Origin of the sequence: Streptomyces sp. NPDC023723, assembly GCF_040639815.1 — a bacterium.
GTDB lineage: Bacteria > Actinomycetota > Actinomycetes > Streptomycetales > Streptomycetaceae > Streptomyces.
Genome location: NZ_JBFAAP010000028.1, coordinates 56,437 through 97,956, shown reverse-complemented (window position 1 = coordinate 97,956; position 41,520 = coordinate 56,437). Strand labels below are relative to the sequence as shown.

The window sequence follows — 41,520 nt, the reverse complement described above, 5'->3', positions numbered from 1 at the left end:
GGGTCCTGGCCGGTGCGGTCCGCGGCGGCGGCGAGGACGGCCAGCAGTTCGGCCGGGGCCGGCAGGCCGTCGTCGGGGGGCGGCGGCCCGAACCGGACGGGGCCGTGACCTTCGGGGGCCGTCCGCCGCATCGGTACCTCCGCCAGTCCGTTCCACTGCTGCCCCGTCGCCGCCGGGCCGGTCCGCACCGCACCGTTTCGCCCGGTGACCGTGGTGACACCGGTCGTCCTCTGAGTACCCAGCGCACCGGCCGGCCATGGCCCCGGGGGCGGGTTGCGCGGATCACAGGGGGCGCGGGCGCGGCGGGCCGTCCCGGACGCGGCGGACCGGCCCGCGCCGTCAGCCGTCCCCGGTGGTCCGCCGTCGGCGCGGGCGCAGCCGGTGGGCGGCCGCGGCGCAGGCGCCCGCGATCAGGACGCCGCCAGCCACCAGGGCGGGCACGGAGTCGGTGAAGGTACCGCCCGTTCCGGCGTGCACACCGTTCGGGACCGTGCCGTCGCCGCACGACCCGCCGTGCGGTACGGCCTCCGGGCACGGCGGCCGGGTGGCGCAGGGCGCGCCGGGGTGGGCCGGCTCGGGGCAGGGCTGCTTGCCGCCGCCCGCCTCCGCCGTCTTCGACACGGTGAACTTCGCGCTCCACGGGTGGCCCTTGCCGTGCGCCGCCGGGCAGGTGCCGTCGACCGTCCGGACGCCGAGGTGGCCGGCGGGGGCGATCCGGGCGGTGCCCCGGTAGGCGGGCCCGGCGGTCTTGCCGCCGTGGCCGGCGCCTTCGTGGCCGGAGCTCTCGTGGCCGGCCACCTTGTGGAGCTTGACGGTGCCCTTCTCGAACGCCCGCGAGGTGGCGTCCAGGGCGGCCGGGGCGGGTCCGCCGGACGGACAGGAGACGGCGACGGTGAGGTGGGCGCCGGGCCGGACGGCGGCCGGGCTCACCTCGGCGGTCGCCTTGCCGGCCCCGCCGCCCCCTCCCCCGCTCAGCTCCCCGCCCCGGTCTCCGCTCGGCTCCCCGCCCCGGTCCGCGCCCCGTCCGGCCGGACCGGTGCCGTCCTGGAAGGGCTCCTCCTCACCGAGTACGGCGGCGGGCTCCTCCTCACCGAGTACGGCTCCGGGGTCCTCCTCGTCCAGGACGTCGTCCGCCGCGTCCGGGATCTCGGGCACGTCCGCCCCGTCAGGGAGCTCCGGGACCTCGTCGGGAAGGCCCGGGTCGGCCTCCTCCCGGGGCACCATGAGGGCGGTCGCCGCCCCCGGTGCCGCGAGACCGGGCACGGTGCCGAGGCCCAGGGCGGCAACGGCCAGGGCGGTGGTCGTCAGGACGCGGGCGGCGCGGCGGCGGGCGGCGCGGCCCTCGGTGCGGCCGGTGGGCATGGGGCGGGCTCCTTCGAGCGGCGGCGGCGGGGGCACGGCACTCGCGCCCCCGGTGCCATCAGAGCCCGCCCGGCGCCGGGCCGCGCGCGGCCCTGCTCCGTTCGCGGGACCCAGCCGCCCGAGCGAGTGACAGACCAGGTTTCACGACCCGGCCCACCGCATCGGCCCAGTGACTCAGCCCGCCGGCTCCCGCAGCACCTGTTCCCGCACCCGGTGGCAGCACCGGCTGATCAGCCGGGAGACGTGCATCTGGGAGATGCCGAGCTCCTCGGCGATCCGGCTCTGCGTCATGTCGTCGAAGAACCGCATGTAGAGGATGGCGCGTTCGCGTTCCGGCAGCGCGGCGAGGCGCTCGCGGACCGCCTCGCGGTCGACGACGGTGTCCAGCGCCGGGTCGGGTCCGCCGAGCACGTCGCCGAGCGAGTAGCCGTCCTCGCCGCCGGGCAGCTCGGCGTCCAGGGAGAGCGCGGTGAAGCTCTCCAGCGCCTCCTGGCCCTCCCGTACGTCGTCCTCGCTGAGGTCGGCGTGCGCGGCGATCTCGGCGACCGTCGGGCGGCGGCCGGAGATGGTCTGGGACAGGTCCTGTCCGGAGCGGCGGACGCGGTTGCGCAGGTCCTGGACCCGGCGCGGGACGTGCAGGGTCCACATGTGGTCGCGGAAGTGCCGCTTGATCTCGCCGGTGATGGTCGGCACGGCGTAGCTCTCGAAGGCGTTGCCCAGTTCGGGGTCGTACCGGTCGACGGCCTTGACCAGGCCGAGGGCCGCGACCTGGCGCAGGTCGTCGTAGCTCTCGCCGCGGCTGCGGAAGCGGCCCGCGAGCCGTTCGGCCATGGGCAGCCAGGCCTCGACGATCCGGTCCCGCAGCGCGTCGCGCCGGGGGCCGTCGGGGAGGGCGGTGAGTTCACGGAAGGCGGCTGCGGTGTCGGGGGCGTCGTCGTGCGGGTGGGGCCTGGCGGGAACTCGGATCGGCATGGTGCGTCGCAACTCCCTTGGAGTGCGGGGTCCGCCGTCACGTCCGGCGGCGGCTCGTCCGGTACGACCGGAGGCGCGGGGACGGACGCCGGTGCGACGGCACGACCGTGAGGTCGGGCGGTCACCGCGGGAGCGTGTCCGAAGGTCCCGCAGGTACGGACGGACGCCGCCGTGGGCGGCGTCGCGCCGCTCCCACGGGCGTGCCTCCTGTCCGAAGCACTGAGGGTCCGCCTGCCCCGCCGGCCGCGCGGCAAACACCCGGGAGGTTTCCGGTCCGCCGCCGGGGTGACCCGTACGGCTGCCGCCGACATCGTCCGCACCACACCCCGGAGGTCCGTTCCATGGGTTCCAAAGTCTCCGACCACGTCCTGCAGCGGCTGCGCGAGTGGGGGGTCGACCAGGTGTTCGGCTACCCGGGGGACGGCATCAACGGGCTGCTCGCCGCCTGGGGGCGGTCCGACAACCAGCCGCGTTTCGTGCAGTCCCGGCACGAGGAGATGTCGGCCTTCCAGGCGGTCGGTTACGCCAAGTTCAGCGGCCGGCTCGGGGTGTGCGCGGCGACTTCGGGACCGGGTGCGATCCATCTGCTGAACGGGTTGTACGACGCCAAGCTCGACCATGTGCCGGTGCTGGCGATCGTCGGTCAGACGCACCGCACCGCGATGGGCGGCTCGTACCAGCAGGAGGTGGACCTGCACACGCTGTACAAGGACGTCGCCTCGGAGTTCGTGGAGACGGTGACCGTGCCCGAGCAGCTCCCGAACGTGCTGGACCGGGCGATCCGGACCGCCTACGCGCGGCGCTGTCCCACGGCGGTCATCATCCCCGGCGATGTGCAGGAGCTGGACTACTCGCCGCCGACGCACGCCTTCAAGATGGTGCCGTCCAGCCTGGACCGCGGTTCCTGGACGGCCGTTCCCTCGGACGAGTCGGTGCGGCGGGCGGCGGAGGTGCTCAACTCCGGTGACAAGGTGGCGATCCTGGTCGGCCAGGGCGCGGCCGGCGCCCGGCACGAGGTGGAGACGCTGGCGGAGCTGCTCGGCGCGGGGGTCGCCAAGGCGCTGCTCGGCAAGGACGTCCTCAGCGACGAACTGCCGTACGTCACCGGCTCCATCGGCCTGCTGGGCACCCGCCCGTCGTACGAGCTGATGCGGGACTGCGACACGCTGCTGACCATCGGTTCGTCCTTCCCGTACTCGCAGTTCCTGCCGGAGTTCGGCAAGGCGCGCGGCGTGCAGATCGACATCGACCCGCACATGATCGGGATGCGCTATCCGTACGAGGTGAATCTCGCCGGCGACGCGAAGGCCACGCTGGAGCGGCTGATCCCGCTGATCGAGGACGGCCGGGGCCGCGAGTGGTACGACACGGTGTGCGCCAACGTGACGCGCTGGCGGGACACCATGGAGCGGCGGGCCGCGCTGGACGCCGATCCGATCAACCCGGAGTACGTGGCCGCCGCCCTCGACCCGCTGCTGCCGCCGGACGCCATCGTGACCTCCGACTCCGGTTCCACCGCCAACTGGTACGCCCGGCACCTGACCATGCGCGCGGACATGCGCGGTTCGCTGTCCGGCACGCTGGCGACGATGGGGTGCGGGGTGCCGTACGCGATCGGGGCGAAGTTCGCCCATCCGGAGCGGCCGGTGGTGGCGCTGGTCGGGGACGGCGCGATGCAGATGAACGGGATGGCGGAGCTGATCACGGCGGCCAAGTACCGGGAGCTGTGGGCGGATCCGCGGCTGGTCGTGGCCGTCTGGAACAACCGGGACCTGAACCAGGTCACCTGGGAGATGCGGGCGATGGAGGGCGCGCCGTCCTTCCTGCCCTCGCAGGAGCTGCCGGACGTGCGGTACGCCGACTTCGCCCGTTCGCTGGGGCTGACCGGCATCCGGGTGGAGAAGCCCGCGGACGTCGAGGGCGCCTGGCGTACGGCGCTGGCGGCGGACGGTCCCGTGGTGCTGGAGTTCCTCACCGACCCGGCGGTGCCGCCGGTCCCGCCGCACGCCTCCTGGGACCAGCTGGAGGCCACCGCCGCCGCCATCCTGAAGGGTGACGCGGACCGGGGTTCGATGATCAAGCAGGGCTTCAAGTCGAAGGTGCAGGAGTTCCTGCCGGGCCGGGAGAAGAAGTAGGCGGCGCACCGGCACGGCGGCCGGTCAGCACCACGCGCCGCCGTCCCGGTCCGCGATGATCTCCACCGCCAGCTCACGGCCGGCCGGTTCCTCCAGCGTCAGGTACGCGGTCGTGCCGCCGATCCGCTTGGTGTAGCAGGCGTCCGTCCGAGGCCGCCAGCCCTGGGCCGGGGCGGCCGTCCGGTAGTGCGCGCGGACGCTCGCCCCGGTCCCCGGATAGCGGTAGGAGGCCCCGGCGACCACGAACAGGTCGTCGTCGTCGCAGGAGCGGTACGGCCGTCCGGTCCCGGCGCCGGCCGGCCCGGCGGCCAGTACGGCGTCCGCCGCCAGGGCCTCCCCCAGCCGGTCCTCCGGGTCCCCGCAGCCGTACTCGAACAGCAGGTTCCACGCCGGTTCCCCCACCGCCTGGTGGGTGAGGCCCAGCAGCCCCGCGGTGAGCAGCAGCCCGCTCAGTGAGATCCCGGCCATCCGGATGCGCATGACGCGGGACAGTAACGCACCGGCGGCGGGCCGCGGTTCGGGCCGGTCGGCCCCGGCCGGGTGCCGTCCGGCCCGTCCCCGCCCGCCGGGCGCGGTTCCAGACTGGGCGGCGGACGAAGGGAACCCGAGATGACCTCCACCACCCGCACCGCGGCGCTGCCGGCCGACCAGCGCGAGCGGCTGATGCGGCTCGGCCGCACGGTGTCCGTCGCGGCGGGCGCACGAATGTTCGAGGAGGGTCGGCGGGCCGACCGGTTCTGGGTGATCCGCACCGGCACGGTGACCCTGGACCTGCGGGTCCCCGGCCGCCGGGCGGCCGTCATCGAGTCGCTGGGCCACGGCGACCTGGTCGGCTGGTCCTGGCACTTCCCGCCGCACCGGTGGCAGCTGGGCGCCGAGGCGCTGAGCCCGGTCCGGGCCTGGGAGTTCGACGCGGCGGCGGTGCGCGCGCTGTGCGCCGAGGACGCCGCGTTCGGCCGTGCGGTGGCCGGCTGGGTCGGCGGCGTGGTCGCCCACCGGCTGCACGCCGCCCGGGTCCGGCTGCTCGACCTCTACGGGCCGTGCGGCAGCGGGAGCCCGGGCTGACCGTGCCGTTCGGGTCCGGGCGGCGCCGTCAGGCCGCCGAGGAGAGTTCCCCGCCCGGGCCGGAGGTCCGCGCGCCGGGCTGCTTCCTGGCGTCCGGCACCGCCGGGAGCGGCGGCCCGGCCGGCAGCGGGCCGGGGGCGCCGCGCGGGTCGGCGGGGACCGGCTCCGCGGCCGGCAGCAGCAGTTCCTCGTACCGGCCCAGCGCCAGTACCACGCCGAGCATGAGGACCGGGATGAGCACAGTGAACAGCACCGCCATGGTCCTGTCCGTCCTTCCCGAGGAGGGTGGGCGCGGGGGGCCGGGGCCGGGTTCCCGCTGTGCGCGGGGCAAACCGGCGGCGCGCCGCGGATCCGGCCCGAACCGTCCGGCGTAATCCGTGTCGCCCTCCGCCTGCCGGGTACGCGGGTCCCACCCCCGAAGGAGCTGGAGGGAGACATGCAGCGAGGCAGCGACCGGCTGAGCGCCCACCGTGACGACGAGATGAAGCACGAACTGCAAGGTCTGCTGCGGTCCGGGCACCCCACCCGCACCGAGGAGTGGCACGACCCCGAGCCGATCGCCGAGGACGACCCGGAGGTGGCGTACGGCCCGGTGACGCCGAGCCGCGCGCCCTCCCTGCTGGAGTCGCTCCGGCTGGAGCTGGCCCGGAACCTGACCCGCGGCGCGTTCCCGGCGGGCCCGCGGGAACTGGCCCGCGGGCTGCGGCGCGAGCACGCGCCCGAGTCCCTGGTCGAGCGGGTCGAGGGGCTGCCGCACAAGACGAGCTACGCCACCGTCCAGGAGCTGGCCGAGGCCCTCACGGACGCGCGCTGAACGAGGGAGAGAGGACTGGAACCCGTATGCGCATCGCATTCCTGACCGCGCCCGAGGGCGTGGAGCAGGTCGAGCTGACCGAGCCGTGGCGGGCGGCCGAGGACGCCGGTCACCAACCCGTGCTGGTGTCCACCCAGGCCGGGGAGATCCAGGGGTTCGACCACCTCGACAAGGCGGACACCTTCCCCGTCGACGAGGTGACCGGCGAGACGTCGGCGGACTCCTTCGGCGCTCTGGTGCTGCCGGGCGGCGTCGCCAACCCCGACTTCCTGCGCACCGACGAGCAGGCCGTCGCCTTCGTGAAGGACTTCTTCACCCAGGGCCGGCCGGTCGCGGCGATCTGCCACGCCCCGTGGACCCTGGTCGAGGCGGACGTCGTGCGCGGCCGGGTGCTGACCTCCTGGCCGAGTCTGCGGACCGACATCCGCAACGCCGGCGGCACCTGGGTCGACGAGCAGGTCAAGGTCTGCGACCACGGCCCCAACACGCTGGTCACCAGCCGTAAGCCGGACGACCTGAAGGCGTTCTGCGAGACGTTCCTCGCGGAGTTCGCCAAGGCGGGCTGAGCGCGGCGGAAGGAGACTGACGAGCGGGGGCGGCCCGGCGGGCCGCCCCCGCTCGTCAGCTGCCGCCCTCGCGTTCCCGGGCGCCCTCCCGGGTACGGCCCGCGGCGACCGGGCGCCGCGGGTTGCGGCGCAGCCACTCGCCCTCCAGCTGGGCCATCCGCTCGTTGTGCACCCGCAGCGCGTCGTTCGAGCCGTACAGCAGCGTGTCGTGCCGCGTGCGGTGGATGGTCTCCAGCTCCTTCATGAGCTGCTGGTCGTCCAGGCGGCCCGGGTCCACTCCGGTCCTGGCGCCGTCCCGCGTGTCGTGTTCGTTCATGCGGGCCGGGTACCCGCCCGGTGTCACACCACCACCCCCGAGCGGTATCCGGGAGGGACCCATGGATCTCGCGTTTCTGCATCCCCTCTACGACCACCAGGGCCCCTGGGCCTCCGTCTACGTCGACCTCTCCCGGCACGCGGAGGACACCGCGCACGCCCGTGACCTGATGGCCGAGTCGGTCGGCCGGGAGCTGGCGGACCAGGGCGCCGACGAGGCGACCTGCCGGGCCGTGCGGGAGGCCCTGAAGGAGCTGCGGCACGCCACCGACCCGCACGGCCGGGCGCTGTTCGCCCGCGGCGGGCAGGTGATCCTGGACACCCCGCTGGCCCGCGAGCCGCTGCGCCCCACCGCGGTGCACTGGGCGCCGCTGCCGCACGTCTCGCCGCTGCTTGAGCTGGCCGGCGAGGACCCGGTGTGCGTGGTGGCCTACATCGACCGCAAGGGCGCCGACTTCGAGCTGCGCTCCGCGCTGGGCAGCCAGGACGCGGGCGGGGTGACCGGCCGGCAGTGGCCGGTGCACCGCACCACCAGTTCCCTCGACTGGTCGGAGCGGCACTTCCAGCTCCGGGTGGAGAACACCTGGGAGCACAACGCGGCGGAGATCGCCGACGCGCTCGCCGTGTGCCAGGAGGAGACCGGGGCCGACCTGCTGATCCTGGTCGGTGACGACCGTGAGCGGCGGTCCGTGCACGAACGGCTGCCGAAACGGCTCCAGGACCGGGTCGTGGAGGCCGCGCACGGCACCGGCAGCCGGCTCCTGGACGAGGAGGTGCGGGAGCTGCGCGAGGAGCACGTCACCGCGCGGGCCCAGCAGGACCTGGACCGGTTCCTGGCCGCCCGCACCCCGGACGGCGAGGGCCGGGCGAGTGCGGTGGAGGGCGTGCCGGCCCTGGTCGAGGCGGCGCGGGAGCACCGTATCGACGAACTGCTGGTCATCCCGGACGGGCCGGACACCCACCGCGAGGTGTGGATCGGCGAGGACGCCGACCAGCTCGCGGTGCGGCGCACCGAGCTGAAGACGCTCGGCGAGCAGAACTCCTGGGCGGCCCGGGCGGACGACGCGCTGCTGCGCTCGGCCGTGCTGACCGGCGCCCCGGCGATCTCGGTGCTGCCGGCGCTGCCGGACACCGCGGACCGCCAGGACACGCCGGTGGGCGGGCTGGGGGCGCTGCTGCGCTGGAAGTGAGTCAGCGGGCCCGCTCGACGCGCCGCTCGTCCCAGACCGGCTCCGGGGTCTCACGGACCCGGCCGTCGCTGCCGAAGACCAGGTAGCGGTCGAAGGCGCGGGCGAACCAGCGGTCGTGGGTTACCGCGAGGACCGTGCCGTCGAAGGACTCCAGGCCCTCCTGGAGCGCCTCGGCGGACTCCAGGTCAAGGTTGTCGGTGGGCTCGTCGAGGAGCAGCGCGGTGACGCCCTGGAGTTCCAGCAGCAGGATCTGGAAGCGGGCCTGCTGGCCGCCGGAGAGCCGCTCGAAGCCCTGCTCGGCCTGGCCGGTCAGCTCGTAGCGGCGCAGCCGGGACATCGCGGCGCCCCGGTCCTGGGCGTGCTCCGTCCACAGGATGTCCAGGAGGGTGCGGCCGAGCAGCTCGGGGTGGGCGTGGGTCTGGGCGAAGTGGCCCGGGACCACCCGCGCGCCGAGCTTCCACCGCCCGCTGTGCGCCACGTCCTCGCCGGCCAGCAGCCGCAGGAAGTGCGACTTGCCGGAGCCGTTGGAGCCGAGGACGGCGACCCGTTCGCCGTAGAAGACCTCCAGGTCGAAGGGTTTCATCAGACCGGTCAGTTCGAGCTTTTCGCAGGTGACGGCGCGGACGCCGGTGCGGCCGCCCTTGAGCCGCATCCGGATGTCCTGCTCGCGCGGCGGCTCGGGCGGCGGGCCGGCCTCCTCGAACTTGCGCAGCCGGGTCTGGGCGGCGTGGTAGCGGGACGCCATCTCGTGGCTGACCGAGGCGGCCTGGCGCAGGGTGAGCACCAGCTTCTTCAGCTGGGCGTGCTTCTCGTCCCAGCGGCGGCGCAGTTCCTCGAAGCGGGCGAAGCGCTCGCGGCGGGCCTCGTGGTACGTGCCGAAGGAGCCGCCGTGCGTCCAGGCGTCGGCGCCGGCCGGGCCCGGTTCCAGGGAGATGATCCGCTGGGCGGCGCGGGCCAGCAGCTCGCGGTCGTGGGAGACGAACAGGACGGTCTTGCGGGTCTCGGCGAGCCGCTCCTCCAGCCAGCGCTTGCCGGGCACGTCGAGGTAGTTGTCCGGCTCGTCGAGCAGCAGCACCTGGTCGGTGCCGCGCAGCAGCGCCTCCAGGACCAGGCGTTTCTGCTCGCCGCCGGAGAGGGTGCGCACCTGCCGCCACTGCGCCTTCTCGTACGGCACGCCGAGCGCGGCGGTGGTGCACATGTCCCACAGCGTCTCGGCCTCGTAGCCGCGGGCCTCGGCCCAGTCGGACAGCGCCTGCGCGTACCTCATCTGCGCCGCCTCGTCGTCGACCGCCATGACGGCGTGCTCGGCGGCGTCCACCGCGCGGGCGGCGTCCCGGATGCGCGGCGGGGCGACCGAGACCAGCAGGTCGCGGACGGTGGTCTCGTCCCGTACCGAGCCGACGAACTGGCGCATCACGCCGAGGCCGCCGCTGACCGTGACGGTGCCCTCGTGCGGCTTCAGCTCGCCGGAGAGCAGCCGCAGCAAGGTGGTCTTGCCCGCCCCGTTGGGGCCGACGAGGGCCACGACGGCGCCCTCCCCCACCCGGAAGGAGACGTCGCCGAGCAGCGTCCTCCCGTCCGGCAGGTGGTACTCCAGGTGCGCTGCTTCGAGATGGCCCATGGAGTGATTGTCCCTGGTTCCGCCCCCCGCCCGGCAAACGCGTTTCGGGGCGGCAGGAAAGGCCGCCCGCAGGGTAGGGGGAGGGCATGAGCCCCGACGTAGACTTCACCGTCCCGCTGCCCGGCCCGCATCCCGTCCGCAAGGGCTTCCTCGACCTCGACCGCCGGCTGTTCGAGGCGGTGGCCGCCCGGCACTTTCCCGGCGGCGACCGGGTGCTGCCCCGGCTGAGCCGCAGTGCCAACCACGGGGTGCTGTGGTTCGCGGCCGCCGCGGCGCTGACCGCGGCCCGCACCCCGCGCTCCCGGCGGGCCGCCGTGCGCGGCCTGGCCTCGCTGGGCGTGGCCTCGCTGACCATCAACACGCTCGGCAAGCGCTCGGTCCGCCGCCCCCGGCCGGGGCTGGACCCGGTCCCCCTGGTGCGGCAGCTGAAGCGGCAGCCGATCACCACCTCGTTCCCGTCCGGGCACGCCGCCTCGGCCGCCGCCTTCGCCACCGGGGTGGCGCTGGAGTCCCCGGCGTGGGGCGCGGCGGTGGCCCCGGTGGCCGCGGCGGTCGCCCTGTCCCGGGTCTACACCGGCGTGCACTTCCCCAGTGACGTGGTGGCCGGCGCGGCGCTCGGCGCGGGCGCCGCGTTCGCCGTCCGGGCGCTGGTGCCCACCCGGGCCCAGCTGCTGCCGCCGGCCCGGCCGGTCGCCGAGGTGCCGGCGCTGTCCGGCGGCGAGGGCCTGGTGATGGTGGCCAACCTCGGCTCGGGCACCTCGGAGCGGGTCCGGGCGCTGTGCGACGCGCTGCCGCTGGCCGAGGTAATCGAGGCCGAACCGGGCGATGTACAGGCCGAGTTGGAGAAGGCGGCGGGCCGGGCCCGGGTGCTCGGCGTGTGCGGCGGCGACGGCACGGTGAACTCGGCGGCCCGGGTCGCCCTGCGCTACGGGCTGCCGCTGGCGGTGCTGCCCGGCGGCACCCTGAACCACTTCGCCTACGACCTGGGCGTGGAGGACGTCCGGGCGCTGTGCCGGGCGCTGGAGCAGGGCGAGGGCGTCCGGGTGGACGTGGGCCGGTTCAGCTCCGGGCGGCTGGACGGGATCTTCCTGAACACCTTCAGCCTCGGGGTGTACCCGGAGCTGGTGCGCGAGCGGGAGCGCTTCTCGTCCCGGATCGGCGGCTGGCCGGCCGGGATGCTGGCGGCCGTCCGGGTGCTGCGGGCCGACCGGCATCCGCTGCGGGCCGAGGTCGGCGGCCGTACCCGGCCGCTGTGGATGCTGTTCGCGGGCAACGGCATGTACCACCGCATGGGGCTGGCGCCGGGCCGCCGGCTGGACCTGGCGGACGGCCGGCTGGACGTACGGGTGGTGCACGGCGGCAGCCGGCCCGCGCTGCGGCTGCTGTCGGCGGCCTTCGCCGGGCCGCTGACCCGGTCCCCCGCGCACGCGGCGGTGCAGGTGGGACGGCTGCGGCTGAAGGGCGTCGCGCCGGGCACGCTGCTGGCCTACGACGGCGAGGTCACCGAGACCGAGGGCGACGTGACGGTGGAGAAGCTGCCCGAGGCGCTGACGGTGTACCGGCCACTGCCCTGAACAAACTGACGGACCGTCATACCACATCGCAAAACGGCGGTCTCAGCATGCGATCGGCGGACGTACGGTGATCCCAGTCGTCCGAGAGTCGTCCGAGAGGGGATCAGCGATGCCGAGGCCACAGGAGACCGCCGTCTACACGCACGGACACCACGAGTCCGTGCTCCGCTCGCACACCTGGCGCACCGCCGCCAACTCCGCCGGGTACCTGCTCGGTGCCCTGAAACCGCACATGCGGGTCCTGGACATCGGTTGCGGTCCGGGCACCATCACCGCGGACCTCGCGGCGCTGGTCCCGGACGGCCGTGTCACCGGCGTCGACCGGGCCCCGGAGATCCTGGACCGGGCCCGGGCGGTGGCCGCGGAACGGGGCCTGACCAACATCGACTTCGCCGTGGCCGACGTGCACGCCCTGGACTACCCCGACGCGACCTTCTGCGTGGTCCACGCCCATCAGGTGCTCCAGCACGTGGGCGACCCGGTGGCGGCGCTGCGCGAGATGCGGCGGGTGACGAAGCCGGGCGGTCTGGTCGCCGTCCGCGACTCGGACTTCGGGGCCATGACCTGGTACCCGGTGTCGGCCGGGATGGACGCCTGGCTGGACCTGTACCAGCGGGTGGCCCGGGCCAACGGCGGCGAACCGGACGCCGGGCGCCGGCTGAAGGCGTGGGCACTGGCCGCCGGGTTCACCGACATCACCGCCACCTCCAGCACCTGGACCTTCACCACGCCCGAGGAACGGGCCTGGTGGAGCGGCCTGTGGGCGGACCGCACCCTGGCGTCGGTGTATGCCGAGCGGGCCACCGCGGGCGGTCATGCGACGGCGGAGGAACTGCGGGCCGTTTCGACGGCCTGGCGGAATTGGGGGGAGCGGCCCGAGGGGTGGTTCGGTGTGCTGCACGGAGAGATTCTGTGCAGAAAGGACGTCTGATCGACGTAATCCAGGAAACCAGTACGGCAGGAGGTAATTCGCTATGGTTCCGCTTCTGCTCGTTCTGTTGCTCGCCATCATCCTTTTCGGCGCCGGATTCGCCCTGAAGATTCTCTGGTGGATCGCTCTGGTCGTCATCGTGCTGTGGCTGCTGGGCTTCCTGGTGCGCGGCACCTCGGCCGGCGGCGGACGCAGCCGCTGGTACCGGTGGTGACCAGATGGTGAGGCCGCTGCCCCGGGAGGCTCACTCCCGGGGCAGCAGCGGTCCGAGCGGCCCGAGGTCCAGATTCAGGTCCTCGGGCCGCAGTCCGTAGCGCTCCCGCAGTTCGGTCATGCGGTCGTCGAGCAGCATCAGGGTGAGCCCGATGCGCTCCTCCTGGTCCTCGCTGAGATCGCCCTGGTCGAAGCGGCGCAGTGCCTGCCGCTCCATGAGCTGGCGGAGCAGTTCCACCACGGTCAGCACCAGCTTGATCAGGTCGCGTTCGACGGTGTCGGGCTCGAACTCGATCCGGCCGTGTCGCTCGCTCACGTCAGTCCTCCCAGGGCGAGGGCACATTGGCGTTGACCGAGCTGATCAGCGCGTTCAGGTCGATGCGGACCAGGTCGACGTCGGCGATGCGCAGCGTGAGGTCCCCGGTGATCACCACGCCGCCGGCCAGCAGCCGGTCGAGCAGATCGACCAGGGCGATCTCCCGGTGTTCCACGACGGTCATGAACCCTCCCCGTTCCCGGCGCTGTCACCCGCGAAGGAATAGGCGGCCCAGGGCCCGGTGAGTTCCACCCGAATTTCCGGGGCGTCGTCCTTTGTCCGGTCGACCAGTTCCACGAATTCCTCGGAGAGATCCCGCCGCACCAGATAGGCGGCATTGAGTACATTGCGTCCGGCGGCCCCGGAAAGCTGCGGATTCTGCGGCGTGTGCAGCCGGGCGTCGTCGGCCCGCCCGGACAGCGTCCGGTGCAGCCGGCCGGCGAACTCCTCCGCCCGCTGCCACAAATCCTCGCTCGCCCGGGTGCGCATCCGCCGCTGGAGCAGATAGTCCCGCCCCGAGGCGGGCTTCCCGGCCGGCTGCGCCGCGGCGCGCTGTCCACCACCGCTCTCGACGTACACCTTGACGCCCCACTCCACCCGGCCGGCCAGCCGCTCCAGGGTGCGCAGGAAGTCCTGCTCGCGTTCCTCCATCATCACCCGGACGCCGCTGTCGTCCCGGAAGACCGTGGCCAGCCGGAGCGGCAGCGGCGTGGTGACGGCGGTCAGCGCGTCGATCACCTGCTGATGGGCGCGGGCGGTCGCCGCCAGCCAGTCCAGGTCCTCCAGGTGGGCCTTGAGGGACTCCTCGGTGAAGTCGGCCTCGGGGACATGGCTGACGACGGCGACCAGGCCGTGGTGGCGCAGTGTTCTGGGCGGATCGCCCGCCACCCCGGTCAACTGCGACTGGAGGGCCGCGTCGAAGGGGCGGCAGACGGCGTAGACGTACCGCAGTCCGCTCATGGGGATTCCTCTTCCTGCTGAGCTTCCCGCTGGGCTTCCCGCTGGGCTTCTCGCTGGGCTTCCCGCTGGGCGCGGCCGCCCCGCTCCAGCGGGGTACGGCCGGACTCCAGCTCGGCGAGCCGCTCGCGCAGCTCCTGGTTCTCCCGGGCGAGCTCCTTGTGCTTGGCGTTCGAGGAGAGCGCCGGGTCGCTCTCCCACCAGTCGATGCCCATCTCCTTGGCCTTGTCGACGGAGGCGACGATGAGCCGCAGCTTGATCGTGAGCAGCTCGATGTCGAGCAGGTTGATCCGGATGTCGCCGGCGATGACGACACCCTTGTCCAGCACCCGCTCCAGGATGTCGGCGAGGTTGGCGCTCTGTCCCTGGCCGAAGGGTTCGGGCATGCGGCTGGGTGTCGTCATCGACGACTCCCGCGTTCGGCGTACTCGTCTTCCTCGCGGTACGCGTCGTCCCGGTCGCCCTTGTCCTCGGCGTCGTACTCGTCGTCGGCGTCCTCGGCGTCCTCGGCGTCGTCGGCGTACTCGTCCTCGGCTTCGGGCTCCTCGGTCTCGTCGGTCTCCTCGGTCTCGTCGGTCTCCTCGGTCTCGTCGGTCTCCTCGGTCTCGTCGTCGCGCTCCTCCGCCTCGTCCTGCGGCTCCTCCTCGTAGCCGTCGTCCGTCTCGTCGTACGCGGCCTCGTCCTCCGCGCCCTCGGCGCCCTCGTGCTCCTCCTGCTCCTCCTGCTCCTCCCGTTCCTCCTCCGCGACCGCGTCGTCGTGGCTGCGGACCACCTCGCCGTCGCGGATCTCCCCGCGCCAGCCGTCGTCCGCCTCGCCCTTCAGCGAGATGAAGCGGACGTAGTTCTTCAGGTCGAGCCGCAGCCGGCGGCCCTGGGCGCGCCAGATGTTGCCGGTCTTCTCGAACAGGCCCTTGGGGTAGTACTCGACCACCACGATGACCCGGGTCAGGGTCGGCGCCAGTTCGTGGAAGGAGACGACGCCCTTGGTGGTGCCCTTGGCGCCCTCGGATGTCCAGGAGACCCGGTCGTCCGGCACCTGTTCGGTGGTCTTCGCCTTCCAGCTCCGGTTGGACCAGAAGACCTTCAGCTGCCAGTCGGAGGTGGTGTCGTCGGCGCGGTTCGCGCTCTTGACCCCCTTGGCGAAGGTGCTGAAGTCCTGGTACTGGGTCCACTGGTCGTAGGCGGTGCGCAGCGGCACGCCGACGTCGGCGTACTCGATGATGACGGTCGGCTTCTGGCCGGCACCGCCCTTGCGCCTGCCCCCGCCGCCGAGGTTCTTGAACGCGCCGACCACGTTGTCCTTCAGCCGGCCGGCGCCGAGCTCCAGCGCGGTGCGCATCGGGCTCTTGCCCTCGGCGAGCTTGCGCCCGCCGTCCAGGGCCAGCTTGGCGAAGCCGGGGCTGTTGCCGTCGGCTATGTCGTTCAGCTTGCCGGTGGTCTCGCCCAGCTTGCGGCCGACGCCGACCAGCATCTTGGTGGCCTGGGCGGCGAGGTACTGCTGCACCTCGTCCTTGAGCCGGTCGGCGGCCTCGCTGCGGGCCACGTCGGCCAGCGGGTTGTGCTTCGCCGCGCCGCCCGCCTTGCCGGCCGCGCCCTTCACCGTTTCGGTCATCGCTCACCACCGCCCTTCGGCAGCCGGGCCCGGGTACCGCGGGCGGCGCCCCGGGCGGTCTTGGTCGCCGACTGGGTCCGCTTCGCCGCGGTCTTCTTCACCGGGGCCTTCTTTGCGGCGGCGGTCTTCTTGGCCGCCGTCTTCTTCGCCGGCGCCTGCTTGGCGGTCTTCGCGGCCGCCCCGCCCGGGGCCTTCTTCGCCGTCCGGCCGCCCCGGCGCGCGGGTTCCTCGTGCCGCTGGCCGGACTCGTCGTCGGGCTCGTCGTCCCGGTCGGCGGCTTCGGCGTCGTCGTACTCGCCCCGGTCGTCGTCGTACTCGGCCCGGTCGTCGTCGTACTCGTCGTCGTACTCGTCACGGTCGTCGTCGCGGTCCATGCCGGGCACCTGGGAGGTGACGCCCGAGAGCTGGTCGCGCACCTGGGAGGTACGGCCGTGCAGCCGGTCGGCGAGCCCGTTGATCTGCCGCTCGACCAGCGCGCCGGTGGCCGCCTTGCCGACGCCCTGCATGTCCTGGCGCAGCTGGTCGCCTATCTCCTTGAACTGCGGATTGTTCTGGAGCTGGCCGGAGACCAGGTCCGCGATGCCGCGCGGGGTGAGGTTGAGCCGCTTGCCGGCCACCGCCGTCCCCACCGCGATCGCGAACTTGAGCTTCTTGGTGCGCCCCAGCAGATAGCCGGCCCCTACCGCGAGGCCTAGTCCTACTCGATTCATGGTGTCGTCCCGTTGCCCGTTCCCGCGCTGCCGCGCGACGCGATCTCCAGCCGGTCCAGGAGTTCGTCCTCCTGTCGGTCGAACTCCTCCTCCGTGATCTCGCCGGCCTCCAACTGCTCCTCCAGGCGGGACAGTTCGGCTCGTACGGTGGCCGGGTCGTAGTAAATGCGCTCGGCTTCCTGGAGTACCTGTCCGATGGCCCAGGCGCCGCCGCGCACCGGTGCGAACGGCAGCAGCAGCACCTCCGAGATCAGGCCCATTTCGTTCACTCCGCTCCGGTGTCGGCGCCGCCGCCCGCCGCGGTGCCCGCGGGCTCGGCGGGGCCGGGCTCCACGAAGCTGTACGGCGGCAGCGGGCCGTTGATCCGCACCTCCAGGTGCGGCAGCTCCCGGCGGGCGCGCTCCACGGCCGCCAGGAAGGTGTCGGCGCGTTCCCGGTCCACCAGGAACGACACATTGGCCAGCCAGCCGGTGGAATCGGGTCCGACGCTGACCGCGTCGGCCTCCGGCTCCAGTACCCGCTGGACGGCGCCGGCGTCCTCGGCCTCCCGGGCCTGGACCGCCGCGGCGACCATCTCGCCGAGCTGGATCTTGCTCTCGTAACTCCCGCCGCCCGCCTGCCGGTTGGCCTCGGCCAGCGCGCGGATCTCCGGGCTCTCGGCCATCACGTGGTGCAGTACGGCCTCTTCCACGTGGTTGGCCTTGACGTTGTACTCGACCCGGCCGTCCAGGGCGTGCAGCCGCTCCTTGTAGTGCTCGGCGCGTTCGGCGAGCACGCCGGTGACCGACTTGTCGTCGGGGGCGACGCTGCCGAACCGCATCGGCAGCACACAGCCCTCCGCACCCGCCTCGGCGAGCACGTTCTGGTGGGCGAGCAGGTCCTTGCGCTTGGGCCGCAGCCCCTCGGGGGCGTCACTGACGACGGCCGCCAGCTCCCCCTCGGTCAGCACCCGCACCTCGCGCGGCGGGTCGCCGACGCCGGCCAGGTCCTCGGGGAGCGCGGGGTGCGCGCTCGCCGTGATGCCGTAGACGTACGTACTCACTCCTGCTCCTCCTTGCGGCGCGAGGACGTCGACCTACGGGCCCGCGGCCGGGACTCCGGCTCGCCCTCCCGGGCCTGCTTGAAGGCGTCCGAGATGGTCTCGGCGGCGCCGGACAGCGCGCCCTTGGACTTGCCGCGCGCGCCGGATTCGGTCATGGTCCCGACCAGGTCCGGCAGGCCCGGGTTCTTGCGCGGGCCGGCCTCCAGGTCGAGGCGGTTGCACGCCTCGGCGAAGCGCAGGTAGGTGTCGACGCTGGCGACGACGACCCGGACGTCGATCTTGAGGATCTCGATACCGACCAGGGACACCCGCACGAATGCGTCGATGACGAGCCCCCTGTCCAGAACAAGTTCCAGCACGTCGTAGAGGCCACTGCTGCCGCCTCCGCCGCCGGTCTGCTGTGCCGGTACGACAGTCATTCCGGCTGATCCCTCCTTGAATCGGTGAATGTGGGTGTGAGTCCGTGAGTCCGTGCGTCCGCGCGGGCCGCCTAGTGGCCGCCGCGGCGCCCGTCGGAGCGGCCGCGTTCGTAGCGGCGGACCCGGCGGTAGCCGGTGAGCTGCCCGTCGGAATCCAGTTCCACCTGGTAGCTCGCCATCAGGCTCATCGTGTCGGGGACGCGCTCCAGTTCGAGCACCTCGACCTCCAGGGCCCAGCCGTCCTCCGTCTGCTCGAAGGACGACACGGACTCGGCGGTCATGCCGGTCAGCTCCGCGAGCTGGGCGCGCGCCTCGCGCAGCACCTCCATCGGGCGGGGCCGGCGCGACTCGCCGGAACTCTGTGACTTTTGGGACTTCTGTGAACTTTGTGAACTCTGTTGCGTGGGTTGCGAATCGGACGTGTTTTTTGTGTTCGACATGGCCACCTCCCCCTCCGTGTGGCCGCAAGCGTGTTCGCCAAACCTCCATGAGCACACGCATCTGTCCCACGCAACTCGGCAGGGGTCAGCCGTGCCGCGCCGCCAGCCGCCGCCGGGCCGGTCCGAGGCCGCGGGCGCGCCGCATGACATCGGCCCACGGATCGGTGCGGGCCTGCTCCAACGCGTCCGCGACGGTCCAGCGGCGGGCGTGCAGCGCGGGGTCGTCGAGCTGGTCCCGGGTGATCGGGGTGGCCACGGGGGCGCCGGGCTTCGCCCGCACGCTGTACGGCGCGACGGCGGTCTGCGCGTAGGCGTTGCGCTGGACGTCGAGGTAGAGCCGGTCGCCGCGGTCCTTCTTGCGGGCGGCGGTGGTGAGCCGGTCCGGGTGGGCGGCGGCGAGGGTCTCGGCGACGCGGTGCGCGAAGTCGCGCACCTCGTCGAAGTCCGGCCCCCGGCGCAGCGGCACGATCACGTGCAGGCCCCGGGAGCCGGTGGTCATCAGCGCCGACGGCAGCCGCAGGGTGTCGAGCAGTTCGCCGAGCAGCCGGGCGGCCTCCCGGACGGTCTCGAAGTCGTCGACGCCCGGGTCGAGGTCGAAGACCATCCGGTCGGGCCGGTCCGTGCGGTCGGCGCGGGACAGCCAGCGGTGCAGGGTCAGGGCCGCCTGGTCGGCGAGGTGGAGCAGGGTCGCGGTGTTGTCGCAGACCGTGTGGCACACCGTGCCGCCGGCCTTGGGCAGCTCCACCCGGGTGATCCAGTCCGGGTAGTGCGCCGGGGTGTTCTTCTGCATGAACACCGGGCCGTCGACGCCGTCCGGGTGCCGTTCCAGCATCAGCGGGCGGCCCCGCAGGTGCGGCAGCGCGTACGGGGCGACGGCCCGGTAGTAGTCGGCCAGGTCTCCTTTGGTGACCTGGCCCGAGGTGCCCCGCGCCGGGAAGAGCACCTTGTCCGGCCGGTGCACCTCGACGGAGCGGTGTCCGGCCCGCAGCTTGCGGTCGGCGGCTGAGGTCACGGCACCACCGCCTGCTCCACCAGCAGCCGGCCGGCCGTGGCGATCGACTCGGCGTCGATGCCGGCCGCGTGCAGCTGCTCGTCCGGCGCGGCCGACCCCGGCATCGTCCGCACCGCGAGCCGCACCAGCCGGGGCACCGGGCCGCCGTCCGCGAACGCCTCCGCGACCGCGTCGCCGAGGCCGCCCTCGGGGTGGTGGTCCTCGACGGTGAGCAGACAGCCGGTCTCCTCGGCGGCCCGGCGCAGGGTGTCCCGGTCGACCGGCTTGACCGAGTACAGGTCGATCACCCGGGCCGCGATGCCCTCCTCGGCCAGCGCGTCGGCGGCGGCCAGCGCCTCGGGCACGGTGACGCCCGCCGCGACGAAGGTGAGCCGGTCGTCCGGGCCGGCCGAGCGCAGCACCTTGCTGCCGCCGACCGGGAACTCCTCGTCGGGCCCGTAGAGCACCTCGGCGCCGCCGCGCGAGGTCCGCAGATAGCGGACGCCCGTCAGGCCGGCCACCTCGGCGACCAGCCGCGCGGTCTGGTTGGCGTCGCACGGGTACAGCACGGTCGAGCCGTGCACGGCCCGCATCATCGCGAGGTCCTCCAGACCCATCTGGCTGGGCCCGTCCTGGCCGATGGCGGTGCCCGCGTGCGAGCCGTTGAGGACGATCCCGGAACCGCTGACCGCCGCCATCCGGATGAAGTCGTGGGCGCGGGTCAGGAAGGCCGCGAAGGTGGAGGCGTACGGCAGCCGGCCGCGCGCCGCCATGCCGACGGCCGTGGCGACGAGCTGCTGCTCGGCGATGTAGCACTCGAAGTAGCGCTCGGGGTGTTCCTTGGCGAACAGCTCCGCGCGGGTGGAGTCGCCCACCTCGCCGTCCAGTACGACGACGTCCTCGCGGGCGGTGCCCAGCGCGGTCAGCGCCTGCCCGAAGGCGTCCCGGGTGGCGGCCTGCTCGCCCTTCTCCCAGCGCGGCAGCTCGGGCCGGCCGGCGCCGTCCGGGTGCGGCGCCCGCGACGACTTGGCGACCGGCTCCTGGACGTGGACGGTGATGCCGCGCGGCCCGCCCAGCTCGGCGATGGCCTCGGCCGCGTCCTTGACCGGCTTGCCGTGCAGTCCCTCGCGGTCCTCGGTGGCCGCGACGCCCTTGCCCTTGAGGGTGCGGGCGATGATCGCGGTGGGCTGGCCGCGGGTGGAGAGCGCCTCGCCGTAGGCGCGGTCGACGGCGTCCACGTCATGGCCGTCGATCTCGACCGTGTGCCAGTCGAAGGCCCGGAACCGGCGGGCGTAGGCGTCCAGGTCGTGGCCGTGCCGGGTGGCGCCGCGCTGGCCGAGCCGGTTGACGTCGACGATCACGGTCAGGTTGTCGAGCTGCTCGTACCCGGCGTGCTCGGCGGCCTCCCACACCGAGCCCTCGGCCAGCTCGCTGTCCCCGCACAGCACCCACACCCGGTAGCCGGCGCGGTCCAGGCGCGCGCCGGCCAGCGCGATGCCGACGCCGACCGGCAGGCCCTGGCCGAGCGAGCCGGTGGCGGTCTCCACCCAGGGCAGCCGCTGCGGCGTGGGATGGCCCTCCAGCCGGCTGCCCAGCTTGCGGAAGGTGCGCAGCTCCTCGTCGTCGATGACGCCGGCCGCCTTGTAGGCGGAGTAGAGCAGCGGGGAGGCGTGTCCCTTGGAGAGGACGAAGCGGTCGTTGCCCGGGTGGGCGGGGCGCTCGAAGTCGTAGCGCAGGTGATTGGCCAGCAGTACGGCCATCAGGTCGGCGGCGGACATCGAGGACGTGGGGTGCCCCGAGCCGGCCGCGTCGGCGGCGCGGACGCTGTCCACGCGCAGCTGCTGTCCCAGTTCGACGAGTTCCTCGGTGTTCATGTGTCTCCTTCCGCGGGGTCGTCGTCGGTACGCCGGACGGGGCCGGGGGCCACACCGGGGCCGGGGGGCGGCTGACCGGGCGGGGGTTCGACACCGGGCCCGGCGGGCGCACCGCGCGGGTGGCTTTCGGCCGGTTCACCGCCGGGGTGCTCGGCGGCCGGTTCACTGCCGGGGTGCTCGGCGGCGGGTTCGCCGCCCGGGTGTGCCTTGGCCGGCTCACCGCCCGGCTGTCCCTTGGCGGGCTCGGCGCCGCGCCCGCCGGGCCGGTCCGTATCGTCCGTTTCGTCCGTATCTTTCATCCCGCTCACCGCGCGCCTCTCGCTGTCCGGCCCGTCCACACCCCCGCCGCCGCCCGGGCCACCGCCCACGCGCCGAGCCTTTCGCGTCCCCCTGGCCAGCACCCCCAAACGTGGGCGAGCGGCCCGTACCGCCGGTTTCCGGCCCGCCGCCCGGGTACCCGGCGCGGGATCCGACCGGTCACGTCTCCGAAAGGTCCGCGCATGCCCGAGTACGGCTATTTCCTCTCCTGTGAGCAGTACGGTCCGGCCGAGCTGATCGAGCAGGCCCGGATGGCCGAGCAGGCCGGTTTCCAGGCGCTGTGGATCTCGGACCACTTCCATCCGTGGAACGACGCGCAGGGCCAGAGCCCGTTCGTGTGGTCGGTGATCGGCGCGCTGGCCGAGGCGGTGTCGCTGCCCGTCGAGACCGCGGTGACCTGTCCGACGGTGCGCACCCACCCGGCGGTGGTGGCGCAGGCGGCGGCCACCAGCGCGGTGCTGACCGGCGGCCGGTTCCGGCTCGGCGTCGGCACCGGCGAGGCGCTCAACGAGCACATCGTCGGCGGCCCGTGGCCGCCCGCGCACGTCCGCCTGGAGATGCTGGAGGAGGCGATCCAGGTGATCCGCCAGTTGTTCTCCGGCGCGGAGGTCAACCACCACGGCACCCACTACACGGTGGAGAACGCCCGGCTGTACACGCTGCCGGACGAGCCGGTCCCCATCGACGTCTCCGGCTTCGGCCCCGCCGCCACCCAGCTCGCCTCCCGGGTCGGCGACGGCTACATCACGATGATGCCGGACGCGGCGATGGTGGAGCAGTACCGGAAGGGCGGCGGCGCCGGAAAGCCGGTCAGCGGCGGCACCAAGGTCTGCTACGACACCGACGCCGACGCGGCGGTCAGGACGGTGCACCGGCTGTGGGCCAACGAACTGCTGCCCGGCGAACTGGGCCAGGTGCTGCCCTCGCCGAAACACTTCGAGCAGGCGCAGACGCTGGTCACCGAGGACATGGTGCGAAACAACCGGGTGTGCGGCGACGACGTGGACGCGCACGTGGCCGAGCTGAACCGGTTCGCGGACGCCGGGTTCGACCGGGTCTACGTCAACCAGATCGGCCCCGACGTCCGCGGGTTCTTCGACTTCTACCGGATGAAGGTGCTGCCGCGGCTGTGAGCCCCGGCCGTCAGGCCCTGCCGTGCGGGGCCTCGGGGTCGATGTCGTCCGGCCGGGGCTCCTGGGCCCGGGTGCCGGGCGTCCCGGTCGCCCCGGGCGCGGTGGGCGGCATCGGCGGGTACGGCATGCCGAGTCCGCTCGGCGGCGCGGCGGGCGCCGTTCCGCCGGGCACCCGCCCCTGGCCGCCGGAGCCGTGCCCGGCGCCCGCACCCGGCGCGGCGGGCTTCGCGGCACCGCGCAGCAGGTAGGCGGCGACGGCCAGCAGCGCGGCGGTGATCAGCGCGGCGGCCCAGCCGGGCAGCCCGATCGCCAGCGCGAGGCCCACGGCGAGTGCCACGGCCGCGCCCGCGTAGAGCGCGGCGGCGCCGGACGCCGCGTACAGCGTCGCCGTACGGCGCTGCTTGCGGGTCTGCTCGCGCAACTCGTCCCGGATGGTCTCCCGGGCCACCTGGGCCAGTTCGTCGACCAGGTGCTTGTCCAGATGCTCCAAGTGTGCCATTCGGTCGTCCATGGATGCCGGGTACCCGCAACCCGACGGTCCATGGGCGGGGCGCCGCAGCCGCCAACTAGGCTTTTCCGCATGGACATTCTGGGAGCCACCCTGCGCATCTACGTCGACGACCTGGACAAGGCGATCCCCTTCTACGAGGGACTCGCCGGCGGCCGAGCCATGCGGTTCGAGCGCGGCGGCGTCCAAGTGGCGGCGGTCGGCTGCTTCTTGCTGATGAGCGGTCCGGAGTCCCAGCTGGAGGTGTTGCGCAAGGTGGTCGCGACGATCGCGGTGACCGATGTGGAGGAGACCGCCCGGGTGCTGACCGAACTCGGCGGCGAGGTCGTCGCGGGCCCCCTGCCGACCCCCGCCGGCCGCAACCTGATCGCCCGTCATCCGGACGGCGTGGTGTACGAGTACGCCGACCGCCGGGCCTGACCCGGCCTCGCGGGTCAGCCGGACGGGACCGTCTCGGCGGTGATCGCCCACCGCTGGTGGTCCCGCCAGGCCCCGTCCACGTGCAGCATCCGCGGTGAGAAGCCCTCCAGCCAGAAGCCGCAGGCGCGGGCCAGGGCGATGGAGGCGGCGTTGCCCGGCTGGACGTTGATCTCCAGCCGGTGCAGCCGCAGCGGCCCGAAGGCGTACCGCACGACGAGGCCGAGGCCCTCGCGCATCAGCCCGCGCCCGGCGGCGTGCGCGAAGGCCCCGTAGCCGAGCGCGCCGCTGCGGAAGCCGCCCTCGACGATGTTGTTGATGTTGATGAACCCGGCGATACCGCCGTCGCCCAGGTCGCACACCAGGAACCCGGCCTTGGCCGGGTCCTCGATCAGCCGGCCCGCGTACCGCGCGTACGCCTCGGCGCTGTCCGGCGGGAACAGCCAGGGGTGGTGCAGGTCCTTGCTCTCCCGGGTCCGGGCGGTGAACTCGGCGCCGTCGCCGAGCGTGAAGCGACGTATGCCCACCCGGGGGCCCGCGGCGAGGTAACGGGACGTGTCGTACGGCATCCCGTCACCCTACGCCGCACCTCAGCGCAGTGCCGGTTGGTCCAGGACCAGGGTGCCCGCGTCCGCGTCCAGCTCGGCCGGCACCCCGAACGGCACGGTCAGCGCCGCTTCGCAGTGCCCGAACCCGAAGTCCTCGGCGATGGGCACGCCGAGGCCGCCGAGCCGGTCCAGGAGCAGCGCCCGGACCCGGTCGGGACTCTCGCACCGTTCCCAGGAGCCGAGCAGCACCCCGTGCACGCCGTCCAGCCAGCCGGCCCGCAGGAGCTGGGTGAGGTAGCGGTCCAGGCGGTACGTCTCCTCCCCCACGTCCTCCAGGCAGAGCAGTCCGCCGAGCGCGCCGGGCCGGGCGTGGGCGGTGCCCAGTTCGGCGGCGAGCAGGCAGAGACAGCCGCCGAGGGTGACGCCCCGGGCCCGGCCGGAGACCATCGGCGTCCCGCCGGAGGCGATGGTCCGGACCGTGTGCGGGGCGAACAGGGTGGCCTTCAGGTGTTCCTGGGCCCGCCCGTTCTTCAGGAAGTCGACGCCCGCCGCCATCGGCCCGTGCAGGGTGACCAGGCCGAGCCGGACGGCGAACGCCTCGTGCAGCGCGGTGATGTCGCTGAAGCCGACGAAGACCTTCGGCCCGGCGGCCCGCAGCGCCGCCCAGTCGAGCAGGTCGACCAGGCGCTGGGCGCCGTAGCCGCCGCGGGCGCACAGCACCGCGTCGACGGACGGGTCGCACCAGGCACTCTGGAGGTCGGCGGCCCGGTCCGCGTCGGCGCCGGCCAGGTAGTCGAAGGTGCCGTGCCGGTCCAGCACGTGCGGGGCGACGACCGGGTCGAGGTCCCAGCCGCGCAACACGTCCAGGCCGGCCTGGAGCCGCTCCTCGGGCACCGGTCCGCTGGGCGCGACGACGGCCACCCGGGCGCCGGGGGCCAGTCGCGCGGGCCGGGTCAGGTCTTTCACTCGGTCAGCTCCAGGGTGGGGATGCCGGGCACCTTCAGCCCGAACACCTGCGCGTACAGGGAGAGTTCCGCCTCCAGGGCACGGACCACGGTGGCCGCCTTGCGGAAGCCGTGCCCCTCGCCCTCGAAGGTGAGGTAGGCGTGCGGCACCCCGCGGCCGGCGACCCGGGCCAGGAACCGTTCGCACTGCGCGGGCGGGCAGATCACGTCGTCCAGCCCCTGGAGCAGCAGGAACGGCGCGCTGACCCGGTCGGCGTGGGCGGCGGGCGAGCGCTCCGCGTACCGGGCGGGCACCTCGGCGTACGGGCCGATCAGGGACTCCAGGTAGCGGGACTCGAAGTCGTGGGTCTCGCCGGCGCCCCAGCTGGTCAGGTCCAGGACGGGGTAGCGGATGGTGCCGCAGGCGTAGACGTCGGTGGTGGCCAGCGAGGCGGCGCCGGTCCAGCCGCCCGCGCTGCCGCCGCGCACCGCGAGCCGGTCGCGGTCGGCGGTGCCCTCGGCGGCGAGGGCGAGCGCGACGGCCGCGCAGTCCTCGACGTCGACCACGCCCCACTGCTCGCGCAGCCGCTCGCGGTACTCCCGGCCGTGTCCGGTGGAGCCGCCGTAGTTGACCTCGGCGACACCGATGCCCCGGGAGGTGAAGTAGGCGATCTCCAGGTCGAGGACGAGCGGGGACCGGCTGGTGGGGCCGCCGTGCGCCCAGATGACGTACGGCGGGAGTTCGTCGGCGGGGGCGACGCAGCCGGGGTGGTGCGGCGGGTAGACGTGCGCGTGCACCTCGCGGCCGTCGGGCGCGGTGAAGGTGCGGATCTGCGGCTCGGGGTAGTGGGCGGGGTCCACGGCGTCGTCGTGCGCGGCGCCGACCACCCGGGCCCGGCCGGTCCGGGCGTCCAGCTCGACCACCTCGTAGGCGCTGCGCGGGCTGGCGCCGACGGCGGCGATCCGCTCGCCGTACGCGGCGATCCCGGCGGCGAACTCGGTCCACGGGCCGGCCGCGTCGACCACCTCGCCGGTCTCCGGGTCCAGGACGCCGAGCGCGGTGGCGCCGCGGCCGTGCACGACGGCGATCAGGCCGTTGTCCAGCGGCGCGAACCAGCCCAGGCCCAGCTTCCACAGCGGCCCGCCGAACTCCTCCTCGCGCGGGCACAGCGGCCGGCCGTCGCGGTACAGGTTCCACCAGCCGGTGCGGTCACCGGCGTACAGCAGCCGCCCGTCGCGGTCCCAGTCGGCCTGCGCGATCGACTCCCCGGGGCCGCCCGCGACGGTCCGGGCCGGGCCGAAGGTGCCGTCGGCGGCGACCTCGGCGACCAGCAGTTCGGTGCCGTCCCAGGGCATCCGGGGGTGGTCCCAGGCCAGCCAGGCCGCCTGCCGCCCGTCCGGGGCGAGCCGGGGCCCGGTGACGAACCGGTGCCGCCCGTCGCTCAGTTCGCGTACGGCCGCGCGGTCCTCGGCGGCCGAGCCGTCCAGCGGTACGGCGGTCAGGACGCGGCGTACGTCGTCGGGCCCGGCGCCGGTGAACTCCTCCAGCACGCACCACACCTCGCCCCGGGCCGGCAGCGGCTGCGGCTCCGCCCAGCGCAGTCCGCCGCCGACGTCGGAGACGGGGGTGAGCGGGCGCGGCGGACCGCCGCCCGGCCGCCACCGGTACAGCCGCTGGTCGGCGAAGTTCACGAACACGACCAGCGGACCGCCATCGTCCGGCACCGCCGCCCAGGACCGGCCGCCGTACTCGATGACCCGGCTGCGCACGTTCCACGGGGCGGGCAGCAGGTCCTCCTCGGCGCCGTCCGCGCGCCGCCGTACCAGTGCCCGCCGGCCGCCCTCGGCGGGCCGGGGCTCGGTCCACCACACCTCCTCGCCGACGAAGCCCACCTCGTCGGGGCGCCCGTCGCGCGCGGCGGCGAGCGCCGCGTCGATGGGCGAGGGCCACGATCCGTACGCCAGGGTCCGCACTGTCTCCCCCACTCGCTAAGCCGTCCGCAGGAACCGGTCGAGCACCCGTACCCCGAAGTGCAGCGCGTCAACGGGGACCCGTTCGTCCACCCCGTGGAAGAGCGCCTGGTAGTCGTAGCCCGCGGGCAGCCGCAGCGGGGTGAAGCCGTAGCCGGTGATGCCGAGCCGCGAGAACTGCTTGGCGTCCGTGCCGCCCGACATGCAGTACGGCACCACGTGCCCCTCCGGCGCGAACTCCTCGACGGCGGCCCGCATCCGGGCGTACGTCGGGGCGTCGACCGGCGACTGGAGGGCGACCTCGCGGTGGGCGAACTCCCAGTCCACGTCGGGTCCGGTGAGCCGGTCCAGGGTGGCCCGGAACTCGTCCTCCGCACCCGGCAGATAGCGTCCGTCGATGAAGGCGGTCGCCTCGCCCGGGATGACGTTGAGCTTGTAACCGGCGTCCAGCATGGTCGGGTTGGCGCTGTTGCGGACGGTCGCCTCGACCAGTTTCGCGGCGGGCCCGAGCTTGTCCAGCAGCGCGTCCACGTCGGTGAGGTCGGTCTCGATGCCGTACAGCGCGGCGAGTTCGGTGAGCGCGGCGCGGACCGTGGGGGTCGGCCGCAGCGGCCACTCGTGCTCACCGATCCGGGTGACGGCGGCGGCCAGCCGGGTGACCGCGTTCTCCCGGTTGACCTTGGAGCCGTGGCCGGCCCGGCCGCGCGCGGTGAGCTTCAGCCAGCCGGTGCCGCGTTCGCCGGCCGCGATCGGGTAGAGCTGCCGGCCGGCGCCGTCGTGGAAGGTGAACGCGCCGGACTCGCTGACGCCCTCGGTGCAGCCCTCGAACAGTTCGGGGTGCCGGTCGGCGAGGAACCCGGAGCCGTCCTCGGCGCTGGCCTCCTCGTCGGCGGTGAACGCGATCACCACGTCCCGCCGGGGCCGTTCGCCGTGCCGGGCCCAGCCGCGCACGACGGCCAGGATCATCGCGTCCATGTTCTTCATGTCGACCGCGCCGCGCCCCCAGACGACGCCGTCCCGGACCTCGCCGGAGAACGGGTGCGTGCTCCAGTCGGCGGCCTCGGCCGGGACCACGTCCAGATGACCGTGCAGCAGCAGCGCGTCGGCCGCCGGGTCGGTGCCCGCGACCCGGGCCACGACGTTGGTACGGCCCTCGGTGCGCTCCAGCAGGACGGGTTCGAGGCCCGCCTCGGCGAGCCGCGCGGCGGCGTACTCGGCGGCGGGCCGCTCCCGGCAGTCGCCGCCGCCCCGGTTGGTGGTGTCGATCCGGATCAGGTCGGAGGTGAAGCGGACCACCTCGTCGAGGGCCTGCTGGTCAGCCATAGGTCTCCTCCACGGCGGCCGAGGCGATCGTGGTGACCGCCTTGAAGGTCCGGATGCCCTCGTACATGGTGCCGGTGGTGTACGCCACCTTGCGCTCACCGACCCGCTCGACGCCCGGCACCACGGTCGAGGCCGCCGCCAGGTGCTCGGCGTCGAACTCGACCGCGACGGTGAACGGGCCGCCGTCGACCGGCTCGTGCCGCACCGCGAGGGCGGCCGCCTCCTTGGCCGCCGCCCGGATGCCGGCGGCGGTCCGGGCGGGCGTCCGGCACACCGCCGCGTACCGCGACACGTGGTCCTTGACCGCGACCTTCAGCGCCTCGGGCGCGTACCCGAGGGCGTCCTCGCAGGCCACGTCGTCCCCGGTGACCAGCACCACCGGGACGCCGTACTCGGCGACGACATGCGCGTTGAGCAGACCCTCGCTGGCCCGTACGTCGTTCAGCCAGACGCCGGTGATCTGGTTGGCGAGGTAGGTGTGGGCGAGGACGCCCTCCATGCCCGCGCCCGCGTGGTAGCCGACGAAGGCGATGCCGTCCACGTCGCCGTGCTGCACGCCCTCCACCATGGACAGCGCCTTGTGCCGCCCGGTGAGCAGCTGCGCCCGTTCGTCCAGCTTTTCGAGCAGCAGGTTGCGCATGGTCCAGTGCGCCTCGTTGACGAGGACCTCGTCGGCGCCGCCGTCCAGGAAGCCCCGTACGGCGGCGTCGACGTCCGAGGTGAACATCGACCGGCACCGCTCCCACTGCGGCGTCCCCGGCAGCACGTCGGCCGGCCAGGTCACCCCGGTGGCGCCCTCCATGTCGGCGCTGATCAGGATCTTCATGCACAGGACGCTACAGGCCGCCGAATGGGGTGGCCAGAGACCACACCCCGGCGTCGCCGCCCGGGGCAGTCGCCGGGTTCGTGCCGCACCCGCCCGGCGGGCTCAGGGTGCCGTGCGCAGGGTCGCGGCGGCTTGTCGGACGAGCCAGTGCTCGGCCCGCTCGAAGGTCCAGCCGTTGTCGTCGACCAGCGTGAAGAAGCCCGCGTAGCCGAAGTAGAACCACAGCACGTCGGTCGCCTGCTCCACCGTGAAGCCGGGGTGCAGGCCGCCGACCTCGTGCAGTCGCCCGGCGAGGGCGGCGACCGCGTCCCGGTACCGCCCGGTCGCGACGCGCAGCCCCTCGGCGACCGCGGTGTGGTGCGGGGCGGTGGCCAGTGCCACCCGCATGATGTCCCCGTACTCCTCACGCATGCTCCGCACCGTGGCGGCCGCGTTCCGCAGGATCTCCTCGGGGTCCGTGAGTTCCGCCCCGCGGCTGCGGGTCTCCGCGACGATCGGGGCCTGGCTCCACAGCTCGACGAGCGTGCCGATCAGCCCCTGCTTGCCACCGCCGACCGCGTAGACGGTCGCGGGCGCGACCCGGGCGGCTCTGGCGATGTCCTCGACGGTGGTCGCGAAGTACCCCTGCCGGGCGAAGAGCTCACGGGCCGCGTCGACGATGGCGGCGCGGGTCGCTTCGGCGTACTCGGCGCGGCGGCTGGTGGTTGATGAAGTCATGGCCCGGTGAGCATAGCCGGTGCGGTGGCTCCAGAGCCTCCGGTCATTGATCAGAGATTGACTCCAATGAGCCGAGCGATACCCTGAATCGCGTCAGTGAACCCTCTCCACGGCGAAGGCAGCTCGTGACCACACCGACGAACAACTTGACGGACGACTCGACGGACGACTCGACGGGCGACTCGACGGGCGACTCGACGGGCGACTCGACGGGCCAGCGGATCATCCGGCTGGCCGGCGCCCTTCGCCGCGCCATCGACGCCGACCGGGTCGTCACCTCCGGGTCCGCCTACCAGGCCGGCGTGCACGTGTGGAACGGCGCGGTCACGCACCGCCCCGGCGTGGTCGTCCGCTGCGCCACCGCCGCCGACGCCCGGGCGGCGGTCCTGGCCGCCCGGGAGCACGGTGTCGCGTTCTCGGTGCGCGGCGGCGGGCACGACTGGGCCGGCCGGGCGCTGACCGACGGCGGCCTGACCATTGACCTGTCCGGCCTGCGCTCGGTGCGGGTGGACCCGGCCACGGCGGTGGCCGAGCTGGCCGGCGGCGCGACCGGCGCCGACCTCGCCCGCGCCGCCCAGCCCTTCGGCCTGACCGCGGTGACCGGCACGGTCGGCTCGGTCGGCGTGGTGGGCCTGAGCCTGGGCGGCGGCTACGGGCCGTTGAGCGGCCGGTTCGGGCTCGCCCTGGACAACGTGCTGTCCGCGGACGTGGTGCTCGCCGACGGCTCACTGGTCACGGCCGACGCCGAGCGGGAACCGGAGCTGCTGTGGGCGCTGCGCGGCGGCGGCGGCAATTTCGGCCTGGTCACCGCGGTGCGCGTCCAGTTGCACCGGACCCCGACGCTGCTGTCCGGCCGTGTCCTGTTCCCCTGGGCGCAGGCGTCCTCGGTGCTGGCCCGGCTCGCGGAGTTCGTGCCCGAGGGGCCCGACGAGCTGACCGTGCAGTGCGGCTTCCTCGCCGGTCCGGACGGCACGCCCGTCGTGTTCGTCATACCTACCTGGAGCGGCGACGACACCCGGGCCGGCGAGGAGGCGCTGGCGCGGCTCACCGCCCTCGGCGAGCCGCTGGCCGCCCGGCTCGGCCGCACCACCGGCCCGGACATGCTGGCCGGAACCGACGCGATGTTCCCGTTCGGCAAGCACGTCGAGATCCGCCCCCGGACGGTCCCCGCGCTGACTTCCACCGTGCGGGCGGCCCTCGTCGCCGCGGGCGACGCCCTGACCTCGCCACTGTCCGCCGTGTCCCTGCACAGCCTGCACGGCGCCGCGTCCCGGACACCCGCGACGGACACGGCATTCGCGAACCGCGCTCCCCATCTCATGGTGGAGACCATCGCCCGCTGGGAAGCGGGCGATCCCCGGGAACCGGAACACCGCGCGTGGGCCCGTGACTTGTCCGCCGCGCTGGCGTCCGAGGCGATGCCGGGTGGTTACCCCAATCTGCTCGGCCCCGACGAGACCGAGCAGATCGCACACGCCTACGGGCCGAACACCGAACGACTGCTCGCGGCGAAGCGCCGATTCGACCCCGACGGGGTGTTTCACGCCACTCCCCTGCCGGCCCGGCCGGCCGGGGCGGGTCCGGGCCATGACATGACATGACGCGACATGACGTGATGTGACGTGACGAACAAGAACAATGGGTGAGGCATGAACGACAACGTGGAGCAGAACGATCCGCTGGCCGTCCTGGAAGGGCAGGTGTGGGCGCTTGCCGCGGTGGTCGCGACCTTGCGGGAGGCCGGAACGGGCTCGTTGGAGAAGGCCCTGGCGGCGGACCCGGCACGTACCGCGGTGCTGGCGGCGGCGGGTGTGGTGCGCCACGAGGGGGATGCCGTGGTCGCCGCCCCCGCACTGCGGGTCGGACCCGGCACCGCCAACGCGGCGGCCGCCCGGCTCAGTTCCATGCGGCAGGCCGTCGCCGCCGCCGACGGCGAGACCACGACGGGGTGGGCGGCGCAGAGCGACGACGTACTGCTCGATCAGGGGCGTGCCTCCGCGGCCACCGGGCACGCGCTCGCCACCCGGCTCGTGCCCGCCCTGCCGGGACTGGCCGAGCGGGTCGCCACCGCGGGCAGCCGGGTACTGGACATCGGCACCGGGACCGGGGCGCTCGCCCTCGCGCTCGCCCAGGAACTCCCGCACGTGCGGGTGACCGGGATCGACAGCCTTGAGCGGGCGATCCTGCTGGCCCGCCGGGAACTGGACGGGGCCGGACCCGGCGCCGACCGGGTGGAGCTGCGGCATCAGGACGCCGTCGAGCTGCGCGAACAGGATCACTACGACCTGATCTGGCTGCCCGCGCCGTTCCTCTCCCCCGACGCGCTGCGGGCCTGCCTGCCGCGCGTGGCGGCCGCCCTCACCGAAGGGGGGTGGCTGGTGGCCGGTACCAACCCGGCACCGCGCGATCCGCTGCTCGCGGCCGTCGCGGACTGGCACGCGGCGCGCAACGGCGGCAGCGCCCTGACCTCGCACCGGATGACCGAGGCACTGGCGGACCTCGGGTTCCAGGACCTGCGCCAGATACCCACCGTGCCCGGCGGCCCGGTACTCGTGGCCGGCCGCTGCCCCGACCGCGCCGCCGCGCGTTCCTGACCAGCCTGGCCGAGAGCAGCCGAGGCGACTGCCGCCGCCCCTGGTGCGGCCACCCCGGAGTCCGCCGGACACCGCGACGCGAGACAGCGGCCCCGGGGTCCGCCGCCGGCCGCACCGCCGCGAAATCCTCCTACGTGGTGTGGATACGGTCCACCAGGATGTCGATCACCAGCGGGGTGCGCGGTCCGAAACCGAGCAGCACGCCGTCCTCCAGGGTGACGACCCGGCGGTCCGCGCCGGCCGGGGTCTGCGCGATGCCCGGGATCTCGGCGAGGCCGTCCAGACCGCCCACCGACTCCAGGCCCTTGTCCATCATCAGGATGACGTCGGGCCGGGCCGCGACCAGCGCCTCGCTGGTGAGGGGGGTGAAGGGCCGGTCCAGGCCGGTCTCGACGCCCGCGTCGACCGCGCCCGCCGCCTCGATCAGCGAGTCGGCGCCCGAGCCCTTGCCTCCCATGAGGTAGACGGCCGCGCTGCCGCGCATGTAGAGGAAGGCCACCTTGGGCCGGCTGCCGTCCGGGACGGCCGCGCGGGCGGCGGCGAGTTCCCGGTCGGTACGGGCGTTGAGGGCCTTGCCCGCGGCCGGCACGCCGAGCGCCGCGGCGACCCGGGTGGTGCGGGTGGCGACGCCGTCCAGGTCGGCCACCGGGTCGAGGACGACGACCGGCACTCCGGCGTCCCGGATCTGGTCGATCGCCTCCTTCGGCCCGGTGTCGGTGTCGGCCAGCACCACGGTCGGCCCGAGTGACAGCACGCTCTCGGCGCTGACGTCGTGCGCCTTGGTGACCAGCGGGAGTTCCTTCGCCTCGGCGAACGTGGCGGTGATGTCGCGGCCCACCACCCGGTCGCCGAGCCCGAGGGTGAACACGGTCTCGGCGACGCCGCCGTTGAGCGGCAGGACACGCGAGGCGTCGGTGACGGTGACCTCGCGGCCGTCGGACGACGCCACCGTGACCGGCAGCTTCGGTGTCGGGGCGGGCCCGTCGAGCGGCGTCACCGTGTTGGCGGCCAGCCGCCGTTCGGCCGCGGCGGCCCGCTCCCCCGCCGACACCGGCGCCTTCGCCCCGGAGGACGCCTCCGAGGAGGCACCTCCGCAGCCGGTCAACGCGAACGCGAGAGCGAACACGAGGGCGAGGACGACGGGGGCCGCTCCCCCGCGCCACGGCAACGGCAACGGCAACGGACGGGATCTTCCGGACATACGCATCGCTCGGCCTTTCCGTTCTCCTGAGTCACACAGTTGAGTCTTAGGTTAGGTTAGGTTTACCTTATTCTCAGCGGTGGGGGTGATGCTGTGAACAGCCCAAGTGCTGTGCGTTGCGGTCGAGTTGTGTCCATCACGGCGTTGGCGCTGGCGCTCTCCGCCGTGCCCGCGTCGGCCGCCGGTGGCTCGGCGACCGGTCCCGAGGGACAGCGGCTGACCGTGTCGAAGACGTCCGGTCTCGATCCGGCCGGCGAGACGGTGACGGTGTCCGGCACCGGCTACAACACGGAGAAGGGCATCTACGTGGCCTTCTGCGTGGACAACGGCGCGGGAAAGACACCGACGCCGTGCGTCGGCGGGGTCGACATGACCGGCGAGTCCGGCGCCTCCGTCTGGGTCTCGTCCAACCCGCCGTCCTACGGCGAGGGACTGGCCGAGCCCTACGGCGGCAGCGGGCACAAGGGCACGTTCGACGTGCGGGTCAAGGTGCGGGCGAAGGACGCCAACACCGACTGCACCGCATCCGGCGTCACCTGCGCGGTCATCACCCGCAACGACCACACCCGGGGCGGCGACCAGTCGCAGACGGTACGGGTGCCGGTGACCTTCGGGGACGGCACGGACGCCACGGACGGCGACGGTACGGCGGGAAGCGGCTCCTCGGCCACTTCGGACGCCACCGCGAACACCCCGGGCGCCGGCACGGGCGGCTCCGGGTCGGACTCCGGGACCGCCAAGACCTCCAACGGGCCGCTCGCCAGCACCGGATCGGCCGCCCTGACCCTCGGCGGTGCCGCCGCCGTGCTGCTCGCCGCGGGCGCCGGTGCCCGGCTCTGGGCACGCCGGCGCCGGACCGGCTCCGCCGCCTGACCGACGTACCCCCGAATTCCTCCAGGGAGAACGGAACATGACGAGAAGACCCGGCGCCGCCGCGGCGGCGGGCGGTGTCCTGCTGGCACTGCTCAGCCCGCACCTGGCGGCGGCGCAGGACACCCAGGAGGTGTCCGACGGTTACGCGAGCTGGACGACGGACGGGACCCGGCTGACCGACCGGGGCCTGTCGTTCGACGTCGCCGAACCCGCCGTGCGCGACGCGGCGGACCGCGCCTGGTTCCCCGCGACCGGCGGCGGCACCGGCCCGGCGAGCGGGGCGGCGGAGGTCGACCTGGCCGGCACCGCCCGGCTGACCGGCGCCACCGCGGCCGAGCCGCTCGTCATCGGCGGCCTGCGGCTGGACCTGCGGGGCGGCACCGGCACCCTGCGGGCCCGCGCGGTCACCGGCGGCGAGGTGCACGAACTCGCGCTGTTCGATGTCGAGTCGACCGCCTCCGCTCCCGCCGTACGCGCCTCGGCTGTCACCTGGAGCGGTCTCGGCGCGGCCCTCACCGCGGACGGCGCGGAACTGCTGTCCGCCTGGAGCGGACGGGAGTTCACCGCCGGCGACGACGCCGGCCGGCTCGACGTGACGGTGGGCACGGGCGACGCCACCCAGCCGCCCGCGCCCCCGGCGCCGAGCCCGAGCGGCACCCCCACCCCCTCACCCGCCGCACCGGCGCCCCGGGCCACCGGCACCCCGGCCCCCTCGGCCGCCGTACGCGACACCGCCCTGTCGCCCGGCGGCGAACAGGAAGTCACCGGCACCGGCTTCCCGCCCGGCGCGGTCGTGCTCGTCGCGATCGACGCGGACACCCGCTACCAGGCGGTGGCCGACGCACAGGGCCGGCTGACCCGCGCCTTCCCGGTGTACGCCACGGCCACCGAGGGCGCGCACACCGTCGAGCTCACGGCCGTGTCCGGCACCGGCCGGGCCACGGCACGGTTCGACGTGGACCACTGATCCCACCCCGACCGAACCATTTCCTCTCTGCACCTCCTCTCCTTACCTCCTGCCTGAAAGGCGACCGTCATGAGAGCTGTCCGTACCTCCGCCCGCGCCGTCCTCGCCGTCACCGCCGCCACGGCCCTGACCCTGGGGCTGGCGGGCTCGGCCGCCGCCGCCACCGCGACCCGGACCGTCACCGACGGCGCCACCACCTACAACCTGTCGGTGACCGCCCCGGATTCGGCCGCCGCCGCGGGCCAGGTCATCACCGTCACCGGCACCGGCTTCAACCCGGCCCAGGGCATCTACGTCGGCCTGTGCGTGGTCGAGGGTGCGCCGGGCGCCGCCAAGCCCACCCCCTGTCTGGGCGGCCAGGACGAGAGCGGCTCGACCGGCGCCTCGCACTGGGTGAACAACACCTTCGGCGGCCTGTTCGCCAACAGCTCCAAGTTCACCGCCGGCGGCGCCTTCAGCGCGCAGATCTACGTCAAGGCCACCCTGGACGACGGCAGTGTCTGCGGCGAGGACGTCACCTGCGCCGTGGTGACCCGCGCCGACCACCTCGACTCCGGTGACCGCAAGTACGACGTCCACGTGCCCATCAGCTTCCAGTGACGAGCCGCTGACCAGCCAGCCTTGAGGACAACCATGGCAGTTGACACAACGGGCCGGCGCAGCCGCCCGGCGGCGCTCCTCGGCGCCGCCGGGCTGGTGCTCGCCTCCGTCGCGGCCGGCCCGGCCGCGCGGGCCGCCGACACCCCGCGCACCGGGCTCGGCCCGGACGGCCAGAAACTCACCGTCTCGGCCAGCGCGGACCTGGACCCGGCCGGCGAGACGGTCCGCGTCACCGGCTCCGGCTACGACGCCACCAAGGGCATCTACGTCGCCCTGTGCAAGGACAACGGCGACAACCGCGTCCCGTCCCCCTGCCTGGGCGGCGCCGACGTGACCGGCGGCGGCAGCGCCTCGAAGTGGATCGTGCCCGCCGACGACCCCTACGCGGGCGATCTCGCCCAGCCCTGGGGCGCGGGCGGCACCTTCGACGTCCGGCTCGAACTGACCGCCAAGGACAGCGGTCTGGACTGCCTGAAGGTCACCTGCTCGGTCGTCACCCGCGTCGACCACCGGGGCAGCGGCGACCGCTCCCAGGACGTCCGGGTCCCCATCACCTTCACCGGCCAGGACACCGGCGGCGGGGACGACGGCGGCGACGGCGTGGACGTACCGCCGGGCACCGTCGGCTACGCGCAGGCCGCCCGCTTCACCACCGCCGGCAAGCCGCTGGACCTGCTGCTGCACCCGGACTCCGGCAAGCTCTACGTCGGCGCCGACAACATCGCCGACACGGCGGACGTCAACGAGCAGGGCCTGTACGTCCTTGACGCCGCCGACGGCACGGTCCGCGACCACATCAGCCAGGCGCCCGGCTCCACCGGCACCCTGGCCGGCCGCCGGGTCTCCCGGATCGCCGCGCCGCTGGCCGGCGACGGCGTGGTCTTCCACTACCCGCTGCGCGGCATCGGCACCGCGAAGGACGGTGACGAGAGCGCCCAGGGCGTGTGGCTGACCGGCGCCACCGTGACCGGCACCGGCCCGGGTACGAAGGCGTCCACCGTCCTCGTCCAGCAGGGCGGCACCCTCTCCGAGATCGACACCGCCACCGGCGCCGCCGACCGGACGCTCACCGTCGCGGGCGGCGGCACCGCGCTCGGTGTGGACACCGCCCGCGGCCTGGCCTGGACCGGTGTCGCGGGCGGCGGGCTCAGCCGCGTCGACACCGGCTCCTTCACGGTGACCGCCACCGCCGAACTCCCCACCGACACCCTCTGGTTCGTCACCCCCGACCCGGGCACCGGCAACGTCTGGGTGGGCAGCGGGAACACCGTCCGCGTGTACGACAAGAACGCCACGCCGCTGACCACCATCGAGGGCGAGGACCGGGCGGCGGCCGTCGCCTTCGACTCCGCCACCGGCCGGGCCTTCGTCGCCTGGCAGGACAGCGGCGACACCGGTGACGGCGGCGACAACGACGGCTCGCTGGCGGTGTACGACACCGCGACCTTCCAGGAGGCGGCACGGCCCACCGCCCTGCCCGGCAATCAGGGCCAGCTGGGACAGGCCGCGGTCGCGGTGGCCCCCGGCGGCACGGCGGTGTACGTGACCAGCCCGGCCGAGGCGACCGTCACCAAGCTGGACCGCCGGATGTCCCCGAAGGTGATCCAGAGCCCCACCGACCGGACCGTGGCGCCGGGCGACGAGGTGGCCTTCGTCGCGGCCGCCGAGGGCGCCCCGGAGCCCACGGTGCGCTGGCAGGTCAGCACGGACGGCGGCCAGACCTGGTCCGCCGTCGAGAACGCCACGGCCGGCACGTACGCGTTCACCGCCAGGGCCGCCCACGACGGCTACCGGTACCGCGCCGAGTTCACCAACTCGGCCGGGACGACCCGTACTTCACCGGTCACTCTCACGGTGACCGAGGAGAGCGGGGGCGGCGGGGCCACGGACCCCGGGGAGCCGTCCGGCACGAAGACCGTCACCGGGCCCGAGGGCCAGAAACTCACCGTCAGCCCGGTCAACGGCCTCGCCACCGAGCAGCAGACCCTGCAGGTCACCGGCACCGGCTACGACGAGGACAAGGGCATCTACGTGGCCCTGTGCGTCGACAACGGCGCGGGCGAGCTGCCCACCCCGTGCGTCGGCGGTGTCGACATGACCGGCGGTTCGCACTCCTCGGCGTGGATCTCGTCGAACCCGCCCGACTACGGGCAGGACCTGGCGGACCCGTACGGGACGGACGGGTCCTTCGAGGTCGAACTGACCGTGGACGCGCGGGACGAGTTCACCGACTGCCTCAAGGCCACGTGTGTGCTCACCACCCGCGCCGACCACACCCGCTCCGGCGACCGCTCCCAGGACGTGAAGGTCCCGGTCAGCTTCACCGGCCAGGACCCGGTGGACACGGACCCGGACACGGACCCGGAAACACCTGCGGCCCCGTCCCCTTCCCAGTCCGCGTCGTCCGCCGCTCCGGACGGCAGCGGCGCCTCGGGCGGCACAGGCGGCTCGGCCGGCTCGGGCGCCTCCGCCGCGGGCGGCAGCCTCGCCGCCACCGGCGTCACCGTGCTGTGGACCGGCGCGCTCGCGGCCGCCCTGGCGGTCACCGGCTGGGCGCTGTACCGCCGGGCCCGCCCGGCGCACCGCTGAGCCCCGGTCCGGTCCCGCGCCGCGTCCGGCGGCGCGGGACCGGACCGTACGCTCAGCCCGCGCGTCCGGCGACCAGCCAGATCGACGGCAGTTCGATCCGGGTGCCGTCGGGCCGGTACTCCGTGGTGATCAGCGGCAGTTCGCCGTGTCTGAGCACCTCGAGTCCGGCCGCCCGCAACTGCTCATGCACCGCGTCGTCGACGAGGGTGCCGGGCGCGATGCCGTGCCGCAGCACCGGCACCAGTTTGGGCGGCGGTCCGCCGGCGTCCTCGGCGAGCCCGGACAGCACGGTGACCGCCGCCTCGGACGGTTCGACCAGGAAGGCCCGGCCGCGCGTGCCGAGCAGGGCGGCGAGTCCGTCGGCCAGCGGCTGCCGGTCGTCGGGGTCGCACTGGTGCAGCACCCCGCGCAGATAGACGTTGACGTCGCCCAGTTCGGCGTGCAGCGTCTGCACCTCGCTCTTGTCGGCCGCGTCCAGTTGCCGGTAGGCGGCCTGCCCGGCCGGGTCGGCGCGCCGGGCGTGGTCGAGCGCGGCGGTGGACAGGTCGGCGCCGACGACGTGCGCGAAGCGGTCGGCGAGGTAGCGGGTCTGGGTGCCGTTGCCGCAGCCGAGGTCCACCATCGGCAGGCCGGGGTCGGTCAGATGCGGTTCGAAGAGGGCGAGATGACGGCCGGCGGTCAGGGCCGGTTCCGCGTCCCAGAACACCGCGTGCGGCGCGTCGGGTGCCTCGCGCCAGAACCCCTCCCAGGCGTCCCGGTACCGTCTTGTCACGCTCATGCCCGACTCCCCTGGGTGCGACGGTCCGGTCCGTCCCGAGTGACGGACCAGTACGGTCTACCGCGCACCGGAGCGGGCCACAAGCGGGCCGTCCGGACCTTCACGGGTCCTTCAGGCCCATTCACCGCCGGGAGTTACGGGGCAGGGTCAGCTCGCACCGGACGGTCTTGCCGGTCGCGGTGCGGCTGGTGCCCCATTCGCGGGCCAGGGTGCTCACCACCAGCAGCCCGCGCCCGGCCTCGTCGCCGGGGCCGGCGTCCAGCAGGGTCGGCAGTTCGTGATCGTCGTCGTCCACCTCGCACAGCAGGGTGTCGCCGTGCACCAGCCGCAGGACGACGGGGCGGTGGGCGTGCCGTACGGCGTTGGTGACCAGTTCGCTGACCAGCAGCGCGGCGGTCTCCGCCAGCGGGGCCAGTCCCCAGGCGTGCAGCTGTTCGCGGACCGCCGCGCGGGCCCGGCGGACCTCGCCCGCCTCGCGCTGCAGGCACCACTCGGCGACGTTGCCGGGCTCGATGCCGCTCAGCCGGGCCATCAGCAGCGCCACGTCGTCCTTGCGGCCGCCGCGCGAGGCGAGGGCACGGGTGATGGTGTCGCAGGCGTCGTCCATGGCGGCGGCCGGGTGTGCGGCGGAGGCGCAGAGCGTGGCCAGGCCGACGCCGATGTCCTCGCCGCGCACCTCGACCAGTCCGTCGGTGCACATCACCAGCCGGTCGCCGCTCGCCACCGGCACCCGGACCGCCTCGAAGGCCACCCCGCCGACGCCGATCGGCGCCCCGGTGGGCAGGTCGATCAGCTCGCTGCGGCCGTCCGCGGCGCGCACCAGGACGGGCGGGATGTGTCCGGCGTTGGCGAGGTGCAGTTCGCCGGCGATCGGGTCGTAGACGGCGTACAGGCAGGTGGCGAGGTAGGTGTCGCCGAGCCGCTGGGCGAGGTCGTCGAGGCCGCGCAGCAGTTGCGCGGGCGGCAGGTCGAGGCCCGCCATGGTCTGTACGGCGGTGCGCAACTGGCCCATCATGGCGGCGGAGTTGAGGCCGTGGCCCATGACGTCGCCGACCACCAGCGCGGTGCGGGCGCCGGGCAGCTTGACCGCGTCGAACCAGTCGCCGCCGACCCGGCCGAGCAGGGTGCCGGGCAGGTAGCGGGTGGCGATGTCGCAGCCCGACATACGGGCCGGGATGTGCGGCAGCATGCTGTCCTGGAGTGTCTCGGCGACGTTCTCCTGGTGGGTGTACATGCGCGCGTTGTCCAGCACCAGGCCGGCCCGGGCGGCGAGTTCGGCGCCGGTGACCCGGTCCATGTCGTTGAAGACGGTGCGGTCGGGGTGGCGCAGCAGGATCATGAAGCCGAGGACGACCTGCCGGGCCTTGAGCGGGACGACCAGCATGGAGCGGCCTGTGATCAGCGGCCGGATGTCCCGTTTCTCGAACTGCGAGGCGATGGCGTGGCCCATCTCCTCGGTGATGCGGGGCACGAGGACGGGTTCGCCGGACGTCATGCACTGGAAGAAGGGGGTGTGCGCCGGGAAGGGCATCGCCTCGCCGACCGGTACCACGTCGTCCCAGCGGCCCGGTTCGTCGGTGTGTTCGAGGGCGACCCGGTGCCACATGGTGGTGGTGTCGGGCACGCCGTCGGGGAAGCCCTCGCCGGCCACGACCTGTTCGCGCAGATAGGTGCCGGCGACGTCGGTGAAGCGGGGCACGACGGCCCGGCTGACCTCGACGATGGTCTCGGCGAGGTCCAGGGAGGTGCCGATCCGGCCGCTGACGTCGTTGAGGAACTCCAGGCGCTCGCGGACGGCGGCGTACTCCAGGTCCTGCGTGTCGTCCGGCGGTTCCCCGGCCGGCGGTGGCTGGCCGGGGGACGGCGGCCGGGCGGTCCGCTGCCGCACGGCCCGCCGGGACACCCCCCAGTCGGGCGTGACGGGCACCCGGTGGTCCTGGCTGAACTCCAGGACTGGGTAGCCGAGTTCGAGGATCTGGGCGACGATGCGGGCGCCCTCGCCGACGCTCATGCTGGGCAGGATCTCGGGGAGGCGGCGGGCCAGTTCGTCGGCGCCGGGGAAGTCGGTGTGCAGCGCGAAGCCGGGGGCGATCC

General features: G+C 74.0%; 45 protein-coding genes and 1 pseudogene (1 of these 46 only partly in view). 16 read left to right on the top strand and 30 right to left on the bottom strand.

Annotated features, from left to right (window positions below; genetic code table 11):
• The 3 genes and pseudogenes from AB0G32_RS26010 to AB0G32_RS26000 form a co-directional block, all read right to left on the bottom strand.
• Nucleotides 1–131 (bottom strand): annotated as a pseudogene (locus tag AB0G32_RS26010) (pyridoxal phosphate-dependent aminotransferase); the annotation flags it as partial.
• 208 nt (nt 132–339) lie between these two features.
• Nucleotides 340–1,362 (bottom strand): hypothetical protein, encoded by a 1,023-nt coding sequence (locus tag AB0G32_RS26005; protein WP_361167889.1) that lies wholly within the window; start codon nt 1,360–1,362, stop codon nt 340–342.
• 174 nt (nt 1,363–1,536) lie between these two features.
• Nucleotides 1,537–2,334, bottom strand: a complete 798-nt coding sequence (locus AB0G32_RS26000) for an RNA polymerase sigma factor SigF (RefSeq protein ID WP_361167886.1) — start codon at nt 2,332–2,334, stop codon at nt 1,537–1,539.
• A 341-nt stretch (nt 2,335–2,675) separates the two neighbouring features.
• Here AB0G32_RS26000 and AB0G32_RS25995 point away from each other — a divergent pair, with 341 nt between their 5' ends.
• Nucleotides 2,676–4,469 carry a thiamine pyrophosphate-requiring protein gene (locus tag AB0G32_RS25995; RefSeq protein WP_361167883.1) on the top strand — a complete coding sequence of 598 codons (1,794 nt, stop codon included), beginning with the start codon at nt 2,676–2,678 and terminating at the stop codon, nt 4,467–4,469.
• 24 nt (nt 4,470–4,493) lie between these two features.
• On the opposite strand, the gene AB0G32_RS25990 is transcribed toward AB0G32_RS25995, so the two are convergent.
• Complete coding sequence (locus AB0G32_RS25990) at nt 4,494–4,949, bottom strand: hypothetical protein (RefSeq protein ID WP_361167880.1); 456 nt, start codon at nt 4,947–4,949, stop codon at nt 4,494–4,496.
• A gap of 129 nt (nt 4,950–5,078) precedes the next feature.
• On the opposite strand from AB0G32_RS25990, the gene AB0G32_RS25985 reads away from it, so the two are divergent.
• Entirely contained in the window at nt 5,079–5,534 is a 456-nt protein-coding gene (locus AB0G32_RS25985; protein WP_361167877.1) for a cyclic nucleotide-binding domain-containing protein, read from the top strand.
• A 28-nt stretch (nt 5,535–5,562) separates the two neighbouring features.
• Here the strand turns inward: AB0G32_RS25985 and AB0G32_RS25980 are convergent, their stop codons facing one another.
• On the bottom strand, nt 5,563–5,793 hold the full coding sequence (locus AB0G32_RS25980; protein WP_361167874.1) for a hypothetical protein: 231 nt from the start codon (nt 5,791–5,793) through the stop codon (nt 5,563–5,565).
• Between the two features lie 177 nt (nt 5,794–5,970).
• On the opposite strand from AB0G32_RS25980, the gene AB0G32_RS25975 reads away from it, so the two are divergent.
• Nucleotides 5,971–6,348, top strand: coding sequence for a DUF2795 domain-containing protein (locus tag AB0G32_RS25975; protein ID WP_361167871.1), 378 nt, complete (start codon nt 5,971–5,973; stop codon nt 6,346–6,348).
• 26 nt (nt 6,349–6,374) lie between these two features.
• A complete protein-coding gene (locus tag AB0G32_RS25970; protein ID WP_361167868.1) occupies nt 6,375–6,914 on the top strand; it encodes a type 1 glutamine amidotransferase domain-containing protein in 540 nt (179 codons plus the stop codon).
• A gap of 55 nt (nt 6,915–6,969) precedes the next feature.
• Here AB0G32_RS25970 and AB0G32_RS25965 read toward each other — a convergent pair whose 3' ends face one another.
• Nucleotides 6,970–7,230 (bottom strand): DUF6158 family protein, encoded by a 261-nt coding sequence (locus AB0G32_RS25965; protein WP_361167865.1) that lies wholly within the window; start codon nt 7,228–7,230, stop codon nt 6,970–6,972.
• Nucleotides 7,231–7,291: 61 nt separating this feature from the next.
• On the opposite strand from AB0G32_RS25965, the gene AB0G32_RS25960 reads away from it, so the two are divergent.
• Nucleotides 7,292–8,419, top strand: a complete 1,128-nt coding sequence (locus AB0G32_RS25960) for a Vms1/Ankzf1 family peptidyl-tRNA hydrolase (RefSeq protein WP_361167862.1) — start codon at nt 7,292–7,294, stop codon at nt 8,417–8,419.
• Nucleotide 8,420: 1 nt separating this feature from the next.
• On the opposite strand, the gene AB0G32_RS25955 is transcribed toward AB0G32_RS25960, so the two are convergent.
• Nucleotides 8,421–10,040: an ATP-binding cassette domain-containing protein gene (locus tag AB0G32_RS25955; protein WP_361167859.1), complete on the bottom strand. Its 1,620-nt coding sequence runs from the start codon at nt 10,038–10,040 to the stop codon at nt 8,421–8,423.
• 86 nt (nt 10,041–10,126) lie between these two features.
• On the opposite strand from AB0G32_RS25955, the gene AB0G32_RS25950 reads away from it, so the two are divergent.
• The 3 genes from AB0G32_RS25950 to AB0G32_RS25940 all read left to right on the top strand — a co-directional run bounded on the left by AB0G32_RS25950 (nt 10,127) and on the right by AB0G32_RS25940 (nt 12,759).
• A complete protein-coding gene (locus AB0G32_RS25950) occupies nt 10,127–11,614 on the top strand; it encodes a phosphatase PAP2 family protein (RefSeq protein ID WP_361167857.1) in 1,488 nt (495 codons plus the stop codon).
• 109 nt (nt 11,615–11,723) lie between these two features.
• A complete protein-coding gene (locus AB0G32_RS25945) occupies nt 11,724–12,545 on the top strand; it encodes a methyltransferase domain-containing protein (protein ID WP_361167854.1) in 822 nt (273 codons plus the stop codon).
• Nucleotides 12,546–12,588: 43 nt separating this feature from the next.
• The gene (locus tag AB0G32_RS25940) at nt 12,589–12,759 is read left to right on the top strand and encodes a hydrophobic protein (RefSeq protein WP_361167851.1); all 171 of its coding nucleotides are present in this window, start codon (nt 12,589–12,591) and stop codon (nt 12,757–12,759) included.
• A gap of 30 nt (nt 12,760–12,789) precedes the next feature.
• Here the strand turns inward: AB0G32_RS25940 and AB0G32_RS25935 are convergent, their stop codons facing one another.
• The 13 genes from AB0G32_RS25935 to AB0G32_RS25875 form a co-directional block, all read right to left on the bottom strand.
• Nucleotides 12,790–13,101, bottom strand: coding sequence for a gas vesicle protein K (locus AB0G32_RS25935; RefSeq protein ID WP_361167848.1), 312 nt, complete (start codon nt 13,099–13,101; stop codon nt 12,790–12,792).
• On the bottom strand, nt 13,076–13,258 hold the full coding sequence (locus AB0G32_RS25930; RefSeq protein ID WP_361167845.1) for a gas vesicle protein: 183 nt from the start codon (nt 13,256–13,258) through the stop codon (nt 13,076–13,078). The genes AB0G32_RS25935 and AB0G32_RS25930 overlap by 26 nt, the downstream gene beginning before the upstream one ends.
• A complete protein-coding gene (locus AB0G32_RS25925) occupies nt 13,255–14,034 on the bottom strand; it encodes a GvpL/GvpF family gas vesicle protein (protein WP_361167842.1) in 780 nt (259 codons plus the stop codon). The genes AB0G32_RS25930 and AB0G32_RS25925 overlap by 4 nt, the downstream gene beginning before the upstream one ends.
• Nucleotides 14,031–14,435 carry a gas vesicle protein gene (locus AB0G32_RS25920; protein ID WP_361167839.1) on the bottom strand — a complete coding sequence of 135 codons (405 nt, stop codon included), beginning with the start codon at nt 14,433–14,435 and terminating at the stop codon, nt 14,031–14,033. The genes AB0G32_RS25925 and AB0G32_RS25920 overlap by 4 nt, the downstream gene beginning before the upstream one ends.
• A complete protein-coding gene (locus tag AB0G32_RS25915; RefSeq protein ID WP_361167836.1) occupies nt 14,432–15,643 on the bottom strand; it encodes an SRPBCC family protein in 1,212 nt (403 codons plus the stop codon). The genes AB0G32_RS25920 and AB0G32_RS25915 overlap by 4 nt, the downstream gene beginning before the upstream one ends.
• Nucleotides 15,640–16,353 carry a DNA primase gene (locus tag AB0G32_RS25910; protein WP_361167833.1) on the bottom strand — a complete coding sequence of 238 codons (714 nt, stop codon included), beginning with the start codon at nt 16,351–16,353 and terminating at the stop codon, nt 15,640–15,642. The genes AB0G32_RS25915 and AB0G32_RS25910 overlap by 4 nt, the downstream gene beginning before the upstream one ends.
• Nucleotides 16,350–16,613, bottom strand: a complete 264-nt coding sequence (locus AB0G32_RS25905; RefSeq protein ID WP_361167830.1) for a gas vesicle protein GvpG — start codon at nt 16,611–16,613, stop codon at nt 16,350–16,352. The genes AB0G32_RS25910 and AB0G32_RS25905 overlap by 4 nt, the downstream gene beginning before the upstream one ends.
• A 5-nt stretch (nt 16,614–16,618) precedes the next feature.
• Entirely contained in the window at nt 16,619–17,395 is a 777-nt protein-coding gene (locus tag AB0G32_RS25900) for a GvpL/GvpF family gas vesicle protein (protein WP_361167827.1), read from the bottom strand.
• Nucleotides 17,392–17,814, bottom strand: a complete 423-nt coding sequence (locus AB0G32_RS25895) for a gas vesicle structural protein GvpA (protein WP_361167824.1) — start codon at nt 17,812–17,814, stop codon at nt 17,392–17,394. Before AB0G32_RS25895 ends, AB0G32_RS25900 begins: the two co-directional genes overlap by 4 nt.
• A gap of 71 nt (nt 17,815–17,885) precedes the next feature.
• Nucleotides 17,886–18,254 (bottom strand): gas vesicle protein, encoded by a 369-nt coding sequence (locus AB0G32_RS25890; RefSeq protein WP_361167901.1) that lies wholly within the window; start codon nt 18,252–18,254, stop codon nt 17,886–17,888.
• Nucleotides 18,255–18,339: 85 nt separating this feature from the next.
• Nucleotides 18,340–19,266: a non-homologous end-joining DNA ligase gene (ligD, locus tag AB0G32_RS25885; protein ID WP_361167821.1), complete on the bottom strand. Its 927-nt coding sequence runs from the start codon at nt 19,264–19,266 to the stop codon at nt 18,340–18,342.
• Nucleotides 19,263–21,119 carry a transketolase gene (locus AB0G32_RS25880; RefSeq protein ID WP_361167818.1) on the bottom strand — a complete coding sequence of 619 codons (1,857 nt, stop codon included), beginning with the start codon at nt 21,117–21,119 and terminating at the stop codon, nt 19,263–19,265. The genes ligD and AB0G32_RS25880 overlap by 4 nt, the downstream gene beginning before the upstream one ends.
• Complete coding sequence (locus AB0G32_RS25875) at nt 21,116–21,418, bottom strand: hypothetical protein (protein ID WP_361167815.1); 303 nt, start codon at nt 21,416–21,418, stop codon at nt 21,116–21,118. The genes AB0G32_RS25880 and AB0G32_RS25875 overlap by 4 nt, the downstream gene beginning before the upstream one ends.
• Before the next feature lie 201 nt (nt 21,419–21,619).
• Here AB0G32_RS25875 and AB0G32_RS25870 point away from each other — a divergent pair, with 201 nt between their 5' ends.
• Entirely contained in the window at nt 21,620–22,570 is a 951-nt protein-coding gene (locus tag AB0G32_RS25870; RefSeq protein ID WP_361167812.1) for an LLM class F420-dependent oxidoreductase, read from the top strand.
• Between the two features lie 10 nt (nt 22,571–22,580).
• Here the strand turns inward: AB0G32_RS25870 and AB0G32_RS25865 are convergent, their stop codons facing one another.
• Nucleotides 22,581–23,081, bottom strand: a complete 501-nt coding sequence (locus tag AB0G32_RS25865; protein WP_361167809.1) for a phage holin family protein — start codon at nt 23,079–23,081, stop codon at nt 22,581–22,583.
• Between the two features lie 69 nt (nt 23,082–23,150).
• Between AB0G32_RS25865 and AB0G32_RS25860 the strand changes: the two genes are divergently transcribed.
• Nucleotides 23,151–23,498 (top strand): VOC family protein, encoded by a 348-nt coding sequence (locus tag AB0G32_RS25860; protein WP_361167806.1) that lies wholly within the window; start codon nt 23,151–23,153, stop codon nt 23,496–23,498.
• A 14-nt stretch (nt 23,499–23,512) separates the two neighbouring features.
• Here the strand turns inward: AB0G32_RS25860 and AB0G32_RS25855 are convergent, their stop codons facing one another.
• The 6 genes from AB0G32_RS25855 to AB0G32_RS25830 form a co-directional block, all read right to left on the bottom strand.
• Nucleotides 23,513–24,064, bottom strand: a complete 552-nt coding sequence (locus AB0G32_RS25855) for a GNAT family protein (protein WP_361167803.1) — start codon at nt 24,062–24,064, stop codon at nt 23,513–23,515.
• A gap of 21 nt (nt 24,065–24,085) precedes the next feature.
• A complete protein-coding gene (locus tag AB0G32_RS25850) occupies nt 24,086–25,009 on the bottom strand; it encodes an LD-carboxypeptidase (RefSeq protein WP_361167800.1) in 924 nt (307 codons plus the stop codon).
• On the bottom strand, nt 25,006–26,973 hold the full coding sequence (locus tag AB0G32_RS25845; RefSeq protein ID WP_361167797.1) for a prolyl oligopeptidase family serine peptidase: 1,968 nt from the start codon (nt 26,971–26,973) through the stop codon (nt 25,006–25,008). The genes AB0G32_RS25850 and AB0G32_RS25845 overlap by 4 nt, the downstream gene beginning before the upstream one ends.
• A 3-nt stretch (nt 26,974–26,976) precedes the next feature.
• Entirely contained in the window at nt 26,977–28,281 is a 1,305-nt protein-coding gene (locus tag AB0G32_RS25840) for a M20/M25/M40 family metallo-hydrolase (RefSeq protein WP_361167794.1), read from the bottom strand.
• Nucleotides 28,274–29,107, bottom strand: coding sequence for a M55 family metallopeptidase (locus AB0G32_RS25835; RefSeq protein ID WP_361167791.1), 834 nt, complete (start codon nt 29,105–29,107; stop codon nt 28,274–28,276). Before AB0G32_RS25835 ends, AB0G32_RS25840 begins: the two co-directional genes overlap by 8 nt.
• A gap of 102 nt (nt 29,108–29,209) precedes the next feature.
• The gene (locus AB0G32_RS25830) at nt 29,210–29,824 is read right to left on the bottom strand and encodes a helix-turn-helix domain-containing protein (protein ID WP_361167788.1); all 615 of its coding nucleotides are present in this window, start codon (nt 29,822–29,824) and stop codon (nt 29,210–29,212) included.
• A gap of 125 nt (nt 29,825–29,949) precedes the next feature.
• On the opposite strand from AB0G32_RS25830, the gene AB0G32_RS25825 reads away from it, so the two are divergent.
• Together AB0G32_RS25825 and AB0G32_RS25820 are read left to right on the top strand one after the other, a co-directional pair.
• On the top strand, nt 29,950–31,425 hold the full coding sequence (locus AB0G32_RS25825; protein ID WP_361167785.1) for an FAD-binding oxidoreductase: 1,476 nt from the start codon (nt 29,950–29,952) through the stop codon (nt 31,423–31,425).
• 48 nt (nt 31,426–31,473) lie between these two features.
• A complete protein-coding gene (locus AB0G32_RS25820) occupies nt 31,474–32,418 on the top strand; it encodes a class I SAM-dependent methyltransferase (RefSeq protein WP_361167782.1) in 945 nt (314 codons plus the stop codon).
• 130 nt (nt 32,419–32,548) lie between these two features.
• Here the strand turns inward: AB0G32_RS25820 and AB0G32_RS25815 are convergent, their stop codons facing one another.
• Nucleotides 32,549–33,625, bottom strand: a complete 1,077-nt coding sequence (locus AB0G32_RS25815; protein ID WP_361167779.1) for an ABC transporter substrate-binding protein — start codon at nt 33,623–33,625, stop codon at nt 32,549–32,551.
• 123 nt (nt 33,626–33,748) lie between these two features.
• On the opposite strand from AB0G32_RS25815, the gene AB0G32_RS25810 reads away from it, so the two are divergent.
• From AB0G32_RS25810 to AB0G32_RS25795, 4 genes are all read left to right on the top strand, one after another.
• On the top strand, nt 33,749–34,492 hold the full coding sequence (locus tag AB0G32_RS25810; protein WP_361167776.1) for a hypothetical protein: 744 nt from the start codon (nt 33,749–33,751) through the stop codon (nt 34,490–34,492).
• Between the two features lie 37 nt (nt 34,493–34,529).
• Nucleotides 34,530–35,459: an HtaA domain-containing protein gene (locus tag AB0G32_RS25805; RefSeq protein ID WP_361167773.1), complete on the top strand. Its 930-nt coding sequence runs from the start codon at nt 34,530–34,532 to the stop codon at nt 35,457–35,459.
• Nucleotides 35,460–35,528: 69 nt separating this feature from the next.
• Nucleotides 35,529–36,059 carry a hypothetical protein gene (locus AB0G32_RS25800; RefSeq protein ID WP_361167770.1) on the top strand — a complete coding sequence of 177 codons (531 nt, stop codon included), beginning with the start codon at nt 35,529–35,531 and terminating at the stop codon, nt 36,057–36,059.
• A gap of 33 nt (nt 36,060–36,092) precedes the next feature.
• Nucleotides 36,093–38,648: an immunoglobulin I-set domain protein gene (locus tag AB0G32_RS25795; RefSeq protein ID WP_361167767.1), complete on the top strand. Its 2,556-nt coding sequence runs from the start codon at nt 36,093–36,095 to the stop codon at nt 38,646–38,648.
• A gap of 52 nt (nt 38,649–38,700) precedes the next feature.
• Here the strand turns inward: AB0G32_RS25795 and AB0G32_RS25790 are convergent, their stop codons facing one another.
• Together AB0G32_RS25790 and AB0G32_RS25785 are read right to left on the bottom strand one after the other, a co-directional pair.
• Nucleotides 38,701–39,426 (bottom strand): class I SAM-dependent methyltransferase, encoded by a 726-nt coding sequence (locus AB0G32_RS25790; RefSeq protein WP_361167764.1) that lies wholly within the window; start codon nt 39,424–39,426, stop codon nt 38,701–38,703.
• A gap of 121 nt (nt 39,427–39,547) precedes the next feature.
• Nucleotides 39,548–41,520, bottom strand: partial view of a SpoIIE family protein phosphatase gene (locus tag AB0G32_RS25785; RefSeq protein ID WP_361167761.1) — the 3' portion only. 433 nt of this gene lie beyond the right edge of the window; only the last 1,973 of its 2,406 coding nucleotides appear in the window; the start codon falls outside the window, past its right edge; its stop codon occupies nt 39,548–39,550.

Bases quoted from the DNA above. Each gene is read 5' to 3' on its own strand.
- AB0G32_RS26005 (WP_361167889.1), bottom strand. From the start codon at position 1,362: ATGCCCACCGGCCGCACCGAGGGCCGCGCCGCCCGCCGCCGCGCCGCC.
- AB0G32_RS26000 (WP_361167886.1), bottom strand. From the start codon at position 2,334: ATGCCGATCCGAGTTCCCGCCAGGCCCCACCCGCACGACGACGCCCCC.
- AB0G32_RS25995 (WP_361167883.1), top strand. From the start codon at position 2,676: ATGGGTTCCAAAGTCTCCGACCACGTCCTGCAGCGGCTGCGCGAGTGG.
- AB0G32_RS25990 (WP_361167880.1), bottom strand. From the start codon at position 4,949: ATGCGCATCCGGATGGCCGGGATCTCACTGAGCGGGCTGCTGCTCACC.
- AB0G32_RS25985 (WP_361167877.1), top strand. From the start codon at position 5,079: ATGACCTCCACCACCCGCACCGCGGCGCTGCCGGCCGACCAGCGCGAG.
- AB0G32_RS25980 (WP_361167874.1), bottom strand. From the start codon at position 5,793: ATGGCGGTGCTGTTCACTGTGCTCATCCCGGTCCTCATGCTCGGCGTG.
- AB0G32_RS25975 (WP_361167871.1), top strand. From the start codon at position 5,971: ATGCAGCGAGGCAGCGACCGGCTGAGCGCCCACCGTGACGACGAGATG.
- AB0G32_RS25970 (WP_361167868.1), top strand. From the start codon at position 6,375: ATGCGCATCGCATTCCTGACCGCGCCCGAGGGCGTGGAGCAGGTCGAG.
- AB0G32_RS25965 (WP_361167865.1), bottom strand. From the start codon at position 7,230: ATGAACGAACACGACACGCGGGACGGCGCCAGGACCGGAGTGGACCCG.
- AB0G32_RS25960 (WP_361167862.1), top strand. From the start codon at position 7,292: ATGGATCTCGCGTTTCTGCATCCCCTCTACGACCACCAGGGCCCCTGG.
- AB0G32_RS25955 (WP_361167859.1), bottom strand. From the start codon at position 10,040: ATGGGCCATCTCGAAGCAGCGCACCTGGAGTACCACCTGCCGGACGGG.
- AB0G32_RS25950 (WP_361167857.1), top strand. From the start codon at position 10,127: ATGAGCCCCGACGTAGACTTCACCGTCCCGCTGCCCGGCCCGCATCCC.
- AB0G32_RS25945 (WP_361167854.1), top strand. From the start codon at position 11,724: ATGCCGAGGCCACAGGAGACCGCCGTCTACACGCACGGACACCACGAG.
- AB0G32_RS25940 (WP_361167851.1), top strand. From the start codon at position 12,589: ATGGTTCCGCTTCTGCTCGTTCTGTTGCTCGCCATCATCCTTTTCGGC.
- AB0G32_RS25935 (WP_361167848.1), bottom strand. From the start codon at position 13,101: ATGTGCCCTCGCCCTGGGAGGACTGACGTGAGCGAGCGACACGGCCGG.
- AB0G32_RS25930 (WP_361167845.1), bottom strand. From the start codon at position 13,258: ATGACCGTCGTGGAACACCGGGAGATCGCCCTGGTCGATCTGCTCGAC.
- AB0G32_RS25925 (WP_361167842.1), bottom strand. From the start codon at position 14,034: ATGAGCGGACTGCGGTACGTCTACGCCGTCTGCCGCCCCTTCGACGCG.
- AB0G32_RS25920 (WP_361167839.1), bottom strand. From the start codon at position 14,435: ATGACGACACCCAGCCGCATGCCCGAACCCTTCGGCCAGGGACAGAGC.
- AB0G32_RS25915 (WP_361167836.1), bottom strand. From the start codon at position 15,643: ATGACCGAAACGGTGAAGGGCGCGGCCGGCAAGGCGGGCGGCGCGGCG.
- AB0G32_RS25910 (WP_361167833.1), bottom strand. From the start codon at position 16,353: ATGAATCGAGTAGGACTAGGCCTCGCGGTAGGGGCCGGCTATCTGCTG.
- AB0G32_RS25905 (WP_361167830.1), bottom strand. From the start codon at position 16,613: ATGGGCCTGATCTCGGAGGTGCTGCTGCTGCCGTTCGCACCGGTGCGC.
- AB0G32_RS25895 (WP_361167824.1), bottom strand. From the start codon at position 17,814: ATGACTGTCGTACCGGCACAGCAGACCGGCGGCGGAGGCGGCAGCAGT.
- AB0G32_RS25890 (WP_361167901.1), bottom strand. From the start codon at position 18,254: ATGTCGAACACAAAAAACACGTCCGATTCGCAACCCACGCAACAGAGT.
- AB0G32_RS25880 (WP_361167818.1), bottom strand. From the start codon at position 21,119: ATGAACACCGAGGAACTCGTCGAACTGGGACAGCAGCTGCGCGTGGAC.
- AB0G32_RS25875 (WP_361167815.1), bottom strand. From the start codon at position 21,418: ATGAAAGATACGGACGAAACGGACGATACGGACCGGCCCGGCGGGCGC.
- AB0G32_RS25870 (WP_361167812.1), top strand. From the start codon at position 21,620: ATGCCCGAGTACGGCTATTTCCTCTCCTGTGAGCAGTACGGTCCGGCC.
- AB0G32_RS25865 (WP_361167809.1), bottom strand. From the start codon at position 23,081: ATGGACGACCGAATGGCACACTTGGAGCATCTGGACAAGCACCTGGTC.
- AB0G32_RS25860 (WP_361167806.1), top strand. From the start codon at position 23,151: ATGGACATTCTGGGAGCCACCCTGCGCATCTACGTCGACGACCTGGAC.
- AB0G32_RS25855 (WP_361167803.1), bottom strand. From the start codon at position 24,064: ATGCCGTACGACACGTCCCGTTACCTCGCCGCGGGCCCCCGGGTGGGC.
- AB0G32_RS25840 (WP_361167794.1), bottom strand. From the start codon at position 28,281: ATGGCTGACCAGCAGGCCCTCGACGAGGTGGTCCGCTTCACCTCCGAC.
- AB0G32_RS25835 (WP_361167791.1), bottom strand. From the start codon at position 29,107: ATGAAGATCCTGATCAGCGCCGACATGGAGGGCGCCACCGGGGTGACC.
- AB0G32_RS25830 (WP_361167788.1), bottom strand. From the start codon at position 29,824: ATGACTTCATCAACCACCAGCCGCCGCGCCGAGTACGCCGAAGCGACC.
- AB0G32_RS25820 (WP_361167782.1), top strand. From the start codon at position 31,474: ATGAACGACAACGTGGAGCAGAACGATCCGCTGGCCGTCCTGGAAGGG.
- AB0G32_RS25815 (WP_361167779.1), bottom strand. From the start codon at position 33,625: ATGCGTATGTCCGGAAGATCCCGTCCGTTGCCGTTGCCGTTGCCGTGG.
- AB0G32_RS25805 (WP_361167773.1), top strand. From the start codon at position 34,530: ATGACGAGAAGACCCGGCGCCGCCGCGGCGGCGGGCGGTGTCCTGCTG.
- AB0G32_RS25800 (WP_361167770.1), top strand. From the start codon at position 35,529: ATGAGAGCTGTCCGTACCTCCGCCCGCGCCGTCCTCGCCGTCACCGCC.
- AB0G32_RS25795 (WP_361167767.1), top strand. From the start codon at position 36,093: ATGGCAGTTGACACAACGGGCCGGCGCAGCCGCCCGGCGGCGCTCCTC.
- AB0G32_RS25790 (WP_361167764.1), bottom strand. From the start codon at position 39,426: ATGAGCGTGACAAGACGGTACCGGGACGCCTGGGAGGGGTTCTGGCGC.